This is a genomic window from Streptomyces sp. NPDC020958, from assembly GCF_055562175.1.
In genome coordinates this window covers 72,760-130,430 of record NZ_JBVHFU010000016.1, presented here as the reverse complement: position 1 = coordinate 130,430, position 57,671 = coordinate 72,760, and the positions used below count along the sequence as shown (strand labels likewise).

The 57,671-nt window shown below is 73.6% G+C and carries 44 protein-coding genes (1 of these 44 running past the window's edge); 22 read left to right on the top strand and 22 right to left on the bottom strand.

The features are described from left to right. Window positions 1-640, top strand: partial view of a glycerate kinase gene (locus ACZ3KP_RS34115; RefSeq protein ID WP_467504348.1) — the 3' portion only. It extends 479 nt beyond the left edge of the window; the window shows 640 of its 1,119 coding nt (coding positions 480-1,119); its start codon lies off the left edge, out of view; it ends in the stop codon at window positions 638-640. Window positions 641-739: 99 nt separating this feature from the next. Here ACZ3KP_RS34115 and pssA read toward each other — a convergent pair whose 3' ends face one another. The 9 genes from pssA to ACZ3KP_RS34070 all read right to left on the bottom strand — a co-directional run bounded on the left by pssA (window position 740) and on the right by ACZ3KP_RS34070 (window position 11,671). Then, a complete protein-coding gene (gene pssA, locus ACZ3KP_RS34110) occupies window positions 740-1,564 on the bottom strand; it encodes a CDP-diacylglycerol--serine O-phosphatidyltransferase (RefSeq protein ID WP_132893285.1) in 825 nt (274 codons plus the stop codon). Between the two features lie 22 nt (window positions 1,565-1,586). Then, window positions 1,587-2,243: a phosphatidylserine decarboxylase gene (locus ACZ3KP_RS34105; RefSeq protein ID WP_132893190.1), complete on the bottom strand. Its 657-nt coding sequence runs from the start codon at window positions 2,241-2,243 to the stop codon at window positions 1,587-1,589. Window positions 2,244-2,412: 169 nt separating this feature from the next. After that, window positions 2,413-3,618: an acyl-CoA dehydrogenase family protein gene (locus ACZ3KP_RS34100; RefSeq protein ID WP_467504278.1), complete on the bottom strand. Its 1,206-nt coding sequence runs from the start codon at window positions 3,616-3,618 to the stop codon at window positions 2,413-2,415. A gap of 2 nt (window positions 3,619-3,620) precedes the next feature. Further along, window positions 3,621-4,127, bottom strand: a complete 507-nt coding sequence (locus tag ACZ3KP_RS34095) for a MaoC family dehydratase (RefSeq protein ID WP_132893286.1) — start codon at window positions 4,125-4,127, stop codon at window positions 3,621-3,623. 5 nt (window positions 4,128-4,132) lie between these two features. Next, complete coding sequence (locus ACZ3KP_RS34090) at window positions 4,133-5,098, bottom strand: HpcH/HpaI aldolase/citrate lyase family protein (RefSeq protein WP_132893194.1); 966 nt, start codon at window positions 5,096-5,098, stop codon at window positions 4,133-4,135. Then, window positions 5,095-7,143, bottom strand: a complete 2,049-nt coding sequence (locus tag ACZ3KP_RS34085; protein ID WP_467504276.1) for a protein meaA — start codon at window positions 7,141-7,143, stop codon at window positions 5,095-5,097. Before ACZ3KP_RS34085 ends, ACZ3KP_RS34090 begins: the two co-directional genes overlap by 4 nt. A 17-nt stretch (window positions 7,144-7,160) precedes the next feature. Beyond that, entirely contained in the window at window positions 7,161-8,504 is a 1,344-nt protein-coding gene (ccrA, locus tag ACZ3KP_RS34080; protein WP_358980040.1) for a crotonyl-CoA carboxylase/reductase, read from the bottom strand. A gap of 406 nt (window positions 8,505-8,910) precedes the next feature. Next, on the bottom strand, window positions 8,911-9,729 hold the full coding sequence (locus ACZ3KP_RS34075; protein WP_358980038.1) for a TetR family transcriptional regulator: 819 nt from the start codon (window positions 9,727-9,729) through the stop codon (window positions 8,911-8,913). 136 nt (window positions 9,730-9,865) lie between these two features. Next, window positions 9,866-11,671 (bottom strand): 3-hydroxyacyl-CoA dehydrogenase family protein, encoded by a 1,806-nt coding sequence (locus ACZ3KP_RS34070; protein ID WP_467504274.1) that lies wholly within the window; start codon window positions 11,669-11,671, stop codon window positions 9,866-9,868. Window positions 11,672-12,050: 379 nt separating this feature from the next. Between ACZ3KP_RS34070 and ACZ3KP_RS34065 the strand changes: the two genes are divergently transcribed. Then, window positions 12,051-12,626, top strand: coding sequence for an adenylosuccinate lyase (locus tag ACZ3KP_RS34065; RefSeq protein ID WP_467504272.1), 576 nt, complete (start codon window positions 12,051-12,053; stop codon window positions 12,624-12,626). A gap of 20 nt (window positions 12,627-12,646) precedes the next feature. On the opposite strand, the gene ACZ3KP_RS34060 is transcribed toward ACZ3KP_RS34065, so the two are convergent. The 4 genes from ACZ3KP_RS34060 to ACZ3KP_RS34045 form a co-directional block, all read right to left on the bottom strand. Next, window positions 12,647-13,045, bottom strand: coding sequence for a RidA family protein (locus ACZ3KP_RS34060; protein WP_467504270.1), 399 nt, complete (start codon window positions 13,043-13,045; stop codon window positions 12,647-12,649). A 57-nt stretch (window positions 13,046-13,102) separates the two neighbouring features. After that, the gene (locus ACZ3KP_RS34055) at window positions 13,103-14,668 is read right to left on the bottom strand and encodes an alpha/beta hydrolase (RefSeq protein ID WP_467504269.1); all 1,566 of its coding nucleotides are present in this window, start codon (window positions 14,666-14,668) and stop codon (window positions 13,103-13,105) included. A 332-nt stretch (window positions 14,669-15,000) separates the two neighbouring features. Beyond that, entirely contained in the window at window positions 15,001-15,174 is a 174-nt protein-coding gene (locus ACZ3KP_RS34050; protein ID WP_467504267.1) for a hypothetical protein, read from the bottom strand. 56 nt (window positions 15,175-15,230) lie between these two features. Next, window positions 15,231-15,485 carry a response regulator transcription factor gene (locus ACZ3KP_RS34045; protein WP_467504266.1) on the bottom strand — a complete coding sequence of 85 codons (255 nt, stop codon included), beginning with the start codon at window positions 15,483-15,485 and terminating at the stop codon, window positions 15,231-15,233. Between the two features lie 350 nt (window positions 15,486-15,835). Between ACZ3KP_RS34045 and ACZ3KP_RS34040 the strand changes: the two genes are divergently transcribed. Next, complete coding sequence (locus ACZ3KP_RS34040; protein WP_467504265.1) at window positions 15,836-16,633, top strand: alpha/beta fold hydrolase; 798 nt, start codon at window positions 15,836-15,838, stop codon at window positions 16,631-16,633. Between the two features lie 15 nt (window positions 16,634-16,648). Here the strand turns inward: ACZ3KP_RS34040 and ACZ3KP_RS34035 are convergent, their stop codons facing one another. The 3 genes from ACZ3KP_RS34035 to ACZ3KP_RS34025 are packed head-to-tail and all read right to left on the bottom strand — an operon-like array spanning window position 16,649 to window position 19,455. Then, window positions 16,649-17,062: an acyl carrier protein gene (locus ACZ3KP_RS34035; protein WP_467504263.1), complete on the bottom strand. Its 414-nt coding sequence runs from the start codon at window positions 17,060-17,062 to the stop codon at window positions 16,649-16,651. Window positions 17,063-17,107: 45 nt separating this feature from the next. Continuing rightward, entirely contained in the window at window positions 17,108-18,097 is a 990-nt protein-coding gene (locus tag ACZ3KP_RS34030) for a macrolide 2'-phosphotransferase (protein WP_467504261.1), read from the bottom strand. Next, a complete protein-coding gene (locus tag ACZ3KP_RS34025; RefSeq protein ID WP_467504259.1) occupies window positions 18,094-19,455 on the bottom strand; it encodes an MFS transporter in 1,362 nt (453 codons plus the stop codon). Before ACZ3KP_RS34025 ends, ACZ3KP_RS34030 begins: the two co-directional genes overlap by 4 nt. A 395-nt stretch (window positions 19,456-19,850) precedes the next feature. Here ACZ3KP_RS34025 and vioD point away from each other — a divergent pair, with 395 nt between their 5' ends. From vioD to ACZ3KP_RS33990, 7 genes are read left to right on the top strand one after another with little or no spacing between them, the layout of a single operon-like run. Further along, on the top strand, window positions 19,851-20,963 hold the full coding sequence (gene vioD, locus ACZ3KP_RS34020; protein WP_467504257.1) for a capreomycidine synthase: 1,113 nt from the start codon (window positions 19,851-19,853) through the stop codon (window positions 20,961-20,963). Then, complete coding sequence (locus ACZ3KP_RS34015) at window positions 20,963-23,074, top strand: amino acid adenylation domain-containing protein (RefSeq protein ID WP_467504255.1); 2,112 nt, start codon at window positions 20,963-20,965, stop codon at window positions 23,072-23,074. The genes vioD and ACZ3KP_RS34015 overlap by 1 nt, the downstream gene beginning before the upstream one ends. Window positions 23,075-23,080: 6 nt before the next feature. After that, the gene (gene vioC / locus ACZ3KP_RS34010; RefSeq protein ID WP_467504254.1) at window positions 23,081-24,109 is read left to right on the top strand and encodes an arginine beta-hydroxylase, Fe(II)/alpha-ketoglutarate-dependent; all 1,029 of its coding nucleotides are present in this window, start codon (window positions 23,081-23,083) and stop codon (window positions 24,107-24,109) included. Between the two features lie 7 nt (window positions 24,110-24,116). Beyond that, window positions 24,117-24,863 (top strand): GNAT family N-acetyltransferase, encoded by a 747-nt coding sequence (locus ACZ3KP_RS34005; protein WP_467504252.1) that lies wholly within the window; start codon window positions 24,117-24,119, stop codon window positions 24,861-24,863. 56 nt (window positions 24,864-24,919) lie between these two features. Further along, window positions 24,920-25,978, top strand: coding sequence for a Gfo/Idh/MocA family protein (locus ACZ3KP_RS34000; protein WP_467504250.1), 1,059 nt, complete (start codon window positions 24,920-24,922; stop codon window positions 25,976-25,978). Beyond that, on the top strand, window positions 25,975-26,949 hold the full coding sequence (locus ACZ3KP_RS33995; protein WP_467504248.1) for an NAD-dependent epimerase/dehydratase family protein: 975 nt from the start codon (window positions 25,975-25,977) through the stop codon (window positions 26,947-26,949). Before ACZ3KP_RS34000 ends, ACZ3KP_RS33995 begins: the two co-directional genes overlap by 4 nt. Beyond that, window positions 26,946-27,611, top strand: coding sequence for a PIG-L deacetylase family protein (locus ACZ3KP_RS33990; protein WP_189701420.1), 666 nt, complete (start codon window positions 26,946-26,948; stop codon window positions 27,609-27,611). The genes ACZ3KP_RS33995 and ACZ3KP_RS33990 overlap by 4 nt, the downstream gene beginning before the upstream one ends. Window positions 27,612-27,666: 55 nt before the next feature. Here ACZ3KP_RS33990 and ACZ3KP_RS33985 read toward each other — a convergent pair whose 3' ends face one another. Next, window positions 27,667-29,043, bottom strand: a complete 1,377-nt coding sequence (locus tag ACZ3KP_RS33985; protein WP_467504246.1) for a condensation domain-containing protein — start codon at window positions 29,041-29,043, stop codon at window positions 27,667-27,669. A gap of 172 nt (window positions 29,044-29,215) precedes the next feature. On the opposite strand from ACZ3KP_RS33985, the gene ACZ3KP_RS33980 reads away from it, so the two are divergent. The 4 genes from ACZ3KP_RS33980 to ACZ3KP_RS33965 are packed head-to-tail and all read left to right on the top strand — an operon-like array spanning window position 29,216 to window position 33,014. After that, on the top strand, window positions 29,216-29,893 hold the full coding sequence (locus tag ACZ3KP_RS33980; protein WP_467504245.1) for a class I SAM-dependent DNA methyltransferase: 678 nt from the start codon (window positions 29,216-29,218) through the stop codon (window positions 29,891-29,893). Further along, window positions 29,890-31,140, top strand: a complete 1,251-nt coding sequence (locus tag ACZ3KP_RS33975; RefSeq protein WP_467504243.1) for an ATP-grasp domain-containing protein — start codon at window positions 29,890-29,892, stop codon at window positions 31,138-31,140. Before ACZ3KP_RS33980 ends, ACZ3KP_RS33975 begins: the two co-directional genes overlap by 4 nt. A 42-nt stretch (window positions 31,141-31,182) precedes the next feature. Then, window positions 31,183-31,947, top strand: a complete 765-nt coding sequence (locus ACZ3KP_RS33970) for a class I SAM-dependent DNA methyltransferase (protein WP_467504241.1) — start codon at window positions 31,183-31,185, stop codon at window positions 31,945-31,947. Continuing rightward, window positions 31,944-33,014: a glycosyltransferase family 2 protein gene (locus tag ACZ3KP_RS33965; RefSeq protein WP_467504239.1), complete on the top strand. Its 1,071-nt coding sequence runs from the start codon at window positions 31,944-31,946 to the stop codon at window positions 33,012-33,014. Before ACZ3KP_RS33970 ends, ACZ3KP_RS33965 begins: the two co-directional genes overlap by 4 nt. On the opposite strand, the gene ACZ3KP_RS33960 is transcribed toward ACZ3KP_RS33965, so the two are convergent. Further along, window positions 32,999-34,708 (bottom strand): CocE/NonD family hydrolase, encoded by a 1,710-nt coding sequence (locus ACZ3KP_RS33960; RefSeq protein ID WP_467504237.1) that lies wholly within the window; start codon window positions 34,706-34,708, stop codon window positions 32,999-33,001. The two genes, ACZ3KP_RS33965 and ACZ3KP_RS33960, sit on opposite strands and share 16 nt — an antisense overlap. A gap of 12 nt (window positions 34,709-34,720) precedes the next feature. Then, window positions 34,721-35,611 carry a GNAT family N-acetyltransferase gene (locus ACZ3KP_RS33955; RefSeq protein WP_467504235.1) on the bottom strand — a complete coding sequence of 297 codons (891 nt, stop codon included), beginning with the start codon at window positions 35,609-35,611 and terminating at the stop codon, window positions 34,721-34,723. Between the two features lie 252 nt (window positions 35,612-35,863). On the opposite strand from ACZ3KP_RS33955, the gene ACZ3KP_RS33950 reads away from it, so the two are divergent. From ACZ3KP_RS33950 to ACZ3KP_RS33930, 5 genes are all read left to right on the top strand, one after another. Further along, window positions 35,864-37,573 (top strand): carbamoyltransferase family protein, encoded by a 1,710-nt coding sequence (locus ACZ3KP_RS33950; protein ID WP_467504233.1) that lies wholly within the window; start codon window positions 35,864-35,866, stop codon window positions 37,571-37,573. Window positions 37,574-37,654: 81 nt separating this feature from the next. Next, window positions 37,655-38,938 (top strand): MFS transporter, encoded by a 1,284-nt coding sequence (locus ACZ3KP_RS33945; protein ID WP_467504231.1) that lies wholly within the window; start codon window positions 37,655-37,657, stop codon window positions 38,936-38,938. 13 nt (window positions 38,939-38,951) lie between these two features. Further along, window positions 38,952-42,191: an AMP-binding protein gene (locus ACZ3KP_RS33940; protein ID WP_467504229.1), complete on the top strand. Its 3,240-nt coding sequence runs from the start codon at window positions 38,952-38,954 to the stop codon at window positions 42,189-42,191. Next, window positions 42,188-45,415 carry a non-ribosomal peptide synthetase gene (locus ACZ3KP_RS33935; protein WP_467504227.1) on the top strand — a complete coding sequence of 1,076 codons (3,228 nt, stop codon included), beginning with the start codon at window positions 42,188-42,190 and terminating at the stop codon, window positions 45,413-45,415. Before ACZ3KP_RS33940 ends, ACZ3KP_RS33935 begins: the two co-directional genes overlap by 4 nt. A 155-nt stretch (window positions 45,416-45,570) precedes the next feature. After that, entirely contained in the window at window positions 45,571-48,609 is a 3,039-nt protein-coding gene (locus tag ACZ3KP_RS33930) for a lantibiotic dehydratase (RefSeq protein ID WP_467504225.1), read from the top strand. Here ACZ3KP_RS33930 and ACZ3KP_RS33925 read toward each other — a convergent pair. The 3 genes from ACZ3KP_RS33925 to ACZ3KP_RS33915 all read right to left on the bottom strand — a co-directional run bounded on the left by ACZ3KP_RS33925 (window position 48,531) and on the right by ACZ3KP_RS33915 (window position 52,170). Beyond that, window positions 48,531-49,052: a hypothetical protein gene (locus ACZ3KP_RS33925; protein WP_467504223.1), complete on the bottom strand. Its 522-nt coding sequence runs from the start codon at window positions 49,050-49,052 to the stop codon at window positions 48,531-48,533. The genes ACZ3KP_RS33930 and ACZ3KP_RS33925 overlap by 79 nt on opposite strands. A 373-nt stretch (window positions 49,053-49,425) precedes the next feature. Further along, complete coding sequence (locus ACZ3KP_RS33920) at window positions 49,426-50,460, bottom strand: helix-turn-helix transcriptional regulator (RefSeq protein ID WP_467504221.1); 1,035 nt, start codon at window positions 50,458-50,460, stop codon at window positions 49,426-49,428. A 1,263-nt stretch (window positions 50,461-51,723) separates the two neighbouring features. After that, complete coding sequence (locus tag ACZ3KP_RS33915) at window positions 51,724-52,170, bottom strand: nuclear transport factor 2 family protein (RefSeq protein ID WP_467504220.1); 447 nt, start codon at window positions 52,168-52,170, stop codon at window positions 51,724-51,726. A 289-nt stretch (window positions 52,171-52,459) separates the two neighbouring features. Here ACZ3KP_RS33915 and ACZ3KP_RS33910 point away from each other — a divergent pair, with 289 nt between their 5' ends. From ACZ3KP_RS33910 to ACZ3KP_RS33900, 3 genes are all read left to right on the top strand, one after another. Beyond that, window positions 52,460-55,525, top strand: coding sequence for an AfsR/SARP family transcriptional regulator (locus tag ACZ3KP_RS33910; protein WP_467504218.1), 3,066 nt, complete (start codon window positions 52,460-52,462; stop codon window positions 55,523-55,525). 416 nt (window positions 55,526-55,941) lie between these two features. Next, window positions 55,942-56,118, top strand: a complete 177-nt coding sequence (locus ACZ3KP_RS33905) for a hypothetical protein (RefSeq protein WP_467504216.1) — start codon at window positions 55,942-55,944, stop codon at window positions 56,116-56,118. Between the two features lie 168 nt (window positions 56,119-56,286). Next, window positions 56,287-57,588, top strand: a complete 1,302-nt coding sequence (locus tag ACZ3KP_RS33900) for a helix-turn-helix domain-containing protein (protein WP_467504214.1) — start codon at window positions 56,287-56,289, stop codon at window positions 57,586-57,588. Window positions 57,589-57,671: the final 83 nt, after the last annotated feature.

Sequence of the window (57,671 nt, the reverse complement as noted above, 5' to 3'; positions counted from 1 at the left end):
CGGCGGACTGGCCGAACTGGCCCGCGCGGACCTGTCCGGGCTGGACCCGCGGCTGTCCTCCGTGGACCTGATCCTCGCCAGCGACGTCGACAACCCGCTGACCGGCCCGAAGGGCGCGCCCGCCGTCTACGGCCCGCAGAAGGGCGCCTCGCCCGACGACGTGGAACTGCTGGACGCGGCGCTGGCCCACTTCGCGAAGATCCTGGAGGCAGAGGCCGGCGCGCGCGCCGCCGGGTACGCGGTGGCGCAGGGCGCCGGCGCGGCCGGCGGCATCGGGTACGGCGCGCTGCTGCTCGGCGCCCGGTTCCGGGCCGGCATCGAGGTCATGCTCGACGTGCTGGGCTTCGCGCCGGCGCTGGAGCGGGCGTCGCTCGTCATCACCGGCGAGGGCTCGCTCGACGAGCAGACGCTGCACGGCAAGGCACCGGCCGGGGTGGCCGCGGCCGCCCGTGCCGCGGGCAAGGAGGTGGTGGCGGTCTGCGGCCGCCTCGCCCTGCCGCCCGAGGCGATCGGGCGGGCCGGGATCCGCCGCGTCTACCCGCTCACCGACGTCGAACCGGACGTGGTGACGTGCATCGCCGACGCCGGGCCGATCCTGGAGCGGGTGGCGGAACAGATCGCACGGGACTTCCTGAGCTGAGGGGCGAAAGCCGCGTCCCGGAGCGGAGAACGTGAACGGAAGACGGGTGTGGCCCGGACCTGCGGGTCCGGGCCACACCCGTCTTCGGTGCGGGCGGCGTCAGGGCAGCTGGGCCGCCCGTGCCTCACGCCGGTTGTCGCGGAAGTTGTTCACCCGGCGGGCCGTGGCGAACAGCGGGATCACCGCGCCGGTCACCAGCTGCAGCGCACAGCCGGTCTGGAGGAGCAGCTGGCCGCCCGGGGCGTCGAAGGCCCAGGCCGCCAGGAGGCCCACGCCGAGCACGATCCAGGACAGCATCGCGACCGCGAGGCGCCCGCGCGGCTTCGGGTACTCGACCCGGCTGACCATCAGCCACGCCGTGCCGAGGATCGCCAGCAGCGTCGCGAAGAACGGCAGCTCCAGGAGCACGATCGAGACGACCGTCAGCGCGCCGAACGGCGAGGGCATGCCCTGGAACATGCCGTTGGGCGGTGTCACGCAGGAGAAGCGCGCGAGTCTCAGCACCACGGCCAGCAGCACCACGACCGCCCCGACCGCGGCCACCTTCTGGTACGCATCGTCCGCCACCATGCCGTAGACGAGGACGAAGTACGCCGGGGCGAGGCCGAAGCTGATCAGGTCGGAGAGGTTGTCCAGTTCCGCGCCCATGGGGGAGGAGCGCAGCTTGCGCGCCACCAGGCCGTCGAACAGGTCGAAGATCGCCGCGCACAGCATCAGGATGACCGCCGTGGCCGCGCTGTGGCGGGCCATGCCGGCCGACTGGTCGTCCCCGGTGAGGTGCGGGATCAGGATGCCGGTGGTGGTGAAGTACACCGCCATGAACCCGCAGGTGGCGTTGCCCAGGGTGAGGGTGTCCGCTATCGAGAGGCGGAGAGAGAGCGGCATCTCCTCCTCGTCGTCGCCGATCTCGTCGGCCTCGGGCACCCAGCCCGCCTGGGTCTCTGGATCAATCACGGTCAATGCGAGTCACCCCAGCCACGGTCTTCTGGCCGACCTCGACCGCGACCTCCACGCCTTCAGGCAGGTAGATGTCGACGCGCGAGCCGAACCGGATCAGACCGATGCGGTCGCCCTGCTCGACCTTCGTGCCCTGCGGAACGTAGGGGACGATGCGGCGGGCCACCGCGCCGGCGATCTGGATCATTTCGATGTCGCCGAGTTCGGTGTCGAAATGCCAGACTACGCGCTCGTTGTTCTCGCTCTCCTTGTTGAAGGCGGGAACGAAGCCACCGGGGATGTGCTCCACCGACGTCACCTCGCCCGCCAGGGGCGCGCGGTTGACGTGGACGTTGAGCGGGCTCATGAAGATCGCGACGCGGGTGCGACCGTCCTTCCACGGCATGATGCTCTGCACCACACCGTCGGCGGGCGAGATGACACGGCCCGGGGCGATCTCACGCTCGGGGTCGCGGAAGAACCACAGCATGCCCGCCGCGAGTGCGGTGGCGGGCACGGCGACGGCCTTCGCGGCACCGGAGCGACGGGCGCGCAGGAGGCTGACGGCTGCGGTGGCGACGGTCGGGAGAAGCCACGGCGATGCTCCGCGCGCGAGGCGTACGCCGGCCAGGCTGTCTCGATGTGCAGAGGTTTGGCTGTGGGGCATGGATGACCTTCGTAGCGGATGATGCCGCGCGGGAAACGGGGACGGCGGCTTTCCGGGATCGTACCGGTCGGGGGCCGCAACTGGGCAAGCCAAGCAGCCGAGTCGGCGGCCGAAGACCGTTGACGGGGTGTGATCTTCTTCTCGAAGAAAACACCCCGTACCCGGACAATCAGCCCTGGAATCGATACTCTTCGAGCAGCCTTCGCCCGATGATCATTTTCTGGATCTCGGCGGTGCCCTCGCCGATCAGCAGCATCGGCGCCTCGCGGTAGAGACGCTCGATCTCGTACTCCTTGGAGAATCCGTAGCCGCCGTGGATCCGGAAGGCGTCCTCCACGACCTCCTTGCAGAACTCGGAGGCGAGGTACTTCGCCATCCCCGCCTCAAGGTCGTTTCGTTCCCCGGAGTCCTTTTTGCGTGCGGCGTTGACCATCATGGCATGGGCGGCCTCGACCTTCGTGGCCATCTCCGCCAGTTTGAACTGGATGGCCTGGTGCTGGGCGATCGCCTTGCCGAAAGTGTGACGCTGCTGGGCATACTGGACGCCGAGTTCGAAAGCGCGCTGTGCGACACCGCAGCCGCGTGCCGCCACGTTGACCCGGCCGACCTCGACTCCGTCCATCATTTGGTAAAAACCTCGGCCGGTGACCCCGCCGAGCACCCGATCGGCCGGAATCCGCAGGCCGTCCATGATCAGCTCGGTGGTGTCGACGCCCTTGTAGCCCATCTTGTCGATCTTGCCCGGGATGGTCAGACCGGGGCGGACCTCGCCGAAGCCCGGCTCCTTCTCGACCAGGAAGGTCGTCATCGACCTGTGCGGCGCCGTACCCTCGGGGTGTCCTTCGTCACTCCGGACGAGTACGGCCACGAGGGACGACGTACCGCCGTTCGTCAGCCACATCTTCTGGCCGTTCAGGACGTACTCCTCGCCGTCCCGCACCGCCTTCGAGGTGATCGCCGACACGTCCGAGCCGAGACCCGGCTCCGACATCGAGAACGCGCCCCGGATGTCGCCGGCCGCCATCCGCGGCAGGAAGTGCTCCTTCTGCTCCTGGGTACCGTGCTGCTTGAGCATGTACGCCACGATGAAGTGCGTGTTGATGATTCCGGACACGGACATCCAGCCCCGGGCGATCTCCTCGACGCACAGCGCGTACGTCAGGAGGGACTCGCCCAGGCCGCCGTACTCCTCCGGGATCATCAGGCCGAACAGGCCGAGCTCCCGGAGACCGTCGACGATCGCCTGCGGGTACTCGTCGCGGTGCTCCAGCTCGGTGGCGACCGGGATGATCTCCTTGTCCACGAAGTCGCGGACGGTGGAGAGGATCTCCTGCTGGACGTCGGTCAGACCGGCGGTCTGGGCGAGACGGGCCATGACTAGCGCTCCTGAAGTTCCGGGCGGCCGGGCTGCTCGCCGCCGCGCTCCTTGATGTACGTCTCGGTCGGCACCATCACCTTGCGGCGGAAGACGCACACGAGCGTGCCGTCCTGCTTGTAGCCCTTGGTCTCGACGTGGACGATCCCGCGGTCGCTCTTCGACTTCGAGGGCCACTTGTCGAGCACGGTGGTCTGGCCGTAGATCGTGTCGCCGTGGAAGGTCGGCGCCACGTGCTTGAGCGACTCGATCTCCAGGTTGGCGATCGCCTTGCCCGAGATGTCCGGGACGGACATGCCGAGCAGCAGCGAGTAGATGTAGTTGCCCACCACCACGTTCCGGCCGAAGTCCGTCGTCTTCTCGGCGTAGTTCGTGTCCATGTGGAGCGGGTGGTGGTTCATGGTGAGGAGACAGAACAGGTGGTCGTCGTACTCCGTGACCGTCTTACCGGGCCAGTGCTTGTACGTCGCCCCGACCTCGAACTCCTCGTACGTGCGTCCGAACTGCATCGCGCTCACGCCTCCGGGATCTCGAACTTCGACGTGCGCTGCATGCCCGCGGCCCGGCCCTTGCCGGAGATGACCAGGGCCATCTTGCGGCTGGCCTCGTCGATCATCTCGTCGCCGAGCATCGCGGAGCCCTTCTTGCCGCCCGCCTCGGACGTGTAGTAGTCGTACGCGTCCAGGATCAGCTCGGCGTGGTCGTAGTCCTCCTGCGACGGCGAGAAGATCTCGTTGGACGCCTCGACCTGGCCCGGGTGCAGCACCCACTTGCCGTCGAAGCCGAGCGCGGCGGCCCGCCGGGCCACCTCGCGGTAGCCCTCGACGTTGCGGATCTGCAGATAGGGGCCGTCGATCGCCTGGAGGTTGTTGGCGCGGGCGGCCATCAGGATCTTCATCAGGATGTAGTGGTAGGCGTCCGCCGGGTAACCGGGCGGCTGCTCGCCCACGACCAGCGACTTCATGTTGATGGACGCCATGAAGTCGGCCGGGCCGAAGATGATCGTCTCGACACGCTGGGAGGCCGTCGCGATCTCGTTGACGTTGTTCAGGCCCTGCGCGTTCTCGATCTGCGCCTCGATGCCGATCTTGCCGACCTCGAAGCCCATGGTCTTCTCGATCTGGGTCAGCAGCAGGTCCAGGGCGACCACCTGCTGGGCCGTCTGCACCTTCGGCAGCATGATGCAGTCCAGGTTCTGGCCGGCCCCCTCGACGACCGTGACGACGTCGCGGTACGTCCACTCGGTCGTCCAGTCGTTCACGCGCACCACGCGCGTCTTGCCGGTCCAGTCGCCCTCGTTGAGGAACTTGACGATGGTGTGCCGCGCCTCGGGCTTGGCGAGCGGCGCGCACGCGTCCTCCAGGTCCAGGAAGACCTGGTCCGCCGGGAGACCCTGCGCCTTCTCCAGGAAGCGCGGGTTCGAACCGGGTACTGCCAGGCACGAGCGCCGCGGACGGAGACGGTTGACGGGCGTCGTCATGCGGGGACCTCCAGAGGGTCGAGCTGGTTCGCTTTCCGGATCTCGTCGACGATGCGGCCGATGATTCCGGTGATGTCGAAGTCCTTCGGGGTGAAGACCGCGGCCACTCCGGCTTGCCTGAGCTGCTCGGCATCACCGTTCGGGATGATGCCACCGGCGATCACCGGTATATCTGTGGCACCGGCCACACGGAGTCGTTCCAGGACGTCCGGGACCAGCTGGGCGTGGGACCCGGACAGGATGGACAGGCCCACCGCGTGCACGTCCTCGGCGAGCGCCGCGTCCACGATCTGCTCCGGGGTGAGCCGGATGCCCTGGTAGACCACCTCGAAGCCGGCGTCCCTGGCCCGTACGGCGATCTGCTCGGCGCCGTTGGAGTGCCCGTCGAGACCTGGCTTGCCGACCAGGAACCTCAGCTTGCCGCTGCCCAGGTCGCGGGCGGTGGCGTCCACCTTGGCGCGCACCCGCGCCAGCGCCGAGCCCGCCTCGACGGGGACCGCGACGGGAGCCGAGGAGACCCCGGTCGGCGCCCGGAACTCGCCGAACACCTCACGCAGGGCCCCGGCCCACTCACCGGTCGTCACGCCTGCGCGGGCGCACTCCAGGGTGGCCTCCATGAGGTTGTCGGTGCCCTTGGCGGCCTCCTTCAGGCGCTCCAGGGCCTTGCAGGGCCGCGGGTGGTTGAACGGCGGCTGGTAGCGCGAGTCGCGCCAGCGCCCGATCGCCTCGACGACCCGCGCCTCGACCGCCGGGTCGACGGTCTGGATGGCCGTGTCCAGGTCGGCGGTGAGCGGGTTCGGTTCGGTGGTCTCGAAGATGTTGACGCCGACGATCTTCTCCTGGCCGGACTCGATCCGGGCCCGGCGCTCGGCGTGCGAGGAGACCAGCTGCGACTTCAGGTAGCCCGACTCCACGGCGGCCATCGCGCCGCCCATCTCCTGGATCCGGTCGATCTCGGCCAAGGAGTCCTCGACCAGCTGGGCGACCTTCTTCTCGATGACGTGCGAGCCCTCGAAGATGTCCTCGTACTCCAGCAGGTCGCTCTCGTGGGCGAGCACCTGCTGGATGCGCAGCGACCACTGCTGGTCCCAGGGCGTCGGCAGGCCGAGCGCCTCGTTCCAGGCGGGGAGCTGCACGGCACGCGCGCGGGCGTCCTTCGACAGCGTCACCGCGAGCATCTCCAGGACGATCCGCTGGACGTTGTTCTCCGGCTGCGCCTCGGTCAGCCCGAGCGAGTTGACCTGGACGCCGTACCGGAACCGCCGTTGCTTGGGGTCCTCGATGCCGTACCGCTCGCTGGTGATCCGGTCCCAGATGCGGCCGAACGCGCGCATCTTGCACATCTCCTCGACGAACCGGACGCCGGCGTTCACGAAGAAGGAGATCCGGGCGACGACGTCGCCCATGCGCTCCTGCGGCACCTGGCCGCTGTCCCGCACCGCGTCCAGCACGGCGATGGCGGTGGACATCGCGTACGCGATCTCCTGGACCGGCGTGGCGCCCGCCTCCTGCAGGTGGTAGCTGCAGATGTTGATCGGGTTCCACTTCGGGATGTGGGAGACCGTGTACGCGATCATGTCCGTCGTCAGGCGGAGGCTCGGCCCCGGCGGGAAGACGTGCGTCCCCCGGGACAGGTACTCCTTGACGATGTCGTTCTGGGTGGTGCCCTGGAGCTTGGTGATGTCCGCGCCCTGCTCCTCGGCGACCACCTGGTAGAGCGCCAGCAGCCACATCGCCGTGGCGTTGATCGTCATCGAGGTGTTCATCTGCTCCAGGGGGATGTCCTGGAAGAGGCGGCGCATGTCCCCGAGGTGCGAGACGGGCACGCCCACCCGGCCGACCTCGCCGCGGGCGAGGACGTGGTCGGGGTCGTAGCCGGTCTGCGTCGGCAGGTCGAACGCCACCGACAGACCCGTCTGCCCCTTGGCGAGGTTGCGCCGGTACAGCTCGTTGGACGCCTCGGCCGTGGAGTGGCCGGCGTACGTGCGCATGAGCCACGGCCGGTCCTTGGCACGCGCCCCGTCGGCGATCTGACGCTCAGTCATCGATGACCTCGGGTGTCTCAGATGTTGCGGAAGCGGTTGATGGCGTCGAGGTGCTTGGCCCGCATCTCCTCGTCGCGCACGCCGAGGCCCTCCTCGGGGGCGAGGCAGAGCACGCCGACCTTGCCCTGGTGGAGGTTGCGGTGCACGTCGTACGCGGCCTGCCCGGTCTCCTCCAGGGAGTAGGTCTTCGACAGCGTCGGGTGGATCTTGCCCTTCGCGATCAGCCGGTTGGCCTCCCAGGCCTCGCGGTAGTTGGCGAAGTGCGAGCCGATGATCCGCTTCAGGGACATCCACAGGTAGCGGTTGTCGTACTCGTGCATGTAGCCCGAGGTGGAGGCGCAGGTGGTGATGGTGCCGCCCTTGCGGGTGACGAACACGCTCGCGCCGAAGGTCTCGCGGCCGGGGTGCTCGAAGACGATGTCGATGTCCTCGCCGCCGGTGAGCTCGCGGATGCGCTTGCCGAAGCGCTTCCACTCGCGCGGGTCCTGCTCCTGCTCGTTCTTCCAGAACTTGTAGCCCTCGGCGTTGCGGTCGATGATCGCCTCGGCGCCCATCGCCCGGCAGATGTCCGCCTTCTGCGGTGAGGAGACGACACAGATGGGGTTGGCGCCGCCGGCCAGCGCGAACTGGGTGGCGTACGAGCCGAGGCCGCCGCTCGCGCCCCAGATCAGCACATTGTCGCCCTGCTTCATGCCGGCGCCGTTGCGGGAGACCAGCTGCCGGTACGCGGTGGAGTTGACCAGCCCCGGCGCGGCGGCCTCCTCCCAGCTGAGGTGGTCCGGCTTCGGCATCAGCTGGTTGGACTTGACGAGCGCGACCTCGGCGAGACCGCCGAAGTTGGTCTCGAAGCCCCAGATGCGCTGCTCGGGGTCGAGCATCGTGTCGTTGTGGCCGTCGCTGGACTCCAGCTCGACGCTCAGGCAGTGCGCGACGACCTCGTCACCGGGCTTCCAGGCGTTGACGCCCGGGCCGGTGCGCAGGACGACGCCCGCGAGGTCGGAGCCGATGATGTGGTAGGGCAGGTCGTGCCGCTTGGTCAGCTCGCTGAGGCGGCCGTAGCGCTCCAGGAAGCCGAAGGTCGACAGCGGTTCGAAGATCGAGGTCCACACCGAGTTGTAGTTGACGCTCGATGCCATGACGGCGACCAGGGCCTCGCCCGGGCCTAGCTCGGGCAGCGGGACCTCGTCGAGGTGGATCGACTTGCGGGGGTCCTTGTCGCGGGTCTCCAGACCGGCGAACATGTCCGTCTCGTCCTTGTGCACGGTGATCGCGCGGTACGACTCGGGGAGCGGCAGGGCGGCGAAGTCGGCCGGCGTCGAGTCCGGCGACTGGATCGCGTCCAGGATGGCCTGAGTGGTCACGGTGTTGCCTCCGGCGATGCGCGCCCCTTGCGGGAAGGGGCGCTGAGGGTTACGTCGGTGCTGCTGAGGGTTTCGGGGTGCGTGCCGTCGGTTCGGCGGTGGTGGTGCTGCGGCGGCGCTTTGTGGCGCGGGAGGGTGCCTGTGACGCAGGCGTCCGACGGGGGAGCTGGTGTGCTCACCGGGACAGGCCGGACTCCCTCAACGTATGACACCGCGTGTCATGCCGCAAGGCACTGAGTGCCAGATCTTCCCCTCAGATGAAATCTTTACGTAACAAATGAGCGATGATCGATCGAACGGCAGTGAAAAGCTGCCTGAAAAGGGCCTCTGACATGCCAAAACGGCCACCCGGGCGGGTGGCCGTCGTCACAGGCACGGAGTGTCGCGGGACACTCCGCGTGAGGGGTCAGCGTTCCTTGAGGGCCTGTTCGATGGTGCGCATGACCTCGTCCAGCGGCGCGTCCGTGCGCGCCACCGTCACCAGCACCTCGCCCTGCGAGAGCGCAGAGGCTCCCGCGGCCGGGGCGGTGCGGGGCGCGGTCTCCCGGCCCGCCCCGATCCCGGTCCCGAACGTCTTGCGCACGATCGCGAAGGCGTGGTCGAGCTGGGCCTCCACGTCGCCCTGGCCGCCCGCCCGCAGCCAGCGCCGCAGCACGTGGTTGTGGGCGGTGACCACCGCCGACGCGGCGACCTCGGCCAGCAGCGGGTCGTCGTTCGCGTCGTCCGCGTGCGCGTGCTCGTCGAAGTGCCCGAGGAGGTAGCGGGTGAAGAGGCGCTCGTAGCGGGCCACCGAGGCGATCTCGGCCTCGCGGAGGGTGGGGACCTCGCGGGTGAGCTTGTACCGGGCGACCGAGATCTCCGGCCGGCCCGCGTACATCTTCATCACTTCCTTGATGCCGCGGCACACGGTGTCGAGCGGGTGCTCGTGCGCCGGGGCCGCGTTGAGCACGGCTTCCGCGCGGACCAGCGTGTCGTCGTGGTCCGGGAAGATCGCCTCTTCCTTGGAGCGGAAGTGCCGGAAGAAGGTGCGGCGCGCGACCCCCGCCGCGGCCGCGATCTCGTCGACGGTGGTCGCCTCGTACCCCTTCGTCGCGAAGAGCTCCATCGCGGCGGCCGCCAGTTCTCGGCGCATCTTGAGCCGCTGGGCCGCCGCGCGACTGCCTGCGGCACTTTCCGGCGCGTCCGGCGTGGCGGGGGTACGTGAGGACTTGGCGGGCTGGGACATGACCCGAACGTACTGCATGTGCGCAGCTTGATGCGCATGTCCGGGGCAACCCCCGCCCGCGGGGAGCGGGGGCGTCCCGGAGGGGTCGAGCAGTCCGCCCCAGTCCTTCTCGTCCCGGAACCAGTCGCCGACGCCGTCAGCGGCGGGCATACTCGCGGAAGCCGCGGCCGGTCTTGCGGCCGAGGCAGCCCGCGGCCACCAGGTGCTCCAGGAGCGGCGCGGGCGCGAGGCCCGGGTCGCGGAACTCCCGGTGCAGCACCTTCTCGATCGCGAGCGAGACGTCCAGACCGACCACGTCGAGCAGTTCGAACGGGCCCATCGGGTAGCCGCCGCCGAGCTTCATCGCCGCGTCGATGTCGTCCAGCGAGGCGTAGTGCTCCTCGACCATCTTGATCGCGTTGTTGAGGTACGGGAACAGCAGCGCGTTCACGATGAAGCCGGCCCGGTCACCGCAGTCGACCGGGTGCTTGCGGATCCTCGCGCAGACCTCGCGCACCGTGGCGTGCACGTCCTCGGCGGTTAGCACGGTCCGCACGACCTCGACCAGCTTCATGGCCGGCGCCGGGTTGAAGAAGTGCATCCCGATCACGTCCTGCGGACGCGAGGTGGCGCGGGCGCAGGCGACCACCGGCAGCGAGGAGGTCGTGGTGGCCAGGACGGCGCCCGGCTTGCAGACCTTGTCCAGCGTCTGGAACAGCTGCCGCTTGACCTCCAGGTCCTCGGCGACCGCCTCCACCGCCAGGTCGACCTGGGCGAAGGAGTCGTAGGAGCCGGCCGGGGTGATCAGGTCCAGCGTCCGCGCGGCGGCCTCGGCGGTCATCCGCCCCTTGCCGACCGAGCGGTCCAGGGACTTGCCGATCCGGGCCTTCGCGGCCTGCGCCTTCTCCTCGCTGCGGGCGGCGAGGACCACCTCGTACCCGGCCTTGGCGAAGACCTCGGCTATCCCGGAGGCCATGGTGCCGGAACCGGCGACCCCCACCGAGGAGACCGTGCGGCCCGGGGTGAGGGCGGCGCCGTCCAGTGGGGTCCCCGCGTCACGGACCACGGTGGCGCTGCCCGGAGCCTCGTAACTGTAGAAGCCGCGCCCGGACTTGCGGCCGTTCAGGCCCGCCTCGCTGAGCTGCTTGAGGATCGGGGCCGGTGCGTGCAGCCGGTCCCGGGACTCGGCGTACATGGCGTCCAGGACGGTTCGCGCGGTGTCGATGCCGATCAGGTCCAGCAGCGCGAGCGGGCCCATGGGCAGGCCGCAGCCCAGCCGCATGGCCGCGTCGATGTCCTCGCGGGAGGCGTACTTCGCCTCGTACATCGCGGCGGCCTGGTTGAGGTACCCGAACAGCAGCCCGTCCGCGACGAATCCCGGTCGGTCGCCGACCGCGACCGGCTCCTTGCCCAGCTCGATCGCGAGGTCGGTGATGGTGGCGACGGCGCTCGGCGCGGTCAGCACCGAGGAGACGATCTCGACCAGCCTCATCGCCGGGGCCGGGTTGAAGAAGTGCAGGCCGAGAACGCGCTCGGGGCGGGCCGAGTCGGCGGCCAGCCGGGTCACGGAGAGCGCGTTGGTGCCGGTGGCGAGGATCGTGTCGGGGCGGACGATGCCGTCCAGTTCACGGAAGATCTGGTGCTTGATGTCGTACGACTCCGGGACCACCTCGATGACGAGGTCGGCGTCGGCCGCGGCCGAGAGGTCGGTTCCGGTGCGGACCCGGGAGAGGACGCCGGCGCGCTCCTCCTCGGTGAGCCTGCCCCGGACGACGGCGCGCGCGGTGGCGGCCTCCAGGGCGGCGTGGGCCGCGGCGGCCTGGGCCTCGCTGATGTCGATGCCGATCACCTCGCGGCCCGCCTTGGCGAGGACCTCGGTGATGCCGGTGCCCATGGTGCCGAGGCCGACGACGGCGACGGTCCGCAGGGGGGACAGGGAAGGGTCGGGCTGGGGAGTGGCCATCGCGGGACTCCAGGAATGAGGGTGACGACTGGAAAGGCGCCCGGGTGCGCCGAGGGGGCGCACCGGGTGCACGGGAGCTGCGTGGAATGCGGGTGTCGCCGGGCTGCGAGCGCACACGCCCGGTGCTGCCGTCGCGGGCGCGCACACGCCCGGGAGCAGCGGATTCCGACCGGCCCTGTCCCGGAGCCGGGCCGGACTGCGGTACGAGGTACCGAACCGACCTTCGTGCTCACGACGGCTGCGTCACCAAACCGTGTGAGCGGTGGCGCGAGTGGGTGACTCGCTCGAATGAGCCTAACCGGCGGGTAACGAGCGCGCCAGCCCCCCGACTTTGTGATGTACGTCCCTCCGCTCCCGCAACCCCTCTACGCTGGGCCTCGTGGACGAAGAGTTGCGATCACTCACGGAGCGTTTGCGGCAGGAGTCGCAGGCAACCCCCGCCTACGACCGGCTTCTTGCCACCGAGGACCACGACGAGCTCGCGGAGGTGCTCACCGCCGCCGGACAGCCCCTGTGGGCCAGGGAACTGGCGGCGTACCGGCTGGGCACGGCCGGCGACCGCCGCGCGTTCGAGACCCTGGTCCTCCTCCTCAACCACCGCGACCCACCCCGCTGCGCCTCCGCCGCGCACGCCCTCGCCCGGCTCCAGGACCCGCGCACCGCCCGCGCGGCCGCCGCCCTCGCCACCAACGAACTGCGGGTCGCCTACGCCCTGCACCCGGTCCGCCTGCTGGTCGAACTGCGCGCGCCGGAGTCGGTCCCGGCCCTCATCACCACGCTCGAGCGCCGGCTGCGCCCGCACGACCCTTACCGCAAGGTCGCCCTCGCCTGCGTCGACGGCCTCGGCACCCTCGCCGACCCCCGCGCCCGCCGCGTCCTGAACGAGGCGCTGGCCCACCCCGCCCTCGCCGAGGCGGCGGTCCGGGCGCTGGCCCGCATCCCCAGGCAGCGGTGAGGCGTCCTCACCGGTGTCGGTCAGTCCCCGACCACCGCCAGCGCCTCCACCTCCATCAGGAACCGCGGGGAGACCAGGGCGGCCACCTGGACGGCCGAGGACGCCGGGAGGCGGTCGTCGGGTATGTGGGCGGCGCGGGCGGTGCGCAGGGCCGGCATATGGGCCATGTCCGTGACGAAATAGGTGAGTTTGACGACGTCGTCGAAGCCCGCGCCGGCCGCGGCGAGACAGCGGCGCAGGTTCTCGAAGACCTGGCGGGCCTGGGCCTCCGGATCGCCCTCGCCGACCAGCTCGCCCTGTTCGTCCAGCGGCAGTTGCCCGGAGACGGCCACCAGCCGGCCGGAGGCCGACACCACGTGCGCGTACTGGGCGGCGGGGGCGACCCCGGCGGGGGCGGTGACGCGGATCGGATCACTCATGCGTCCATGGTGGCCCACGGGTCTGACAACGCCCCCCCCGCGGCCCGGGGGAGCCGTTCAGCGGCGGAAGCCCAGCAGGGCGTGCAGGGTGGAGCCGCGGGAGGACGTCGAGGCCGTCTTGGTGGTGAGCGGTGCCGGGTCGGGGGTCTTCCGGCAGACCGCGTCGGCCGTACCGGAGCCGCGTGGGACCGTGCCGTCCGCCAGGTAGGCGGCGAGGTGGTCGTCCAGGCAGGCGTTGCCGCTGAGCGTGATGCCGTGGTTGCCGCCGCCCTGCTCGACCACCAGGCTGGAGCCGGCGAGCAGCCGGTGCACCGCGACGCCGCCCTGGTAGGGGGTGGCCGCGTCGTCCGTGGCCTGGAAGAGGAGCGCCGGCGGCAGCTGGGCGTTGGCGATGGCGGGCGGCTTCAGCGCCTTCGTCGGCCAGTACGCGCACGTCGCGTTGTACCAGGCGTTGTTCCAGACCATGAACGGCGCCTTCCGGTACGCCGCCCAGTTGTCCTTGCGCCACTGGTTCCAGTCCCGCGGCCAGGACGAGTCCCGGCACTGGACGGCCGCGTACACGCTGTAGCCGTTGTCGCCGGCCGCGTCGACCGCGCCGAAGTCGTCGTACGCCTCGACCAGCGCGGCCGTCTTCTTCCCGTTCACGTACGCCGAGAACGCCTCGGCCAGGTAGGGCCAGTAGCCGTTGTAGTAGCCGCCGGGGATGAAGGTGTCCTCCAGCTCGGAGGCGCCCACCCGGCCGCCCGCGGGCTTCTTCGCCAGCGCCGCCCGCATCGCGTACCACTTGGCCTCGACCTGCTCCGGGTCGGTGCCGAGCCGGTAGGTGGAGTCGTACCTGGCGATCCACGCCATCAGGGCGCGCTGACGGGCGTCGAACGCGTAGTCCTGGCTCAGGTTGTCGTCGTACCAGACGCCTGTGGGGTCGACGACCGAGTCCAGGACCAGCCGGCGCACGCGGTCCGGGTGCAGCCTGGCGTAGACCGCGCCCAGGTACGTGCCGTACGAGTAGCCGAAGTAGCTGATCCGCGGGGCGCCGAGGGCCTGCCTCACCGACTCCAGGTCCTCGGCGGCGCTGACCGTGTCGAGGTACGGCAGCACGTCCGCGTGCTTCTTGCCGCAGGCCGCGGCGAACGACCGGACGCGCTTGAGGTTCGCCTCCTCCAGGGCGGGGGTCGCCGGCACCGAGTCGGGGCGCACCGGCTTGAAGTAGCCCGGCGCGCAGTCGATCGCGGGGCCGCTCCTGCCGACCCCGCGCGGGTCGAAGCCGATGACGTCGTAGCGGGCGGCCACCTGTTTCGGCAGCGCGGACGCCACGAAGCCCGCCAGGGACAGCCCGCTGCCGCCGGGGCCGCCGGGGTTGACCAGCAGCGGACCCAGTGCGGCGGCCGCGGTGTGCGGGACGCGGGAGAGGGCGAGCGTGATCTTCCTCCCGCCGGGGTCCCGGTGGTCGAGGGGCACCGTGACCGTGCCGCACTGCAGCGTGGGGTAGTCGGTGGTGCCGCACTTCTTCCAGGCCACCGGGGGCGTCCGGACGGCTGCTCGGGTGGTGGCGCTCGCGGGCGGGGCGGTGAACGACCCGGCCACGACCGCGGCGGCGCACAGCACGGCCGCGCGTGTTCGCATGGAGCCTCCCAGGACGCGGGGATCGCGGACCGCGCGTGTCACGGTCCTGGCCGCATCGTCCCGGGGGCAGGGTCCGGAAGAACCTGTTCAGATGATGAATGACCCGAATGGGCCGAGGGGTGCGCCCGAACGCCCTCGGGCGCACCCCCGCGTACAGCCGCTCGTAGCGCCGTGCCAGATGGGTATGGTGGGCGGCGAGCCGGCTCATGAACCACTCCCGGGCCCCGGAGGGGCAGGTTCACATCCTGTCGTCCGGCAACGGCCAAGGCCCGGTCGCGCCGCGGCGGGGGAGTCCGCGGCGTGACCGGGCCGGTGTGCCGTCCCGGCGGGGCTCAGCCGCCCCAGGACGTGTCGTCGCAGCGGATCTGCGGCAGACAGTCGGCCGTCGTCACGGACGACGGCCGCGCGGGCTGCGCGTGCTGGGCGACCCCCATGAACCCGAATGCCACAAGGGCGGTGACCGCCGCACAGAACCGGACACGCCGTGCGCAGATCAGACGCTTCATCACCAAATCTCCTGTACTCGTGCTTCGTTGCCCGTTCGTCGTGCTTCGTGCGCTGTTCAGTCGCGGCGGGCCGGCTCGGCTTCCGCAGTGAGCGAGCCTGCCATCAAGGGCAGGGCACACAGCAGCAACTGCATGCGGTTTCGTGCGCCGGTCTTCGCCCGGATGCGACGGATGTAGGTGTCCACGGTGTGGCGGCTGAGTGCCATGCGCTGGGCTATCGCGTCGTACGTCAGCCCGTCCGCCATGTGCACCAGCACCTGTCGCTCCCGTCGGCTCAGTGGCGCGGCCGGGGCGGTGACAGCGTGGTCCATTCGCTTGCAGCCCTCCTGGTCGTGAGGCGTGTAGCCGACTCCGAAATCGCCGGACCGTGCATGGGTGGTGCCCGGTCCGGTCCGGTACGGGCGGGTCGGGAGAGGGGGTCCCGAGCGATGCCCGGAGAGCCCTACCCGCCGGGCCGGTCCCTCCGGGAGGAAATCCTGGCTCGGGAGCGGGGTCCAGCGGGGCGCGAAGCCGGGTCATCAAGCTGCCGTGCAAGAAGAGGAGGACTGAACAAACCGGGGCAAACGTGCGAAGCGGTGACCTGCACCGCTCTACCATGGCCGCTGTGCGGCGGCCGGTGTGCTCCGGCCGTGCGCGCCGGGACCGACTGCGGGGAGGGCATGTGCGGACAGTGCGGGTGGCGGGTGCCGAGTTCGACGTACGGGACGAGGGCGAAGGGGACGCCGTGCTGCTCGTGGCGGGCGGCGGGGTCTCCGGGCGGGTCTGGGACCTGCACCAGGTGCCCGCGCTGCGCGCGGCCGGTTTCCGGGTGCTCACCTTCGACCGGAGGCCGCTCCGGAATCCGCGGGCGGCGCCGGATCCGCGCACGGCCGCCGTCGAACTGCTCCATCTCCTCGCGGAGTTGGACCTCCCCCGATGCCGTGCCGTCGGTGTCTCCGCCGGGGCCGAGGTCGTGCAGGAGCTGATGCTCGCCCGGCCCGGCCTGGTGACCGGGGCGGTGCTGATGGCCACGCGCGGCCGCGGCGACCTGTCCGGCAGAGCGATGGCCGACGCCGAACGGGAGCTGGCTGCCGCCGGGGTGCGGCTGCCGCCGCGCTACGCGGCGTGGCAGCGCGCCGTACTCAACCTGTCGCCCGCCACCTGGCGGCGCGAGGACGAACTGCTCGACTGGCTCGACCTGTTCGAGGCGGCCGAGCGTGCCGGGACGGCCCCGGTGCCGGTCCCGGCCGACGGCGAGCCGGCGGACCGGCTCGCCGCGCTCGGCCGGGTGGCCGTCCCGGTCCTCGTGCTCGGCTTCGAGCACGACCTGATCGTGCCCCCGTGGCTGTGCCGCGAGGTCGCCGCGGCCCTGCCCTCGGCGCGCTACGCCGAAATCGCGGACTGCGGGCACTACGGGTACCTGGAGCGGCCCGCGGAGGTGAACAGCGCGCTGCTGGAGTTCCTCACCGGCGCGCCCTGACCGGGGCCGTACCGGTCAGCGCGGTTCGCCGGACTCGCGCAGCACGTCCCCGAGCAGCCGGTGAGCCAGGGCCAGCCGCTCGCTCGCGGACAGTCGCGCCAGCGCCGGCCACAGCACGTCCGCGCCGCCCGTGGACACGGCGCCGGTCGCCGCGGCGACCGGCGCCGGCGACGGGGCGTCAGCCGCCTCGGGAGCCTCGGGGGCGACGGCCGCGGCCGGGGCGGTGAGCAGGCCGGCGACCGACAGGGCGGTCAGCAGGTCCTGGAGTGCGATCTCCCAGCCGTGGTCGTGCTCCAGGGAGCTGACCAGGCGGGCCGCGTCCAGCGAGGATCCGCCCAGTTCGAACCAGCCGCCGTCCAGGTCCTCCTGGCCAAGGTAGGTGCGGGCCAGCTTCAGGGCCTGGGCGTGCATGTCGTCCGTCGGGGTCATCGCTTCGTTCTCCTTCTCGGTCGGATGGAACCGGGTACAGGGCGGTCAGGGCAGGGCGGGGGTGTCCGGGGCGGGGTGGATCGCCGGGTCCGGCGGGGTGCCGGACTCCGGGGGTGGCGCGGCGAGCCGTTCCCGGGCCACGGCGGTGAACGCCGGACGGCCGGTCCGCACGCCCAGCAGGCCCACGTGGGCCCAGCGGAACGACGCCCGCAGCAGTACCCGTTCGCGCAGGCCCGGCTGGGCGGTGCCGCCGCTTCGCCGGTACGCCGACAGCAGCCGGTCGAGCAGCGGGCGGCCGCCCGCGAGGTACGGGTCGACGAAGTCCGCCGCCGGATCGTCGAAGGCGGCGTTCGTCCAGTCCAGGACCCCGGTCACCGCGTTCGAGCCGGGGCCGATGAGGGTGTGCCCCGGATGCATGTCGCCGTGCGTGAGCCGGGCCTGGTGGGCCCAGTGCCGGTCGTCGTCCAGCCAGCACCGCCAGTGCGCGTACCAGCGCTCGGGAAGCGGCACCGCGGTCCGGGCCTCCCTGAGCGTCCGGGCCAGATCCTCGCGCGCCAGGCCCGGTTCGCGCGGCGGGACGCCCGCGTCCACGGCCTCCTCCACGGGCACCCGGTGCAGGGCGGCGAGGGTCGCCGCGAGCGAGGTCACGTACCCGGTGCCGGGCCGCCCGCCGCCCGCCGCGGGGTGCCACTCGTAGCGCAGGGCGGCCGGGTCCTCGAATCCGGCGGGGGCACCCCCGAGCCTGCGGTACGCGATGAACGCGCGGTCGGCGTGCTCCCAGCGCGGCACCGCCACCGGCAGCGCGGACCTGACCGCCGTGAGGACGGCCGCCTCCACGGCGATCCGGTCGGCGCTGCGGCTGCGGCGGGGCAGCCGCAGGATCCAGTCCGCGCCCTCGGTGTCCTCGACCTCGACCACCCGGAAGTCCCAGCCCGCGTCGTTGAGGACCGCCGTCCCCGGGCGCAGGGACAGTCCCCGGGAGGCGGCCGACTCCAGGGCGGCGGCGAGCACCTCGCGCGGGTCGGCGGCCGTCACGCGGAGGCCGTCCGGTCGTCGCCCGCGCCACCGGCTCCCGGGACGGACGCGCTCTCGCCGGAGCCGTCCGCGTCCCGCCGCGCGGTGCCGGTCAGCGAGCCGCCCAGGACGTAGTCCTCGGGGATGTCGCGCAGGGTGCGCAGCGGCGAGCAGTAGATCCACAGGAACGACAGGGTCGTCGCGAGGCCCGCGATCCACAAGGTGGTCCGGGCGCCCAGGAGTTGGCCGAGGAGTCCGCCGAGGACCGCGCCCAGGGGCAGGGTGCTCCACACCAGCAGCCGGTTGAAGGCGCTGACCCGGCCGAGCAGCCGGTCCGGGGTGATGGACTGGCGGAAGGTGACGACGATGACGTTGTAGACGACCATGCCCGCCGAGGAGACGAACAGGCCCACGCTGACCAGCGAGAGCCGCCACCCGGTGGCCACCAGCGGCACCATCGTGAAACCCGCGCCCGCCACCAGGGTGGCCGTCCAGATCGCCGGCCCGTGTCCCAGCCGGCGCGCCGCCCTGGCCGCCAGCACCCCGCCGAGCAGGCCGCCGATGCCCTCGAAGGTCAGCAGCAGACCGATGACGCCCGCGCTCAGTCCCAGATCACGGGCGAGCAGGACCGGGATCATCGGAGTGCCCACGGCCCAGAAGAGGTTGAAGCAGGCGGTGCTGAGGGAGGTGCGCCGCAACAGGACGTCGCCCAGGACCGCGCGCAGTCCCTCGGCGGCGTCCTTCCGCCACGAGACGGGCTTCCCGTCGGCGTGGCCGGGCAGCGGCTCGCGCCCCCGCACGAGCAGCACGCAGACCGCCGACCACAGATAGCCGCCGACCGACACCAGGACGGCCACCGGCGCGGCCAGCGCCTGGACCAGGGCGCCGCCGAGCCCCGGGCCTGCGGCCTGGGCCGCCGACTGGACCACCTGGAGCCGGGTGTTCGCGTCGATCAGCCGCTCCCGGGGCACCAGTGAGGGTACGTAACTCGCGTACCCCACCTCGAAGAAGACGGTGAGCAGGCCGAACACGAAGGCGACGGCGATGAGCTGGGCGGCCGTGAGCAGGCCGGTCCACCAGGCGATCGGGATCCACAGCAGCAGTGCGGCACGGGCGACGTCCGTGGCCAGCAGCAGCGGGCGCTTGCGCACCCGGTCCGCCCACACGCCGGCCGGCACGCCCGCCAGCAGGTAGGGCAGCGACTCGGCGGCCGACAGGGCCCCCACCTCCAGCGGGGAGGCGTGCAGACTGACCACCGCCACCAGCGGCAGGGCCAGCGTCAGGATCTGCGTGCCGAATTGACTGATGCTGTCCGCGAGAAAGATCTGACGGAAATCACCCAGCCGCAGAATGCTGTCGGCCGGAATTTTTGGGCGCATGGCAGTAATAGTGCCATGGGAAACTCGACAGGTCACTAGTGCGTGGGCGCGAGGAGTGCGAAAGCGGCCGACCGCCGGGCGGCCCGGTCGGCCTCCGGCGGTCCCGGTACTCCACCGGGAGACCGAGAGCACCGCAACCACGTGCTAAAACAGGCGACTTGGCTGGCGAGTGCCGGTGGCCGGAGGCGGGGGCGGCCCTGTCACGTACTCGCGTTACTTGTGACCGTCACGCACCTGTTGATGTAATTGGGGCAGTCGCCACCGATTTCCTCCCCGCCGATCCGAGGCGCATTGTCGGTGCCCCGGACTCGCCGTTCACCGATTTCCACGAGCCCTTATCCCATGAGGTTTTCTTCGTGTCACGGACTCGAATTGAATTCAACGCATCGCGCCATGTGGAGCCTCCGGTACTGGAGGAGTGGTACCGGCGCAGGCTCGGCCGGGCCGAGCGCGACATCAGCTCCAGCGGAGTACACCCCTACACCTACGCCGAACTGCGTCGGCTGACCGGACTTCAGGCGACGGACCTCGACGGCATCCTCGTCGACGACAGCACCTCACAGGGCTCGCCCGAGCTGCGCCGGGCCATCGCCGACCGCTACCTGCCCGGCGGAGCCGACCGCGTCATGGTCACCCACGGCTCCAGCGAGGCGATCGCCCTGACGCTGGAGACGCTGCTCGGGCCCGGCGACCGGGTGGTACTGCCGGACATGCTCTACCACTCGCTCGCCCACTACCCGCGGGCGGCGGGCTGCGTCCTGCACCCCGTGCCGCTGGACGCGTTCACCGCCGCCGACACCGACCCGCGGGCCCTGGAGCGGACGATCCCCGCGGACACCCGGGCGGTGATCGTCAACTTCCCGCACAACCCGACGGGTGTCACCCTCACCGACACCGCGTACCGCAGGCTGCTCGACCGGGTCGAGCAGATCGGCGCCGTCCTGGTCTGGGACGCGGCGACGGCCGAGATGAGCTGGGACGGGCCGCCGCTGCCCGACCCCGGCACCCGCCACCCACTGACCGTCAGCTACGGCACCTTCTCCAAGGCGTTCGGCCTGCCCGGCCTGCGCGTCGGGTGGTGCGCGGCGCCCGAGGAACTGATCGAACGCAGTTTCACCGTGCGCGACCGCACCACCCTCTTCCTCTCGCCGCTGGTGGAGGCGGTGGCCACCGCCGCGATGCGCTCCGCGGACGCTCTGATCGCCCCCCGCCGGGCCGAGGCCCGCGCCAATCTGACCGTGCTGGAGAAGTGGGTCGCCGACCACCAGGGTCTGGTCGCCTGGACGCCGCCGGGCGGAGGGGTCTGCTGTCTGCTGGAGCTGCCCGGCGTCACCGACTCCGAGCGGTTCTGCGTCGAACTCCTGGAGGAGTACGGCACCTTGCTGGTCCCGGGCACCGCCTTCGGCCGCGAGGGCGCCGTACGGCTGGGATTCGGCGGTGACCAAGGGGAGTTCACCGAGGGCCTGGACACGCTCTCCGCCTTCCTGCGCGCCCGGGCCGGCCGGTGATGGCGGCCTCCGGCACGGCGGGCGGGGCCGATGCCCTGTCCCGGCTCTGGCACGAGGTGCGGGCCGCGCACGGCGGCCGCCCCGCGCTCACCGACGGGCAGCGCACCATGACGTACCGTCAGGTCGACGTGGCCGCGCGGGCCGTGGCCGGCCGGCTGACCGCCGCCGGGGCCGGTCCCGGCCGGTACGTGATGCTCCACGGGCTGGCCCCGATGGACGCCGTCGTGGCCATGCTGGGGACGCTGGCCGCGGGCGCCGCCTTCGTCGTCCTGGAGGAGGGCCTTCCCGACGCCGCCCGCGCCGCCCGCTGCGCCCGGGTCGACGCGGTCCTGCTCGCCGGCCGCGGCTGCGCGCCGCACGGGACCGCCAGCCCGCCCTGGACCGATCTGGGCCCCCAACTGGACGGCACGGCGCACGAGTCGGCGCCGGACCCCGACGGCGGCGGCGCCCCGACCGCCGGCCGGTCCCGCGCGGCCCGGGTCGGCGGGGCGGTGTCCGACCGGCCCGCGTACGCCATGTTCACCTCCGGATCCACCGGCGAGCCGAAGGCCGTCGGCATCGGGCGGGAGGCGCTGCACGGCTTCGCGCTGGCGGCCGCCGCCCGGCTGGGCCTCGGCCCCGAGGACCGATGGCTCCAACTGGCCTCCCTCGGCTTCGACGTGGTCGTGGAGGAGGTGTTCCCCGTCCTCGCCCGCGGCGGGACCGTCGTCTGCCGTCCCGGCACCGGGGTACCGGACCCGGAGGAACTGCACGGCATGCTCGGCGCCCTCGGCGTGACCACCGTGGAGCTGTCCACCCAGTACTGGCGCGAGTACGCGCACTGGCTCGACGTCCGGGGCGAGACCACCCCCGCCCCGCTGCGCCGGGTGCTGGTCGGCGGCGAGCGCATGGACCCCGACGACTGGCGGCGCTGGGAGCGGGCCGGGCGCGCCGGGCTCGTGCACGTCTACGGGCTGACCGAGTGCACGGTCACCTCCACCATGTACGAGGGGCCGCTGCCGGACGACGCCCCCGAGGTGCCGATCGGCACCCCCCTCGCCAACGCCGAGGTCAGCGTGCGCGACTCCGCCCGGCGGCCGGTACCGCCCGGCACCGTCGGGGAGATCCACATCGGCGGGCCCTCACTGGCCTCCGGCTACCTCGGCGATCCGGAGCAGACCGCGCGGCGGTTCGTCACCGGCCCGGAGCCGGGCGACGGGCGGCTGTACGCCACCGGCGACCTCGGGCGGATCCTGCCCGACGGCGCTGTGGAGTTCCACGGCCGGGTGGACGACCAGATCAAGATCCGTGGTCACCGGCTCGAACCGGCCTCGGTGGAACGGCTGCTGACCGCCGACCCCGAGGTCGCCCAGGCCGTCGTCCTGCTGGACGCCCGGACCCGCGGTTCCCTGCTGGCCTGTCTGGTCCCGGCGGCCCCGGCCGCACCCGCGGACGGCGTGCTGCCGGTCACCGCCGGGCAGCGCGCCCGGCTGCTCGCCAGGGTCACCGCCGAACTGCCCGGCTGGGCCGCGCCCCAGCAGTTGTTCTGGACCGGGTCCCTGCCGAAGAACGACCACGGCAAGGTGGACCGCCGCGCGCTCGCCGCGACCCTCCTGACCGCGCATGCGACGCCCGCCGCGCAGGGGTCGCCCGCCGCGCAGGGGACCGCCGCGCAGGGGACCGCCGCGCAGGGGTCGCCCGCCGCGCAGGGGACCGCCGCGCAGGGGACCGCCGCGCAGGGGACCGCCGCGGCCGGGACCGCCGTGGCCGGGGCCGCCGCGACCACGGAGCCGGACCTCACGACCGGCGTGCCGGACGGCGGCGTCGGCGTCCCCGGCACGGACCCGGGCGGGCGGGAGACGCTCGACACCGTGCTGCGGCACTTCCGGGTGCTGCTGGCCGACCCCGGGCTGGAGCCCGACGCCGACTTCTTCGCCAGCGGCGGCCAGTCGATTCTCGCCATGCGCCTGGTCACCGAACTCCGCGCCGACTTCCCCGGGACCGTCGGACTGCGGGCCACGACCGTCTTCGACCATCCGACACCCCGCCGGCTCGCCGAGTGGCTCTCCTCGGCACGGACCCGCCCCCGCGCGGTGCCGACACCGTTTCCACCGGCCGTACGTAAGGACTGAACTGTCATGGGCACACCTTCCGAGGATCACGTCCTGCTGCTGACCCCGGACGAGGCACGGCGGACGGCCGAGCTCACGATCCGCGCCGCGGAGCGCTACACCGGCGACGACGACCCGGCCCTCCTGCTCGACCTGCCCCGGATCGCCGCTGACCTCCCGGTGCGCACCCAGCGCTTCCTGCGCACCTTCGCCATCGACGAGCCCACCGGCTACTGCGTGGTCAGCGGGCACCTCTTCGACCAGGACCGCATCGGCCCCACCCCGGAGCACTGGCGGGGCCGTCCCCGACCCAACCGGGAGTTCCCCGAAGAGGTACTCGTCCTGCTGTACGCGGCGCTGCTCGGCGAGCCGTTCGGCTGGACCACCCAGCAGGACGGCCGGCTGGTGCACGACATCTTCCCCGTCCGCAGCCACGAGAACGACCAGCTCGGCCTCGGCAGCAAGGAGCTGCTGACCTGGCACACCGAGGACGCCTTCCACCCGTACCGCGGCGACTACCTGGTGCTGGCCTCCCTGCGCAACCCCGACAAGGTCGCCACCACCGTGGGCTCGTACGCCGTGGGAGCGCTGTCCGACGACGACGTGGAGGTGCTGTTCGAGGAACGCTTCCACATCGCCCCCGACGAGTCGCACCTGCCCAAGAACAACTCCGCCGGCTCCGGCGGCGACACCGAGCGGTTCGCCACCATCGAGCGGCTGATCCACGAACGCCGCCCGGTGGCAGCCCTGTTCGGCCCGCGCCAGGAGCCGTACCTGCGGCTGGACCCGTACTTCATGGAGGTCCCCGAGGACGACCCGGAGGCCCGCCGCGCCCTCGACAACCTGATCGCGGTCGTCGACTCCGGGCTGCGCGAGGTCGCTCTGGAGCAGGGCGACTGCCTGGTCGTCAACAACCACCGCGTGGTCCACGGCCGGGTGCCCTTCACCGCTCGCTACGACGGCACCGACCGCTGGCTCAAGCGCATCAACGTCACCCATGACCTGCGCCGCTCCCGCACCATGCGGGCGAGCGCAGGCAGCCGCCTGATCGGCTGAGGCGACCGTGGCGCACCCGCCGGCCCTCACGGTCACCAGCCTGGAGCGGGCACCGGAGCTGGAGCCGGCCGTCGACCGGCTGATCACCGGCAACATGCCCGCGTTCATGAGCTGGGAGTCGCCCGGCAACTGGCGCTGGCACCGGCTCTACGACACCTACCCCGCCCACCAGCTCTGCGTCCTGGACGAGGAGGGCCGGCTGGTGGCCGCCGCCAACGGCCTGCCGGTCCCCTGGGACGGCACGGTCGACGGGCTCCCGGAGGGCTCCGACGACGTGCTGGTCTCCGCGTTCGACGGACCGGCCGGCCGCCCGGACGCGCTGTGCATGCTCTCGGTGAGCGTCTGCGCCGGGCTGCGCGGCAGCGGCCTCGCCGAGCGGCTGCTGACCCGGGCCAGGCACGAGGCACGGGCCGCGGGTCTGCGCGGCGTCGTCATCCCGGTCCGCCCCACCCGCAAGGCACGGTACCCACTCGTCCCGATGGCCGACTACGCCCGCTGGCGGCGGCCGGACGGCACACCGTTCGATCCCTGGCTGGCCACCCACGCCGCGCTGGGCGCCGAACTGCTCGCCCCCTGCGACCGCTCGCTGGTGATCAGCCAGCCCGCCGCCCGCTGGGAGGAGATCGCCGGACACCCGCTGCCCGGCCCCGCCCGCCACCTCGTACCGGGCGCCCTCGCCCCGCTGGAGGTCTCCGCGGACGGCGAGGGCGTCTACGCGGAGCCCAACTTCTGGGTGTTCCACCCGGCCACCTGACCCGCCGCACCACCCCCGACCACACCCGAGGAACGACCACACCCGAGGAGTCGCCCATGCCACCGCTGCGACTGGCCGTCGTCGGCTGCGGAGCCGCCGCCCGGTCCTGTCACCTGACCGCGCTGCCGCACGTCCCGCAGATCCGGCTCACCGCCCTGATCGACCCGGACCCCGAGCAGGCCCGTGCCGCCCTCCAGTGGTACACGGACCAGGGCGGCACCGCCGAGGACGTGCTGATCGCCCGCACGGTGGAGGAGGCCGCCGACGCCTTCGACGCCGCCGTGGTCGCCGTACCGCACACCGCGCACGCCGCCGTCGCCGGTGATCTGCTCGCCCGGGGCAAGCACGTGCTGCTGGAGAAGCCGATGGCGACCTCCGCCGCGGACGCCGAGGCCCTCGCCGCCGCCGCGGCCGCCGCCCCGGACACCCGCCTGCTGATGGCCCACCCCCGGCGGCTGTTCCCCGCCAACGCCTGGGTGCGCGGCCTCATCCGGAACGGCGACCTGGGCACCGTCACCCGGGTCCGCTGGACCGAGGGCCACCCCTACAGCTGGGAGCCGGTCTCCTGGTCGATGTTCGACCGGGCTCTCGCCGGCGGCGGCGTCCTCACCGACACGGCCTCCCACGTCTTCGACATCCTGCTGTGGTGGCTCGGCCCGGACGTCGAGGTGGTCGACTACGTCGACGACAGCCTCGGCGGGGTCGAGGCCGACGCCGTCGCCACCCTGCGCATCGGGGGAGTGGAGACCGTGCTGGAGCTGAGCCGGGTCCGCGCCCTCGGCATCAGCTGCGTCGTCACCGGTACCGCCGCCGAGGTGAGCGTCGGCACCGACTTCCCGGCCGGCGAGTGCACCCTGATCACCGCCTCCGGCGAGGAACTGCACCGCGGCGACGTGAGCGCCGTGCCGCCCGCCCAGGACGAATGGGACGACCTCTTCGTCGAGCAGCTCCGCAACTTCGCCGACGTGTGCTCCGGCGCGGACGTGGCACCGCACGCCACCGCCGAGGACGGCCTGCGGGTCGCCCGGCTGATCGAACAGTGCTACACGGGGCCGGCGCGACGCCCGCTGGCCCAGCCCTGGCTGACCGGGACGACGTCGAGGAGCGCGGCATGAACGACTTCGCGGGCAGGCGCGTCGCGGTCACCGGCGCCAGCGGGTTCATCGGGGGACGGGTGGTGGAGCGGCTGGTGCTGGGCACCGGGGCCGAGGTCCGTGCCCTGGTGCGCGGCTACGGCCGGGCCGCCCGGCTCTCCGTGCTGCCGCAGGAACGGCTCGCCTTCCGGGCCGTCGACCTGGACGCCCCGGGGACCCTGCGCAAGGCCCTGGAGGGCTGCGACCTGGTCGTGCACTGCGCGTTCGGGTCGCGGGGCGAGGTCGACGACCGCTGGCGCACCACCGTCGACGGGACCGCGAACCTGCTCGACGCGGCCAAACTCGCCGGCGTCGAGCGGCTGGTGCACCTCAGCACCGTCGACGTGTACGACACCTTTGGCCTGACGCGCTTCGACGAGACCGCCCCGGAGCTCGCCGAGGACGCCGACGACCGCGAGTACGAGCAGCAGAAGGCCGCCGCCGAGCGGCTGGTGCTCGCCGCGCACGGCGACGGCCCCGAGACCGTCGTGCTCCAGCCCGGCGTGGTCTACGGCCCCTGGGGCGGACAGTGGACCGTCGCCCAGCTGACCCGCCCCGCCGAGGAGTTCGAGGAGCTGCCGGTGACCGGTGCGGGCGGCGCCTGCAACGCGGTGTACGTGGACGACGTCGTGGACGCCGTGCTGGCGGCGCTCGCCGAACCCGCCGCGGCGGGGCGGAAGTTCCTCGTGAGCGGACCCGACCAGCCCGGCTGGGGCGAGTTCTTCGACCGGCTGCGCGGCATCCGCGGCCTGCCCGCCCCGGCCGGCACTGCGGCCGGCGGGGCCGTGCCCGACTGGGAGCAGGCGCTCTACGCCAGCCCCGCCCGCGTGGACGCCGCGCTCGCCGCACGCCTCCTGGCCGCGCCCCGGACCACCCTGGACGAGGGCATGACGCGCACGGCGCAGTGGGCGCGCTGGGCCGGGTACGGGGCACCGGGCGGAGCCGGCCGGTGACCCGGGTCCTGGTGATCGCCCCGCACCCCGACGACGAGGTCATCGGCTGCGGCGGCTCCATCGCCAAGCTGGCCCAGTCCGGCGCCGAGGTCACCGTGGTCATCGTCATCCGCCGCGAACGCGGGCTCGCCGACCGGGAGGTCGGGGACGAGGAGTTCGCGGCGGAGACCACCGACGCCTGCCGGGTGCTCGGCGTCAAGCGGTGCATCACGCTGGACGAGCCGTCCCGTGACTTCGCCGCCGACCGGCGGCTGCACCTCGCCGTCGTCAAGGTGCTGCGCGAGGTCCGCCCGGACCGGGTGTACCTGCCGCACCGCGACGACGGGGACGTGGAGCACCGGGCCGTGCACCGGCTCGGCCTGGAGTCGCTGTGGATGGCGGAGTCCGACTTCTTCGAGGAGGCCGGGCCGCCCGCGCCGCCGCCGTCCCTGGTGCTCGGCTACGAGGTGTGGGCCCCGCTCGGCGAGGCCCAGTACACCGAGGACGTCACCGACCAGATCGAGCTGAAGGTCGAGGCCATGCGCTGCTACCGCTCCCAACTGCGGCACGCCGCCTGGGACGAGGCGGTGCGCGGGCTGGCGTCCTACCGGGCCGTCACCAGCGCGGGCCACGGCCACAGCGAGGCCTTCGAGGTGATCCGGATGGCCGGCGCCCGGCCCTGAACGAGCCGGACCGGGGGCCGGCCGTGCGGCCCCCGGTCCCTTCCCGCCGGGCGGCTCAGTCCGCCCGCAGCACGTCCCCGATCGCCGTGTCCGGAGCAGTCAGGAACCTGTGCACCAAGGAGGTGAACTCATGAGCGAGCTCCCGAACGCTCTCCTCGCCGAAGACGTCCGCCGGGAAGAGCACCGTGAAGTCGACTCCGCTGTCGTCGACCGAGGCGAACACCTCCAGGCTCTCGATCTGGTGCTGGTCGCCGGGCACCTCGGTCGGCTCCACCGACAGCCCTCCGGCCTCGCGCCTGCCGCCGCTCCAGCCGCCCGGCGCCACGTCGAAGAAGGTGCACGGCCGCTCCAGCAGCCGGCCCAGGTGGTGCGGGGCGAGGGCGGAGGTCACCTCGGGCGCCGGCACCTGGCCCAGCCGCTGCGTCTCCAGCACCGCCGAACGGACCGTGCGGCTCAGCTCCTTGAAGGTCAGGGACGGGTTGATCCGCACCCGGACCGTCGCGTAGGTGGACAGGAAGGCCACCAGGTCCAGCAGGTGCTCCTCGGTGCGCCGGGTCACCGGGATCAGCGCCGCGAGGTCGCTGCGCCCGCTGCGGGCGTGCAGCGCGCAGAGGTAGGCGGTGAACAGCACCACGAACGGGGTGGTGCGGGCCGACCGGCAGTACTCCGTGAGCAGCGCGCAGGTCTCCGGCGTCAGCGAGCCGTCGAACGTGCCGACCGCGTAACGGTCGTTGGTCTCGCGCAGCATCCCGGGCAGGTACACCGGCGCGTTGGTGCCGATGCCGTCCAGCAGCTCCGCGAAGCGGGCGATCATCTGCCGGGGCTCCGGGTCGCGGCCCAGCCACTCCGCCTCCCAGCGGACGAAGTCCGCGTAGGTGAAGCGCTGTTCGGGCAGCTTGGCCTCGCGGCCCTCGACGGCCGCGGCGTACAGCTCCCACAGCTCGTTCACCAGGATCTCGAACGACTGCCCGTCCACCACCAGATGGTCGACGGCGAGGCCCAGCAGGTGGTCCTGCTCGCCCAGGCGGTAGACGACGCCGCTCATGAGCAGCCCGCCGTCCAGGTCCAGGTTCCGGCTCAGGAAGGCGCCGGCCAGGCGCAGCGCCTCGTCCGCCCGCTCGTCCTCGGGCAGCGCGGTCAGGTCCACGCGCTCGGGCGTGAAGGGGCGGGCCTCGCGGATCTCCTGCCGCCCGGTCCTGCCCCGGTCGGGGAAGGCCGCGCGCAACGCCTCGTGGCGGGCGACGAGCGCGGTCAGTGCCGAGTCCAGGGCGTCCGTGTCGAGGGGGCCGGTCAGCCGGAAGCCCCGGCCGAACATGCGGACCTCCACCCCGAGGTCATGCTTCTCGACCCACTCCTGGATCGCCAGGCGGTCCCTCTGGTCGGACAGCAGCGGAAGCCCTGCGGGACGGCTTCCCTCGTTCGCGGTGCGCATGCGAATTCTCCCTCCGGAAACGAAAAGGAAATGGCGGGCCTGGAAGCGCCCGGCACGGAAATCGAGACTACTGAATGGGGCGGTCGTGATGCAATATGAATCACGCGGAGATTTCTTCGGCGAGTATGCCGATGTTTATGCCGCGGCACCCTACAACGATTTCACGGAGGAAGTGTCGAAAAAACTCCCCGACCTGATTTCCCATTACCGGGCGGGCGGCGGTTCGCTGCTCGACCTGGGCTGCGGCACCGGCACGCTGCTGATCGCGATGGCCGGCTCCTTCGGCACGCTCACCGGCGTCGACCAGTCGTCCGACATGCTGCGGCACGCCGGCGAGGCCGCCCGCCGGGCCGGGGTGGACGTCGACCTGGTCCGCGGCGACCTGCGCGACTACCGCGGCGACCGGCGCCACTCCGTGGTCACCTGTACCTACAACACCGTCAACTACCTGGTCGGCGAGGGCGACCTGGAGCTCGCCGCCCGCACCCTGCGGGCCGCCACCGAGGACGGCGGCCTCGCCGTGCTCGACGCGCACCCCGTCTGGTTCGTCGAACGGGCCTGGGCCGGACAGGTGTTCGTGGAGCAGAACACCGAGGACATCCTGGAGGTCTGGGAGAACCCCTACGACGCCGCGACCGGCCGGGTGGACACCACGGTCACCGTCGTGCGCCGGACCCCCGAGGGCGGCTGGCACCGCGTCCACGAGACCCATCCGCAGCGCGGCCACGACCCGGCCGCGGTCACCGGCGCCCTGCTCGCGGCCGGTTTCACCAGCGTGGACACGTACGCCGGGCTCGACCGCGAGCCGGTGCGCGAGGACACCCGGCGCGTCTGGTACGTGGCCAGGTGACCGACACCCTCCTGATATGCGGGATCGGCTCCGGAATGGACAGGTCGCTCGCCCGTGTGAAAGAAATGGGAGTGCGCGTCCTGGTGGTCACGGACCGCATCACCGAACGCGTCCGGAAAAGCGCCGACATTTACCTGGAGGCGGACCCCGACGATTTCGCCGGTGTCCTGTCGGTAATTCGCGCGGAGTGGCCGGGAAGAATATCCGGCGTCATGACCCTCGGATACGACAATCCACCGGTCGTGGCCCGGCTGGCCGCCGAGCTGGGCTGCCCCGGCGTGCCCGTCGAGGTGGCCGACCTGTGCACCCTGAAGGACCGCCGGATCGCCGCCCTGCACCGGGCCGGGCTGCCCGTGCCCCGGTTCGCCGTCGCCACCACCGCCGACGCCGCCCTGGCCGCGCTGGACCGGATCGGGCTGCCCGCCGTCGTCAAGCCCAGCGACCGCACCGGCTCCCTGGGCGTCGCCAAGCTGGACGCCCTCGGCACCGCGCGGGAACCTGTCGAGCGCGCCCTCGCCCTCAGCCCGACCGGACACGTCGTCGTCGAGGAGTACCTGACCGGCACCGAGCACACCGTGGCCGGGTTCGCCGTCGACGGCAGGCTCCGCGTCACCGGGTTCGCCGACCGCGAGTACGGCGAGAAGGAGCGCTTCTTCCCGCACTTCTTCGAGGGCGGCGACACCCTGCCCTCCGTCCTGGACGAGGCACAGCGCGCCGAGGTGGTGCGCACCGTCCAGCGGGGCGTCGACGCGCTCGGACTGACCACCGCCGTCGTCAACACCGACATCCTGCGCACCCCCGACGGGCGGGTGTACCTGCTGGAGATCACCTGCCGGCTGACCGGCGCCCGCATCGCCACCGAGGTCATGCCGCTCGCCACCGGTGTCGACCCGCTGCCCAACGCCGTCCGGCTCGCCCTGGGCCGCCCGCTCGCCGAGGAGGAACTGCGCCCCACCCGCGACCGGGCGGTCGTCCAGCGCTATCTGCCCGCGGACGGCGGCACCGTCGAATGGGTCGGCGATCTGGCCGAACTCGCCCGCACCCCCGGGGTCCACGACGTCTTCTGGGGCCTGGACCTCGCCCCCGGCACCGTCCTGCCGCCCTACCGCGGCGGCGACGAGGTGCTGGCCGGTGCGATCACCAGCGGCCCGGACACCGCCGCCGCCGAAGCCCTCGCCGCCCGGGTGCTGTCCCGCCTCCCGCTGCGCCTCACCGACCGCCCCGCCGCACCCGCCCCCACGCCCTGACCACGCTCCACCCTCCGACACCCCTCCGACAAGGGAACGCCGATGACCACCACCGCGTACGACCACTGGTCCGACACCTACGAACTGTTCGAGGGCGCCATGGCCGAGGACACCTGGCGCCTGGGCATCGGGGCCGAACTGGCCAAGCTGGCCGCCCCCGGCCCCGTCCGCATCCTCGACCTCGGCGCCGGCACCGGCATGGGCAGCCGGGTGCTGGCCGACCTGGTCCCGCAGGGCGAGGTCACCTCGCTGGACCGCTCGGCGGCCATGCTGGAGCACGGCGGCATACCGCCCGAGCTGCGCATCGTCGGCGACATGGCACGCTTCACCGCCCAGCCCGACGCTTACGACTTCGTGGTCTCCGGCTTCGACGCCCTCAACTACCTGACCGCCGTCGACCTCGCCGAGTGCCTGGGCAACGCGGCCGCGGCCCTGCGCCCCGGCGGCCACCTCGTCTTCGACTACTCCTCCCGCAAGGTCCTCCAGGAGGACTGGCGGAACCTGGAGCACGAGGAGACCCGCGACGGCGTCCGGCTGCACCGCACCCACCGCTGGGACCCCGTGCTGGCCCGCAGCCGGTCGGTGCTCTCCCTGTACGGGGCGGACGGCCTGCTCTGGCGCGAGACCCATGTGCAGTACGTCGTCGACCCGTTCACCATGGAGGAACTCGGCCGGACGGCCGGCCTGCGCACGGTCCGGGTCCGCGACATCGACGGCGACGGCTTCACCCCCGGTCACACCACGCACGTCTACGTGCTGCGCAAGGACGAGCAGGGCGTCGCCGCGGACACCGGGGAGCAGGCATGACCGCCGCCGCGGCCGCCCCGGACGAGGAGCGCACCGAGCGGGTGCTGGCGAGCACCAGCGTGGTCATCGCGCTCCGCGACGACCTGCGCATCCTGGACTGCATCGACTCGGTCGACGAGGACGTGGAGATCGTGCTGGCGCTCAACGGCGCCACGGACGAGATCCGCCGGGTGCTGCGCGAGCACCCGAGGCCGCTGACCGTCACCGAGATACCCGACGCGGGCAACCTCGGCGCCGCCTACAACGCGGGCGCCGAGGCGGCGAGCGGGCGCTATCTGCTGCTGATGGACTCCGACTGCACCTTCGCCCCCGGCGTGGTCCGCATGATGGCCGCGGCCGTCGCCACCGACCCGGTGGTCAAGGGCCAGGTGGTGTACGGCGAGTCCGGCAGCCTGATGAGCCGGCTCACCGCCCGGGTGCGCGAGTACGACGAGGGCGAGTACGTCAGCGCCCTGTCCCCGCCGCTCATCTACGACCGGGCGATCGTCGAGCACATCGGCGGCTACCACTTCGACGGCCTGATCCACTGGTGCGAGGACCGGGAGTTCGACTTCCGTCTCCAGCTGGCCGGCATCCCCGTCCGGCACGTCCCCGAGGCCCGCATCTTCCACGACGCCCAGGTCGGCCTGCAGAACATGCGCAGCTACTTCCGCTACGGCGTCGGCGAGGGGATCGCCCAGGAGACCGGTGTCTTCACCACCCCCGCCGTGCCCGTGCTGTGGCGGCTGTACGAGGCGTCCCGGACGCTCGCCGGGTGCGCCCGCCACAAGGGGATCGGGGCCGCCGCCTACTACGCCCTGCTGAAGGTGGCCTTCCACACCGGCACCCTCTACCACCTGGTACGCGACCCCTACGGCGTGCGGCCCCGCTACCCGGCGACCGCCGCCCGCACCAGGATGCTGCGCGCGATCCCGCAGCACTGCACCGAGCTGACGCCCGCCCAGCGCGAGCGGCTGCGCCGGGCGCATCTGCGGGCCGGTCGGCGGATCGTCCCGCTCACCGACCTCACCGTGTTCCGGCGCGACGGCGATCCGAAGCCCGAGCCGTCGCCTCAGGCCGCGTCGTGAGCGTCCGGCAGCAGACCGGGACAGACCGGGAGCAGCAGCCGCGACGGCCGGCCCGGCCCGTGGTGGACCCGGTTGACGGCCGTGGCCACCGGGGCGTCCGCCAGGGTCAGCGGGGTGCCGCCGGTGTTCGGATTGGGGTCGAACCGCGGGAAGTTGCTGCTGGAGACCTCCAGCCGGACCCGGTGGCCGGGCCGGAAGACGTGCACGACGGTCCCCGCCGCCACCGGCAGCGCGTGGACCGTGTCCGGGACCGGCGGACGCACCCCGTCCAGCCGGGCCCGGTGCCCGGTCCGGACGACGCCGTCGCAGAGGATCTCCGCGCGGCCGTCCGGATGCACGTCGACCAGCTTGGCGGTGAAGTCGGTGTCCGGCGCGGACGAGGAGACGTACAGCTCGGCGACCACCTCCCCGGACACCGTCAGGGGCGCGTCCAGTCGGGGGCCGGTGTAGCAGAGCACGTCCGGGCGGTCCTCCACCGCGCGCTGGTCCAGGGGGCCGCAGTCGGCGCCGACGAACATGCCGGTCATGCAGGTGGCTCCGCCGGCGGTCGGGACGGGGTCGCGGGGGTCGTAGCGGTAGACGTCCGTGACCTCGCGGCGGGGCGGAGCGTGGTGCAGCACGCCCGAGCCGTGCCGGGTACGGGCGTCGCCGTCGCTGTCCAGGTGCAGCGCGAGCGGGACGCTGTCCGCGCCCGGCGGACCGGCGGGGGCGATCCAGCGGTCCGCCCCGCCGGCGAACACCTCCACCGGCGGACCCGCTTGCTCCGTCCCGCCCTTCAGATGCCGGTCGAAGAAGGCGAGATGGGCCGCCGTCATGTCGAACTCCGCCTCGTCGGCGGCGAGTCCGTAGCGCCGCTCGGGGAAGACACCGCCGGTCACGCAGTGCGACCAGGGGCCGATCAGCAGGCGGTCGTCCGGCCGGGGCGACGGTGTCCGCAGGGTGCCCGGCAGGAAGATGTCGTACCAGCCGCCGACCACCAGCGCCGGGGGCCGTCGCCCGTCCGGGGCGGCGGCCAGCCCGCGCCAGTGGTCGTCGGGCCCGGGGTGCTCCAGCCACTCGCGGTAGTAGGGAGCGAGCCGGTCCAGCAGGGGCAGCGCCCGCCAGGGCGCCCGGTAGAGCTCGTCGATGCCGTCCAGCGCCTCGGCCACGGCGCGGACGTCCGCGGCGGTGCCGCCGGCCCGCTCGACCTGCCCGTGCAGCAGGTCGCCGAGCACCCAGTGCAGACAGAACCCGAGCTGGAAGGCGCCGCCCAGGTACGTCCAGCCCTCGTAGGGGTCGGCGGCGGCGACGTGCGGGGCGAGGGCCCGCAGCGCGGGCGGCGCGGCGGCCGCCGCGTGCCACTGCGCGGCACCCTCGTAGGACCGCCCGATCATGCCGACGGTCCCGTCGCACCAGTCCCGGCCCGCGGCCCACTCGACGCTGTCCCGGCCGTCCGCGGCGTCGTCGGCGAACGGCCGGAAGACACCGCCGGACGCGTACCGGCCGCGCACGTCCTGCACCACGAGGCAGTACCCGGCCTCCACCAGCCGCATCCAGTCCAGGGAGCGGCCCCCCGCCGAGGACCCCTTGCCGTACGGGGTCCGCTGGAGGAGGGCCGGCAGCGGGCGGGAGGTGTCCGGGCGGTACACGTCCGCCCGCAGCACCACGCCGTCGCTCATGGGGACGGGCACGTCCCGGTCGATCACGAGTCGCACGGGCGTCTCCTCTCAGTCCCCGGACCGGGCGTAGGTGGGGTAGTGCAGGACCTCGCCGCCGAACCCGAGCTTGAACCGGTTGATCCCGGCCGTCTTCCCGTCCACCTCACCGGTGGATATGCCGCTCAGGTCGAAATGCTCCAGCCCCTCGGCAGCCGCCCGCCTGATGGTCTGGAAATGCACGAAGTTCATCGAGCCGTCGACGCGGTGTTCCGGGTGCGTGGCCACAAAACGCGCCTCCAGCGAATTACGGTTCCGGAAGCATATGGAACCGGCCGCCACCCGGCCCTCGTGCAGCGCGGTGAAAAGGTGGACCGACGGATGCGCCAGCAGATCGTGCAGCAGATCGAGGGGGGCGAGGTCGGGTGAGTCCGCGCGGATCATCGCCGGTGCGTAGAAGTCGTAGAACTCGTCGATCCGGCCGGGGTCGTCGGCGAATTCCAGGCCGCTGCGCAGCGCCCTGCGCACCCGGCTGCGGGTGCTCGGGCGCATCCGGGCGAGGATCGCCTCGTCCCCGCCGCCGGTGGGCACGAGACCGGTGGCGTAGCGCGGGGCGGGCCGGTACCCGGCTGCCGCCAGCACCTCGGGGAAGTCCCACTCCGGAAGCAGCACCAAGGTGGCGGGGCCCAGCCGGGAAACCCCCGTGAGCAGGGCGGACAGCAGTTCGGGGTCCGGGTGTCCGGCCGGTCCCTTCCACATGAACCAGCCGTCCTGACCGCCGTCCTCCAGCAGTGCAGCGGCCCACCGGCCGCCGGGACGGCCCGCGCGCAGCAGGCGTACGGGATCGCCGCGCCCCGACAGCAGCCGGAACCGGCCGGCGCTCTGGTGGAAGTCCTCGGCCGGGACGTCCGCCTCGTCGGGAACGTCGGCGGTGCTGTCCGGATGCATGATCAGACGAAGCACGGCGTGCCCTTTCTTCTGGTTTCTCGCGCGTGGAAATCGGAAAGTGTCCAGCGGTTTTCGAGGCATGCAGAAAAACGGGAGACTGTGAAGAGTGGACCGCGCTGACCGGCGGTTTTGCGCCCGGTGCGGTCTCGGAGAAGGAAAGAGGCCGGCGCCTATTTCATCGGCGCGGTATCGCTGCTAATTTCTAGCGCACCGGTCGTCGTCCGTCAATTACCGGGCCCACGGCCCGTTCGAAGGGAATGACTTGCCATGCGAATTCTCGGTGTGAATGGCTGGCCGGGCGCGAGCCACGACGGGTCCGCCTGCCTCCTGGTCGACGGGAAGGTGGTGGCGTTCGCCGAGGAGGAACGCTTCACCCGGCACAAGCACGGCTACGGCGAGGCCCCGCTGCACGCCGCCGCCTTCTGCCTCCAGGAGGGCGGCCTCGCCCTGGAGGACATCGACGTCGTCGCCCACGGCTGGGACATGCCCTCGCTGCTCACCCGGCGCGGCCTGGACTGGTTCCCCGACAGCGCGCGGGCCCTGGACTTCCTGTTCCCGCGCGAGTACTTCCCCCGCGGCCGCGACCCCGAGCTGGTCTTCGTCCCGCACCACACCGCCCACGCGGCCAGCGCCTACTACTTCTCCGGCCGCGACCAAGGCGCCGTCCTGGTCCTCGACGGCCAGGGCGAGTGCGAGAGCGCCACGCTCGCCTCGGCCGTCGGCGGCGAGCTGAAGGTCCTGGAGGCCGTCCCGCCCGGCTGGTCCCTCGGCTACTTCTACGCCGCCGTCTGCGCGTACGCGGGCCTCGGCGCCGACGCCGCCGGCAAGGCCATGGGCCTCGCCCCCTACGGCACCCCCGGCGACCTGACCTTCGGCGGCGGCCTCAGCTTCCTCGACGACGGCTACGCCGTCGGACCGGTGCCCCGCACCCTGCTGTCCACCGGCAGCACCGACGAGGAGGCGGACACCCTGCGGCTGTGGCTCGCCCACCTGGAGAAGACCAGCGCGCTGCCGCCCAACCGCGCCAGCCGCCACTACGACCGGGAGCGCGGCCGCTACGTCCGGCGCACCGAACGCGACCCCTACGACTACCGGGACCTCGCGGCCACCGCCCAGGAGGCCCTGGAGCGCTCGGTCGTCGCCATGGCCCGCCGGCTGCTGCGCGAGACCGGCCAGGACACCCTGTTGGTGGCCGGCGGCGTCGGCTTCAACGCCACCCTCAACGGCAAGCTCGCCCGGCTGCCCGAGGTGCGCGACCTGTTCGTGCAGCCGCTCGCCGGCGACCAGGGCGTCAGCCTCGGCGCGGCCGGCTGGGTGGCCGCCCAGCACGGCGAGACCATCACGCCGATGACCGGCACCCTCGCCTGGGGCGAGCAGTGGGACGCCGACGCCGTCCGGCGGGTGCTGCACAAGCAGGGCGTCCGCCACACCGAGCACGAGGACATAGCCGACGCGGTGGCCGGGCTGCTGGGCCGCGGCCAGATCGTCGGCTGGCACCAGGGACGCGGCGAGGGCGGCCCCCGGGCCCTGGGCCACCGCTCCATCGTGACCGCGCCGTTCCCGGTGGCCAAACGCGACCGCATCAACCTCACGGTCAAGGACCGCGAGTGGTGGCGGCCGTTCGCGCCCAGCATGCGGCTGGAGGAGGCCCCCACGCTGCTCGGCGACGGCACACCGCTGCCCTACATGATCGTCACCACCCCGGTGCCCGACGCCGGACGGGACGCGATGCCCGCCGTGATCCACGTCGACGGCACCACCCGCCCGCAGACCGTCACCGCCGAGGACGACCCGCTCTACCACCGGCTGCTGGGCCGGGTCGCCGAGCACACCGGACACGCCGTCGTGCTCAACACCTCGTTCAACGGCCGCGACGAGCCGGTCGTGTGGACCCCCTCCGACGCCCTCGCCACCTTCGCCCGCAGCCCGCTGGACGCGCTGGCCCTCGGCCCGTTCCTGATCCGCCGCACCGACTGAACCCCCGCGCCGTACGCACCCGACCGCCCTGTCCGCCGGACGCCTTCGTGCTAGCGTCCTTCCATGCCTTATTAGGTCCGCATGTCCCAGCCGCCGTCCTCCGGCCCCTTCCGCGTCGGCCTGGTGTACCTGTACACCTGCCTGACCGAACTCCTCCCGCTGCACGCCGTCTACGCCCTGCTGATGACCTCGCACGGGGTCTCCACGGGAGAACTGTCGGTTCTCTTCGCGGTGTGGACGGTCACCACCTTCGTCTGCGAGGTGCCCTCCGGGGCCCTGGCCGACCGCTTCCCCCGCCACCGCGTGCTGGCCGCCGCGGCGTTCGCGCAGTGCACCGGGTTCGCCCTGTGGACCGCGCTGCCCTCGCTCGGCTCGTTCGCGGCCGGATTCGTCCTGTGGGGTGCGGGCACCGCCCTCACCTCCGGGACGCTCCAGTCCCTGCTCTACGACGGCCTCGCCGCCGAGGGCCGGGCCGGGCAGTACGCCCGGGTCAGCAGCCGGGTGGCCGCAGTCCAGGCATGCTCGGTGGCGGCCAGCTCCCTGGCCGCCACCCCGCTGGTCCTGCTCGGCGGCTACCCCGCCACCGGCTGGGTGTCCGTCCTGCTCACCCTGCTCGCCGTCCCCACCGCCCTGGGCCTGGGCCGCCGGGCCCCCGGCCCGGAACCGGCCGCCGTGCCGAAACCGGCCCCCGTGCCGGAACCGGAGCCCGAACCGCAGGGCTACCTGGCCGTGCTGCGCGCCGGGCTCGCCGAGGCCCGCGGCACCCCGGGGGTGCGCTCCGCCGTCCTGCTGGCCGCGGCCCTCACCGGCCTCGGCGTGGTGGACGAGTACCTCCCGGTGCTCGCCCGCGAGGCCGGCACGCCCGCCGCGGCCGTACCGCTGCTCCTGCTGCTGCCCTGGGCGGCGATGGCGGCGGGCGGCTTCGCCGGCGGACGCATGGCCGGCGCCGGCGACCGCCTGCTGGCGGTGCTGCTCGGCGCGGGCGGCGCGGCCCTCGCCGCCGGAGCGCTCACCGGCCGCCCGGCCGGGTTCCTCGGCATCGCCGCGTTCTACTGGGTGCTGCGGCTGGCCCAGATCGTCGCCGACGCCCGGCTCCAGCACGCCATCTCCGGACCCGCGCGGGCCACGGTCACCTCGGTCGCCGGGCTCGGCGCCCAGGCCGTCGCCCTCGCCGTCTTCCTGACCCTCGGCCTCGCGGCCCGCTGGGCCTCCGCGGCCGTGCTGGTCGCCCTCACCGCCGTACCGGTGCTGTTGCTGGCCGTCCGGCTGGCCCTGAGACCCGACCCCGCGCACCACGTCCCCCCACCGCAGCCCGACGAGCCCCCGCCTCCGGCACGGACCGGCGCCGTCGAACGACACTCATGAAGGAGAGCGACGCATGACAACGAACACGGCCGACGCCCTCGTGGAGAGCCTGGCCGACGACGTACGGCAGACCCTCGGCCTCGCCCCCGGGGAACCGCTCGACACCTCGTTCGCGGCCATGGGCGGCAGCTCCCTGGACGCCGCCCAGCTCACCGTGCGGATGCGCCGCGCGCACGGACTGGACGTCGGGGCCCACGAGGTGCTCAACGCCTCCAGCGTGCGGCACCTCCTGGACGACCTCGCCGACCGCCCCCGCACCGACCCGGCCGCGGGCCCCGCCGAGGCCGCGCCCGCCGACCGGGCACCGCTCACCTGGCAGCAGCGGGTGATCTGGTACCAGTCCCTGCTGGACCCGGACTCCTCCCGCTACGTCTTCCACGCCCTGTTCCACTTCACCGAGGTGCCCCGCCCCGCCGCCCTGCGCGGCCTGCTGCGCGGCCTGCTGCGCCGTCATCCGGTGCTGCGCACCCGGCTGGTCTTCGACGACGGCGAACCCTGGCAGGTGGTGCCCGCCGCCGACGTCACCGACGCCGAGACCGACCTCACCGTCGTGGACCTCCCGAACGCGGACGTCTCCCCGGAGGAACTCGTCCGCCTCAGCGGCGCCGACCGTCCCTTCGACCTGCGGACCGGCCCGCTGCTGCGCTGGGTGCTGGCCCGGTTCCCCGACGGTCGCGCGGTGCTGGTGCACACCGAGCACCACCTGATCCACGACGGCAAGTCCTTCGTCGCCCTGCTCGGCAGCCTCCACGAGGACACCGAGACACCCGACACCCGCTACTTCGGCTACGCCGCGGCCCAGACCCCCGCCGACCCCGCCGAGGTCCGCAAGGTCGCCGAGCGCGCCGCGAAGGCCGTCGGCCGCATCCTGGACGGCGGCCTCGCCCCCACCGGCCGGGACACCTTCCTGCGGCTGCCGGTGCCGCCCGCCCTGCTGCGCGAGGTGAGAGAGGGGGCCCGCAAGGCGTCGGTCTCCCTGTTCACCGCCCTGTTCACGGCGTTCTCCCAGGCGCTCACCCAGTACGAGGGGGTCGGCGCCGCCGTCCTCGGCAGCGCCGTCGAGAACCGCCCGCCCGGCCACGAGGACACCGTCGGCATGTTCGTGTCCACGGTCCCCGTGGTCGTCGAACGGCGCCCCGGCGAGTTGCCCGAGGCCACCCTGCGCCGCACCCGCGGCGCGCTGCGCGAGGCGATGGACTCCTCCGCCGTGCCCCTCGCCGACGTCGTCCAGGCCGTCGGCGGCACCGACGGACGCGGCGACGGCGCCGTGGTGCGGGCCGCGTTCAGCATGCATCAGCAGGTCGAGCGCGAGGTCGAACTGGCCGGCGCCACCGCCCGCGTCCAGCTCGGTGTCTTCAACGGAGCCGCCAAGTTCCCCGTCAACGTGGTGGCCGTGACCTCCGGCACCGGCGACGACACCCGCGTCGAACTGCTGATGGAGGCCCAGGACGGTGCGGTCGGCCGCGACGACCTGTGGGCGCTGTGGACCGGGACCCTGGAATGGCTGCGCACCTGGGTGCAGCTGCTGCCCGAGCGGCGGACCGAGCCCGCCGCGGCGCTCGTCGCCCGGGTGACCGGGCGCGCCGCCGCCGACCCGGACGCGGTCGCCCTCGACGACGGCGAACGCCGGATCACCTACGGCCGGCTCGCGGCCTGGGGCGAGGCCGCCCGGCAGCTTCTGGAGCGGCCCGGCGAGGTCGTCGGCCTCCTCGGGACGGCCTCCCCCGACTTCTTCGCCTGCGCCTACGCCGTCCTGCACGCCGGCGGCACCTACGTCCCCCTGGAGGCGGGACAGCCCGACGAACGCCTCGCCTCCATGGTCGCCCAGGCCCGCTGCACCACCGTCGTCCGGCTGCCCGGCGTCCCCGCCGGGCGCGCCGCCGCCCTCGACGGGCCCGACGCCGCGCCCCGCCTGGTGGACTGGGCCGCCCTCGTCGACGAGTGGCCCGCGGCGCCCGCCGAACCGGACACCCCGCCGGACACCGACAGCGCGGCCCCCGCCTACGTCATGTTCACCTCCGGAAGCACCGGCGAGCCCAAGGGCGTGACGGTGCCCCGGCCCGCCCTGGACCGGCTCGCCGACTGGGCCCTCCGCGAACTGCGGCTCGGCCCCGACACCGTCGTCGGCCAGCTCGCCAACGCCGCCTTCGACGCCTCCGCGTTCGAGGTGTGGTCCGGGCTGTACGCCGGCGCGCGCATCCGGCTCGCGCCCGCCGGAATCCGCGCCGACCCGCAGCGCCTCGCGGACTGGTTCGCCGAGACCGGGGTCGAGTACGCCTTCGTCTCCACCCCCATCGCCGAACTCCTCGCCCGGGTGCCGAAGCCGGTCGGCAGTCGGCTCGACCGCATCTCCACCGGCGGTGACCGGCTGCACGCCCTCCCCGAGGACGTGCCGTTCGAGGTGCTCAACATGTACGGCCCGACCGAGACGACCGTGGTGGCCACGGCCGGCTGGGTCGACCCCGGCGGCACCGGGCTGCCCCCGATCGGCCGCGCCCTGCCTTACGGCTACACCCGTGTGGTCACCCCCGACGGCGCCCTCGCCGCACCGGGCGAGCAGGGCGAACTGTGGGTCGGCGGGGACGGTGTGGCCACCGGCTACGCGCACGCGCCCCGACAGACCGCCGCCCGCTTCGTCGCCGACCCGCACTCCGAGGACGGCGCGGTCGTGTACCGCACCGGGGACGTCGTCCACCTCGACAGCGCCGGCCGCCTGCACTACTCGGGGCGCCGGGACCGGCAGTTCAAGCTGGCCGGGGTGCGCTTCGAACTCGGCGAGGCCGAGGCGGTCGCCCTGCGCAGGCCCGGCGTCGAGCAGGCGGTGGCGCTCACGGTCGACTCGGCCGCCGGGCCCCGGCTGCACCTGTTCGTCACCCTCGCCCCGGGCACGGCCCCGGACCCGACCGACGAGGCGATCCGCGCGGCCTTGCCGGCGCAGCTGCGGCACCTGACGATCCACCACCTGGAGACCCTCCCGTACAACACCAGCGGCAAGGTCGACCAGCGCCGCCTGACGGAACTGGCCGAGCGGGGACGGGGCACGGCGCCCGCGCCGGGGTCCACCGCGTCCGCGGACCCGGCCGCCGCGCCCGCTTCCGCCGGGCCCTTCGCCGGTGGCCCCGGCCGGAGCGGTGCCCTGTACCTGCTGTGGCCCGCGCTCGCGCCGCTGCCCCGCGAGGAGCGGCTGGGCCTGGCCCACCGACTGATCGGCTCCGTGCTCGGCGGCACGGCGGCCGGCGAGGAGACCCGATGAACTCCGCCCCGCGGCCGGCACCCACGCTGGAGGCGACCCCGCACCAGGCGGCCCAGCTGATCGCCTCGCTGCTCTCCGACCGGCACCGCGTCGGCACCCTGCCCGTCCGCATCCCGCTGGACGGCGACGAGACCGGCGGGGCGCCGGCCGCGGTCGGCCTCGCCGAGGTCCAGCGGGCCTGGACCGCCCTGCTGCGCTCGGCCGCGGCCCTGCGCGTCCGCTTCCACGACACCCCCGACCGGCTGGTGCAGGAGCTGCGCGGCTACGACGACCTGCCCGAGGAGACCGCCCGGGTCACCCTCGGCGACGACGACCCGGACGCCGACGGTCTCGAGCCGTTCGGGCCCGTCCTGCTGACGGCCCGTCTGGACCTGAGCGGCAGCGGCCCGGTGCTGGCGCTGCGCGTTCACCACGCCCTCGTCGACGAGCACTCCGTACTGCTCGTCGGCCAGGCGCTGCGGCACTTCCTCGCTCACCCCGACGCCGTCCCCGAGGACGACGCGGACCACTACCGGTGCGCCCAGGAGGCGCTGCTGGACGCGTCCCGCAGGGAGCTGCCGCCGCGCCCGCGCGACCCGGCGCCGCCCCGGCCGGCCGACCCCGGCGCGGCGGACGCGCCCCTGCTGAGCCGCCTCGGCGAGGACCCCCGGGAGCGCGCGCACCACGCGGTGCGGCTGGCACCCGGGACGGTCGCCGCGCTGCGGGGGGCCGCCCGGCGGGCCCGCGCCTCCGCGGTCTCCGTGGCGCACGCGGCCGTCCTGGCCGCGCTGCACCGGCTGGCGCCGGACCGCACCCCCGTCGTCGGCGTGCCGATGACCCTGCGCGACCTGCGGGCGGTCGGCTTCGACGCCGTCGGCCTCTACCTCAACGTCGTGCCCACCACGATCCCCTGCTCCGCCGGCGACACCTTCGGCGAACTCGTCGAACGGGTCCGCGCCGAGTCGCTGGCCCTGCACGGCCGCAAGTTCGCGTCCGTCGGCGACCTCGCCGCGGCGGACGGAGCCGCCCGCCCCGGACGGCCCGGCAGCCGTGCCTACGCCGACCTGGTGCTCGCCTTCCGGGACGGCTCCCTGCCGCCCGGCACCGACGAGCGCGCGACGGCCGCCCGGCGGGCCGCGGAGCCCGGCGCCCCGCTCAACGTCGAAGTGGTGCTCGGCCCCGAGGACGGACTGGTCCTCTTCGACTGGCGCAGCGGGCTCGTCCCCTGGCCGCCGGCCCCGCAGCTCGCCTCGGCCGTCGTGCAGGCCCTGACCGAGCTGCCCGCGCGGCCCGAGCTGCGGGTGGGGGACTTCGCGCTGCTGGACGCCGCGAGCACCGCCGAGGTGCGGCGGCGCCTCGGCGGCCACCCGCAGACGGACGGCGCACCGGCGCCCTCCGTCGTCGAACTCGTCGAGCGCGCCGCCGCCCTCGCGCCCGGCGCCCCGGCCGTCAGCGACGGCGAACGTGCGTGGAGTTACGACGAGTTGACGGACGCCGCGGTACGGGTGCGGGCGGCGCTGCGGTCCCGGGAGCTGCCCCGGGGCGCCCGGGTCGCCGCCGCCTGCGGCCACGACGTCTGGCAGGTGGCGACCGCGCTGGCGGTCTGGCGGGAAGGCCTGTGCTACGTGCCGGTGGACCCGCGTGGCCCCGCCGAACGCAACCGGTTCGTGCTCGCCGACTCGGCGTCCGCGCTGGTGGTGTGCGGCCCCGGCACGGCCGGTGCCCCCTTCCTGGCCGGGACGCCCGAGCGGGACGTCCTCACCACCGACGCCCTGCCCCCGCGACCGGACGGCGGCACCGCGCCGCCCGGCGGCCGTCCCGGACCGGACGAGCCGGCCTATCTGATGTACACCTCGGGCAGCACGGGCCGCCCCAAGGGCGTGACCGTCACCCACCACAACCTGGCCGGGTTCCTGCGGGCGATGACACGGGCCCTGCCCGGCGCGGCGCAGGGGGACTGGCTGGCCGAGACCTCGCCGTCGTTCGACATCTCCTTCGTCGAGATGTTCTGGCCGCTGACCCACGGCCGGCACGTCCAGCTCCGCTCGCCCGACGCTCGCGAGAACCCCGCCGACCGGCGCCCGTTCGAGCACCGGCAGTGCACGCCCTCGCGCGCCGGCCAACTGCTGACCGCGCGGGAGCTGGGCCACTCGCTGGGGCGCTGGGACGTCGCGCCGCGCTACTGGCTGCTCGGCGGCGAACGGCTGCCCGGCACGCTCCTGCGACGGCTGCGCGCGGCCTACCCGGACACCGTTTTCGTCAACATGTACGGCCCGACCGAGGCGACCGTGTGGGCCACCTACCACGTGGTGCGCGGCGACGAGGGCGCGGATGTGCCCCTGGGCCGGCCGCTGCCCAACAGCGGGGTGCTGGTGACCGACCCGCACGGGAACGACGTGCCCGAGGGCGTCGTAGGCGAACTGCTCGTCCTCGGCGACTCGGTGGCGGCCGGCTACCTGAACCGCCCCGAGGCGACCCGGGAGCGGTTCGTCCCGGCGGCCTCGGCCGGCGGGGCGCGCGCCTACCGCACCGGTGACCTGGTGTGCTCGGGCCCGGACGGGCTCCTGTACTTCCGGGGACGCGACGACGACCAGGTGAAGATCCGCGGCCACCGCGTGGAACCCGGCGAACTGGAGCAGCGGCTGCTGGCCCTGCCCGGGGTCCGCGAGGCCGTCGCCGTGGTGCTGGACGCCGACGATCCCGAGCGGGTACGGCTGGCCGCCGCCGTCACGGTGGCCGCAGCCGCCTCCTTCGACCCGGCGGACGCCCGGCGCGGGCTTGCGGCCGAGGTCCCGGAGGCGATGCTGCCCGCCGAACTCGTCGTCCTGGACGCCCTGCCGCGGCTGACCAACGGCAAGACCGACCGGCTCGCCGTGCGGACCGCCTGCGAGGCGGCCGCCGCCGGGACGCACGGGCCGGCCGGCGGCCCGGTGCCCGACCGTGGTCCGCGCGCCGCCTCCGCCGACGACCCCGCCGCGGCGGACGGGCGCGGCGCCGGTGCCGGGGACGGGGCGCCGGACCCGGCGCTGGGCGCGGTGCTCGCCGCGGCCGAGAAGATCTTCCACCGGGCGGTCGGCGGTCAGGAGAACTTCTTCGACCTGGGCGGCAACTCCCTCACCGCGCTGCGGCTGACCGCACTCGTGCGCGCCGAGGGCTTCCACCTGGAGGTGGAGGACGTCTTCGACCTGCCCGACCTTCGGGCCCTCGCCGACCAGGCCACCCCTGCCCCGGGCGGCCGGGGCTGACCGGTCCCGGGCGGCGCCCGCACCGCGCCGCCCGGCCCCCCGGCTCGATCACCTCCGCGCTTCCCCGAGCCGCCCCGACCCCCGTCCCACCCCGACCCCGTCCCACCCCGCCCCCGTCCTGCTTCCCGCCTTCCGCTCTTCCGAGAGGAGCCCCCGTGTCCGGCGACGTCACCGTGGTCCACGTAGGCGAGCCCTGGCCCGAGCACTGGTCCGTGTCCCTCTACCTGTGCGGCCCCACGCCCCGGGATCCCGCCCTGGAGTCCTGGCGGCCGCGCGCCGAACGCCTGCTGCGCGAGCACTGGACCGGCGACGGCCGGCTCGCCGTCTTCCTGCCCGAGGCTCCCGAGGGCGGGTCCGAACCGCCGTACCCGCAACAGGTCGCCTGGGAGGAGGCGGCGATGCACGCGGCCGACGCCATCCTCTTCTACGTCCCCCGCGACCTGGCCACCCTGCCCGGCCTGGTCACCAACGTGAAGTGGGGCGCCTGGCACGACTGCGGGCGGGCGGTGCTCGGCTCGCCGCCCGACGCCCAGCGCAACGAGTACCTGCTGCACTTCGCGGAGCTGCTCTCCGTCCCGGTCGCCCACGACCTGCCCGGCGCGGTCGCGGCGGCCCTCGACCTGGCCGGCCCCGGCGACCGCCGCGAGGGCGCCGACCGGCACGTCCCGCTCGCCCTGTGGCGGTCCCCGGAGTTCCGCGCCTGGCACGCCGGACTGGCCGGGCGCGGCGACGTCCTGGCCGGCGGGCGGCTGCTGTGGAGCCGCGGCAACCCCGTCAGGGACTGGGTGTTCGAGGCCCGGCTGCGGTCGGCAGCCACCGGGCGGGAGCGCACCGAGCTGGCCTCCCGGGCGGGTGAACCCCCGCCCGCGCACCCCGGGCACCTCGCCCCGCTGGGCTCGACCGGCTGGTCCGTGTGGCGCGACGTGATGCTGCGCGGCGCCGGTTTCCCCGCCTCCGACCTCACGGCCCTCGCCAGTCCCGCGCTCGCCGCCGCGGCCGATCGCGCGGCCGGCGGCGACCCCACGGCCGCGGCCGACTACCGGCACGCCTACGACCGGGCCGTCGACGACCTGCGCGCCGGGGTGGCCCGCACGGCCGGGTCGCCCGGCTTCCGGGAGGCCGTGCTCTGGCAGAACCAGGCCGTGGTCCACCACCATCTGGACAAGGCGGCCGCGGGCGGCCCGCGCAACGCGCGGGGCCGCCGCAACGAACGCGTGGTCGCCTCCTATCTCCAGCGCTACACCATGAAGAACGACACCATCGGCTGGTTCGGGCCCGTCGGATGGGCCCGCTGCACCGAAGGCGGGGCCCCGCTGACGGTGCGTCCGGGCCCGGCGCTCACCTCCGAGCGGCACACCTTCTTCGAGAACTGGGCCGTGGACGCCCTGGCCGCCACCGTGGCCCGGATGCCCGGCGTGCTGCCCTGGCTGGTGCCGCGCCCGGTCACCTCGCACGCCCGGCGCGGACGCACCCTGCTGCGCCCGCGCCGCCCGCCGCGCGAACTCACCGACGCCGAACTGGCCCTGCTGGACCTGTGCGACGGCCGGCGCACCGCCGCCGAGGTGTCCGCCGCCGCCCCCGGCGGACCCCGGGCCGCCCTCGGTGTCCTGGTACGACTGCACGACGAGGGCGTCCTCCGCCTCGACCTCACCGGCCCCGTCGAGGCCCGCCCGGAGCGCACCCTGCGCCGGGCGCTGGCCCGGATCGGCGACCCGGAGGTGCGGGCCCGCGTCCTTGCACCGGTGGACCGGCTGGAGCGGCTTCGGCAGGACGTCGCCGCGGCGGCCGGCGACCCGGACCGGCTGGACCCGGCGCTGACCGCGCTGCGCGGCGCGTTCGAGGAGATCACCACCCGGGACGCGACCCGCCGCGCGGGCGCCGACTACGCCGGCCGCACCCTGGTCTACGAGGACACCGCCCGGGACGTCGAGGTCGGCCTGGGCCCCTCGCTGTTGTCGGAACTGGCCGAACCGCTCGGCCTGCTCCTGGACAGCGCCGACTGGCTCGTACGACGGGCCGCCGACGGCTACCGACAGCTGTTCGAGGCGCTGTACGACCGCGAGACCCGGCGCACCGGCCGCACGGGGGTCCCGCTGGCCTGGCTGGTGGCGCTGGCGGCCGACCGGCTGTCCACCGGCCACCGCAGCGTGCCCCCGCCGGTCGAGCGCGCCGTCGCGGAGTTCCAGGAGCGGTGGCGGCGGGTGTTGCTGCTGCCCGACGCCCCCCGCTGCACGGTGGACGCCGCCTCGCTCGCCGCCGCCGTGGCGCGGGAGTTCCCGGCCGGACCGCTGCCCTGGGCGGCCGCGACGCACCACTGCCCCGACCTGATGATCGCGGCGACGGGACCGGAGGCGGTCGCGGCCGGCGACTGGGAGGGTGTCCTCGGCGAACTGCACGTGGCCACCAACACCGTGGAGGGCCGCGCCTTCGTCGACCGGCACCCCGAACCGGAACGGCTGCTGCGGGCGGCGGAGACCGATCACGCGGGCCGCCGGGTGTACGCCGTGCCGCCGAAGGACTCGCTGTTCGTCAGCTCCCGGCTGGCGCCGCCGTCCGCGCTGCTGTCGCCGGAGTACCGCTACTGGTCGTGGGCGGAGGGGCAGGACGCGGCCGAGGTGCCGGGGACACCGCTGCCCGCGGGCGGGCTGCTGGTGCACCGGGAGGGCGAAGGGCTGGTGGTGAACGCCGGCGACGGCACGCGCATCACCCTGTCGGAGGCGCTCGGCGAGTTCCTGAGCGCGGCGGTGGCCGGCGCGTTCAGCCCGTTCGCGCCGGCACCGCACCGGCCCCGGGTGACCGTCGGCCGGCTGGTGGTGGCCCGGGAGTCCTGGTCGGTGCCGGCCGCCGGGCTGGCCTGGGTCCACGAGACCGACGAGGCCGCCCGGTTCGCCGCCGCCCGCCGGTGGCGGGCCGCACTGGGCCTGCCGGAACGGGTGTTCTACCGGGTGCCGCAGGAACTCAAGCCGATGGCAGCGGACTTCGGCAGTCTCGCGCTGGTCGACCTGATGGCCAGGACGCTCCGCGCGGTGCCGGAGGGACCGGACGCCGCCGTCACCCTGACGGAGATGCACCCGGGGCCGGACCGGCTGTGGCTGCCGGACGCCTCCGGCGCCCGCTACACCAGCGAACTGCGGTTCGTCGCCACCCGGTCCGGTTCCCGCGGCGAGAGGGTCAGCTCCAGCACGAGCGCCTGACTCCGCGCGGACAGCACCCGGTTGAACCCGGCCGGGAGGTAGAGGACCTCGCCCGCCCGGAGCCGGTGCCGCAGCGGGCCGACTCCGGCGGGCCAGTCCGTCCCGAGCGGGGTGAGGCGTGCCTCGACGGCCCCGCGCAGCTGAAGCAGGAAGGTGTCGGCCGCGACCGGGGTCTCCTCGACGCCGTCCCCGGCCGGGACCGTGTTGTAGGCGGCACGGGTCCCGCGGCCGACGAGCGTGCCGAGGCGTTCCGCGAAGTCGAGCGCCGGGTGCCGCCCGGCCGCGCCCGGCTGCCCGTGGGCCGCGGCCAGGGCGAGGACGACGGTGTCCTCGCCGCGCGGCCAGACCACCGCCGCGCTGCGGCCGCCGTGGGTGGTGAACGTCCACGCCATGTCGGTGACGAAGGTCTCCAGGTCGGCCCGGAAGGCCGCTGCTGCGTCCATGCACATCTCCTGATCCGGGGCGCGCGGAGGCACTGCGGGGCATCCCCCGGCGGGGGGCAGCGCTCCGCTGACGCGGTGGGGGGCCGGATCCGGTGAGCGCTCGTGATCCGTGGTGCGCCCGCGGCCGTGACGCGGAGGAACTACGGGACCGCACCGCCCGTGTCGCCACCGCCGGGGACGCGCGGGCGACGACTGCGTGGACGGAAGTCCGACGCTCGGGCCCGGCGGCTCCTGGGCACGAGCGGTGGGGGGCGCGGACGGACCGGCGGCACCCGACACGGGATCCGGCGGAGACCGTCCTGCAGGTGCCGTCGATTCGGCGCCGACACCCGCGATGATCGTGACTATGGACTACCGGGCCGGGCCGCGCAAGTCACTTTTCCGGGCCGCTGCCGGCCTGCGGATGGTCCGTCAGCCGGGCGCGGGCGGCGAGTACTCCGGCCTGGAAGCGGCTGTCGGCGCCGAGCGCCTCCATGATGTCGGCGATGTGCCGGCGGGCGGTGCGCAGCGACATGCCGAGGCGGCGGGCTATCGACTCGTCCTTCAGCCCCGCGGCGAGCAGGGCCACGATGGTCTGGTGGATCTCCTTGGCCACCTGTTCCAGGCCGTCCTGGGCGGCGTCGGAGAACGGGGTGGCCCGGATCCAGTACTGCTCGAAGATGTCGTACAGATAGCCCACGATGGTGGGTTCGCGCACCGCGACCCCGCCCCAGCTTCCGGTCCGTTCGGGCAGGAAGGCGAGGCTCTTGTCGTAGATGATGACGCGCCCGAAGAGTTCGTGCGAGGTCCGGTATTCGGCGCCGAGCGCCGTCGCCGCCGCCACGTACGCCTGGCTGGGGCCGTTGAAGCGGGCCGTGTGGTGGTAGAGGGTGCGCATGCGCACGTTCCGGGCGAGCAGGGCGTGGTCGCGGCCCAGGGCCTCCTCCATCGCCTCCGGGACCCGCCCGCTGCCGCCGGGCTGGCTGCTGACGACTTCCTCCTTGCACTCGGCCGAGGCCCGGTTCAGGGCGGCCCTGACCTCCTCCATCGTGGGGATCACCTCGACGGTGAAGTCGCGGTTGCCGGTGCGGCCGGCGAAGAAGTGGTCCCGCAGGCGGTCTATCTTCCCGTGGATGAGGTCGAGTTGCTCCTCCTGGTGGCGGATGGCGGCCCGCAGCGGCGCGGTCAGCGTGGCGGCCACGGCGTCGGGGTCCACGACCACGACCTCGTCCGGAGCGTCCCGCACGGGTCGCACGAGACCGAGGGAGGCCAGCCGCTTCAGCGCGGTGGCGGCTCTCTCCCGCGGGAGTCCGAGCTCCGCGGCCGCGTGGTCGGCCCGGCCGCTGCCCCCGTCGACAATCCATCCGTAAACGAGGATGTCGTCCTCGTCGATGAAAGGGGAGCCCGGTGACGGTTTCTGCTCGTTCATTCGTTCAGTATTGGCACAGTTGGTGAAGAATCCGGAGTGGGTCGGGCGTGGTTTTCTCCGGCGCCACGTGACCTTCCGCACACGACTCTATGCGCGTAGTGGCATCGTTGTCGTGTGAACAACTTCTGGGCGGCCGGTCCGGGTGTTGCCGATCGCGAATATGCCAACGGCGAAGTCGGCCTGGAATAGCATCAGTTGAGTGCGTCGTCGACGGTCTCGGACAGGAGCCACAGGCGCTGCCGGCGTCCCTCGCGCGGGTTCTCGGAATGCCGCCGCCCCGGCACGCGGCCGGGGGTCCCCGCGCACCCGACAAAGGCACGTACCAGTCGCGTCCGGCGTGAAATCGGAAGGGCGCCGGTGAACAGGAACGCGGCCGCACGAGTTGGCCGAAAAGGTGGTGGCATTACGCTGGGGCAATGGGTCCGGGGCGTGCTGTTGTGCCGAGCGTGGCCTGAATTCTTCCGTACGGTGGTCCTCTGCTCCGCGCTTGCCGATCCCTTCACCGGAGGAATTCATTTCCCCGGTGAAGGGCCCCGGCGCGGTCCGTGCCGGGCACCGCGCCCCACCGGTACCGCTTTCTACGGGGGGAATTCCGCCGCACCGCGATTCGGCACCGCCCGCCCACCGCCGGGCTCCTCTCTCCGCGACTGCTCCCACCTGCCGCTTCCCTCCGTCACGGCGCGCGGGGCCACAGGTCCCGCGGTTCTCCTCCATTGACCGCGTGTAGCGCGATCGCGTGACTGTCCCCTGGCCGGATTCGACCCCATACTGAGAAATGCAAAGGCCGCGGGCGGCGAGCACCCGCGGTCACAGCGGAAACCAGGACCCACGGAGGGGCGCGGCATGGGGAGTCCTCCGCCGTACGGCGCGGACGGCGGACTCCAGTGCGGCCCGGCCCCGGGCGCCGGGCGAACAGGGCGCCCGCGCCCCTGCGGTTCCGTGCGGCCGGCTTCCCCGTACGCTCCCGCGGCTCTTCGGCCGACCGGGCGAGGCAGCGTTCCCACGCCGGAACATCGGTGTCCGGCGACGGTTCCGGAGAACGGCGGTCAAGTCCCCGGAAATGACGCCGAATTCGCGCCCGAAGGCCCGAACGGCATCCTGTTCCAGGCCAGTTGGCGTGCGGACCCGACGCGCAAACGACGCGGCCCGTACCCTGGCACCCTCCGCAAACCGGTCCCCGCGGCCGCCTCGCCCCGTACCTCTTCGCGCCCGCGCGCGGCGGCGGTCGCCAAGGCCGCCGGCCCACGAACGCCGGTCGGTGGATCACTGTGCTGCGGGGTCCTCCGGGTGCGCCGGCAGGCTGCCCGGCGGGGGCGCGTAGTAGTAGCGCCGGCACTCCCGGACCAGGGTCTGCCCGGAGAGGGTGAACACGTCCGCGAAGGCCACGCCGGGCGCCGCCCGCCGGGCCGCACCGGGCGCCTGGCCCACCACCCGGCCGAGCACCACCACCCGGCCCTCGTCGGCCACGACAGTGTCCAGCTCGTGCCGCCGGAGCAGGGTCGCCCGCGCGGCATGCGCGCTGAGCACCGCGTCCCGGCCCCGGCGCGGCGGCGCGCCGGGGTGGTCCAGCGTCACGTCCTGCTCCGTCAGGGAGGCGTACCCGTCGATGTCCCCGATGTCCAGGTAGTGGTAGGTGAGCATCACATGCTTCACCCCGGCTGCCGTCACCTTCGAACCGGCTGGGGACACGGGGAAGTTGTCGCTGTTCATGACTGGATGACCGACCTCTCGCTCTCGGTGGACGGCCGTGGCGGCGCCGACGGCTCACACCGGGCGATCGTCCGGCCCTCCGCTGTCCTTCCGCTATCACCGCGGTTTCCCGCCCCGGCGGCGGGCCGGGTGGCGGCGGGCCGGTCACGTCACCGCCCTGATGAGGGCGCTGATCCACCCCCTGGTCAGTGCTGTTCAGCTCCTGCTCAGGCCGGTGGGCAGCCGGGTTCGGGCCATAGACTTCGCGGCCGGGCCCGCTGTGGCCTGCTGCGTGTGATGGGGAGGGTTCATGGCCGGGGTGCACCTCGAGTCGCGTGACCGGGCAGTGGGATTCACCTTTCAAGTGCTGGGTGAGCTGAAGGTGTTCGACCGCGGTCAGGGCACGGTGCCGGTCACGGCGGGCAGACAGCAGGTCGTCCTCGCCGCCCTGCTCCTGGAGAGCGGACGGCTCCAGAACCGCGACCACCTCATCCGGCTGCTCTGGGCCGAGGACCCCCCGGAGACCGCCCGCACCCAGGTGCAGATCTGCGTGTCCCGGATGCGCAAGACCCTGGCGGCCGCCGCCGTCGAGGCCGCCATCGAGACCCGGCCGCCCGGCTACGTCCTGCGGATCGACGACGAGGCGCTCGACCTGAACGTCTTCCGGCGCACCGTCGCCGAGGCCGCCGCGCTCGGCGGCAGGGGCCGCACCGCCGAGGCCGCCGCCCTGCTGCGCACGGCGGTCGGCCTGTGGCGCGGCCCCTGCCTGAACGGCATCCCCAGCGACGCGCTCGCCCGGGTCGCCGAGCACATCGACGAGGAACGCCTCGCGGCCACCGAGACCTTCATCGAGCTGGAGCTCTCGCTCGGCCGTCATCATCAGCTGACCGCCGAGATAGCCCGGCTGGTGGCCGACAACCCCTTACGGGAACGGTTCCGCGGACAGTTGATGCTCGCCCTGTACCGCTCCGGCCGGCAGGCCGAGGCCCTGGAGACCTACCGGGAGGGCCGCACCCTGCTCATGGACGAACTGGGCCTCCAGCCCGGCGAGGACCTGCGCCGGCTGGAGCAGGCCGTCCTGACCGAGGACCCCTCCCTGCGGCTGGAGCGCCCGGCCGGCACCGACCTGCGCGGCACCGGGCAGCCGCTCGGCGCGCCCGCGCCGGACCTCGGGCCCGACGCGGGCGCCGACGAGGACGGCCACACCCCGGCCCGCACCGCCGTCCCACGCCAACTCCCGGTCGACACGCCCGACTTCGTCGGCCACCGGCAGCTCGTCGCCGAGGCCGAGGGCGTCCTCACGAACAGCTCGCCGGACCGGGCGCCGGGCATCGTCGTCGTCACCGGCCGCTCCGGCATCGGCAAGAGCACCTTCGCGGCCCGGGTCGCGCACCGGCTCGCCGATTCCCACTTCCCCGACGGCCAGCTCTACTGCCAGCTGCGCGGCGGCCGGGCCGACCCCGTCGACCCCCGTGAGGTCCTCGGCCGGTTCCTGCGCGCCCTGGGCCTGCCCGGTCCCGCCATCCCGGACTCCCTGGAGGAGCGCGGCGAGATCTACCGCAGCATGCTCGCCGCCCGCCGCATCCTGGTCGTCCTCGACGACGCCGTCGGCGAGGAGCAGATCTTCCCGCTGCTGCCCGGCGGCCGCTCCTGCGGGGTGCTCGTCACCAGCAGGGCCCGGCTCACCGCGCTCCCCGGAGCCCACCGGGTCACGCTGGACATCCTGGACGAGCAGGGTTCACTGGAACTCATCGGGAACGTCGTCGGCGCCGACCGCGTCGGCGGCGAACCCGAAGCCGCCAGGGCGCTGGCCGCCGCCGTCGGCGGACTGCCGCTCGCCCTGCGCATCGTCGCCGCCCGGCTGGCCGCCCGCCCGCACTGGCCGCTCGCCTCGATGGTGCAGCGGCTCGCCGACGAACGCCGCCGCCTGGACGAGCTGACCCACGGCGAGATGACCGTCCGGGCCAGCCTGGCCCTCACCTACGACGGACTGGCCGAGAGGGACCGCACCCTGCTGCGCCTGCTCAGCCTCACCAAGGGCTCCACCTTCCCGAGCTGGATCGGCGGCCCCCTCCTCGACGCCCCGGACGCCTACCCGTACCCGTCCGACCTCATGGAACCCCTCGTCGACGTGCAGATGTTGGACGTCGCCGGAGTCGACGCCACCGGGGAGCTGCGCTACGGCTTCCACGACATCATCCGGCTGTTCGCGCGGGACCGGCTGGCCGCCGAGTCGGACGAGACCGAACGGCGGGCCGCGATCCGCCGGGTGGGCGGCGCCTGGCTCGCGCTGGTCTGCGAGGCACAGCTGCGGGTCCTCGGCACCCGCTACTTCGACGGGCCCGCCGTCCGCTGGAGCCCGCCCGCCGACCACGTCGGGACCGTCCTCGGCCGCCCCCTGGAATGGCTCGACACCGAACGTGAGAACCTCAGCCTGACCGTGGAGAGCCTCGCCCAGGAGGGCGAGGACGGCTACGCCTGGGAACTCGCCGTCAACCTCGCCCCGTTCTTCGAGACCCGCGGCTATCTCGACCACTGGGCCCGCACCCACCGCAAGGCGCTGACCGCGGTGCGCCGCAGCGGCAACCTGCTCGGCCAGGCCGCCCTGCTCGCCTCGCTGGGTTCGCTGCACCTCAACCGCCGCAACCTGCCCGAGGCCCGCCGGTCGCTGACCACCGCCGTCGGCCTCTTCGAGGAGCTCGGCCACACCAAGGGGCTCGGGCTGTGCCGCCGCGATCTCGGCCTGCTGGAACGGCTGTCCGGCCACGACACCGCCGCGATGGACCTGTTCGAGCGGGCCGAGCGGCACTTCGGCGACGGCGACCCCTGGGCTCGTGCCTCGGTCCTCGTCCAGCGCGCGGTCATCCTGCTGCGGCGCGGCGACGTGGGCCGGGTGGAGGCCGAACTCGACGAGGCGCTGGAGATCTGGCGCGACCTCGGCTACCTCGGCGGGCAGGCCCGGGTGCTCCAGCGCGCGGGCCAGCTGCACCTGTACCGCGGGCAGCCTGGCGACGCCCGCAAGGTGCTCACCGAGGGCCTCAGCATGGTCCGCGACGACGGCGACGTCATCGGCGAGGGGTACCTCCTGCACGACCTCGGCCGGGTCCACGCCCGCCTCGGCGAACTCACCCAGGCCGCCTCGTACTTCAACCGGGCGCTGGCCGTGCGCGAGGGCATCCTCGACCAGGGCGGCGCCGCCTCCGTCCGCGTCGACCTCGCCGACCTGAGCCTGCGCGGCGACGACACCGCGAAGGCCGGCGGACTGCTCACCGACGCCCTGGAGGTGTTCCGGCGGCTCGGCATGGCCGAGGAGGAGGAGCGGGCCACCGGACTGCTCGCCCGGGTGGCCGCCGGTGGCGCCCACGAAGGCCGGTGACGCCGACACCGCGACCGCGCACGTGCCGAGGAGCGCCCCCGACCAGAGGCAGCAGTCCCCACATGAACCCGCACAGCGCTCCGGCGCCCCGGCGCCAGGCCCCCGAAGACCCCGCCCGGGACAGCGAAGATACGTTTCTGCGACGCTTCGTCGGCCTGGAGAGGCGAACCGGCCCGGTTCCGCGCCGCGCCGGACCGGCCGCCCGGCACCGCCCCCGTGCCGGCCCTGCACGGCCCCGGCAGGGTCCAGCCGCCGCGCCGGTCCGCCGTCGAGGGCCGACGGCGCGCACGGGAGAATCCGCAGGCCACGACGGCTATCCGGGAGGGATAGCGAGGTCAAAGTGACGTGATTGCAGCGACTCCTAGCTTTCTTTCCAGAGGTCCGGCAGAGGGCCGGGGGAGAGGAAGGAAGCCACCATGAACAGCACCTTCGCAGCGGTCGTGAAGCCCGTGAGGGCCGCCGTCGTCCTCGTCACCGCGGTCGCCGCCCTCCTGGGCGCGGTGGCGGCCGGGACCGCGGCGCACCCGCAGCGGGCGGCGAGCGTACGGGCCGACGGCGGCTCCTCCACGGACAACACCAACCCCTGGAGCTGACGACGACGCCGCAGGCGCCCGGCCCCGCCGCGTCGGCGTTCGGCGGGCACCCGCAGCCACCGGCGATGTCCCGCGACAGCGCCGCGGACCGGCAGCGGGCGGACCCACTCGCAGGCGTCCCGCCCACCGGTTCCACCAGCACCTCGGAACGGCCCACCGGAGCACGTCATGAACGACATCCGAAACCGGCAGGACCTCGGCGTCCTGCTGAGAGACCACCGCCGGCGCGCCGGACTCACCCAGCGGCACCTCGCGGACCTCACCACCGTGAGCGTGCGCGCCATACGCAACCTGGAGCAGGGCAAGGTCCTGTCCCCCCGGCTGGACACGATCCGGCTGCTCGCGGACGGACTGCGGCTCGGCTCCGCCCAGCGCGAGACGCTGCTGGAGGCGGCCCGGCGCCGGCTCGGCACCGCGGACGACTCCGGGGAAGGCGGCTGCGGCCCCACGCCGTGGCTGGTCCGGAGCCCGCTGATCGGCCGGGACACCGAAGTCGACGCCCTCACCGCCCTGTTGGCGCAGCCGAACGGGCGGCTGGTGTCGGTCGTCGGCATAGGAGGGGTCGGGAAGTCGCACCTGGCCGCCGAGGCCGTGCGACGGGTCGCGGCCGACGGCACCCGGGTGCTGTGGCGGGCCCGTGGCGAGGAGACACCCCTCGGGGAACTCCCCGACCGCGCACCGGGGGAGACGACCGTCCTGGTGCTGGACGACGCCGAAACCGCGGACGGCGCCGGCCGGCTCGTCGCGCTGATGCGCGCCCATCCGCGGCTGCGCATCCTGGTCACCGCCTGCGCGCCGTGCGGCGTGCCCGGTGAGCAGATCCTGCGCCTCGCCCCGCTGCCGGTGCCCGCCCCCGGCGCCGAGTCGGACCCGGAGCAACTGGTCCAGGTGCCGTCCGTACGGCTGCTGTGCGCGCACATCCGCGCCGGCAACCCGCTGTACCGGCTGGACGACACCGACGCCGCGGTCGTCGCCGAACTCTGCCGGCGCCTCGACGGATTGCCCCGGGCACTGGAGTTCGCCGGCCGCTGGACCCTCGTCCGCGCCCTGCCGGAGCTGCTGGCCGAGGTGGAACGCAGCCCGTTCGGTCTGACCGCGCCGCCCATGACCGCCGACTCCTCGGGCGACCTGAGGGTCCGGCTGCGCCGCACCCTGGGCCGGCTCAGCCCGGCCGCGGTGTCCTTCGTCGCCGCCGTCGCCCGCGACGACCGCAGCTGGTCGGTGGCCGAGGCGGCGAGGGTCGTCGGGATCTCCGGCGCCGACGCCGCCGTCATCGTCTTCACCCTGGTGACCTACGGACTGGTACGGCCGGAAGGCCCCGGCGGTGACGAACCGCGCTTCTCGGTGCTCAATCACGTCCGCCATCTGTACGCCGACGCGCGCCGCGAACCCCGGCGCTGGGGCACGACGGTGATGTACCGCACCGGGACCGAGGACCGGGTTCGCAAGGTGGCGGTGGGCGAGAGCTGAGCGGCGGCCACGGGCCGCGACCCGCCGGGTGACGCACGCCGGGGGCGGGGGCGAGGGCACGCCCCGCCGCGCGGCGGGCGTCG

Excerpts from the sequence above, each read along its gene's own strand:
- ACZ3KP_RS33985 (WP_467504246.1), bottom strand. The coding sequence starts at position 29,043 with ATGCGCACCGCGAACGAGGGAAGCCGTCCCGCAGGGCTTCCGCTGCTG.
- ACZ3KP_RS33970 (WP_467504241.1), top strand. The coding sequence starts at position 31,183 with ATGACCACCACCGCGTACGACCACTGGTCCGACACCTACGAACTGTTC.
- vioC (WP_467504254.1), top strand. The coding sequence starts at position 23,081 with ATGGGCACACCTTCCGAGGATCACGTCCTGCTGCTGACCCCGGACGAG.
- ACZ3KP_RS34015 (WP_467504255.1), top strand. The coding sequence starts at position 20,963 with ATGGCGGCCTCCGGCACGGCGGGCGGGGCCGATGCCCTGTCCCGGCTC.
- ACZ3KP_RS34075 (WP_358980038.1), bottom strand. The coding sequence starts at position 9,729 with ATGTCCCAGCCCGCCAAGTCCTCACGTACCCCCGCCACGCCGGACGCG.
- ACZ3KP_RS34060 (WP_467504270.1), bottom strand. The coding sequence starts at position 13,045 with ATGAGTGATCCGATCCGCGTCACCGCCCCCGCCGGGGTCGCCCCCGCC.
- ACZ3KP_RS33900 (WP_467504214.1), top strand. The coding sequence starts at position 56,287 with ATGAACGACATCCGAAACCGGCAGGACCTCGGCGTCCTGCTGAGAGAC.
- ACZ3KP_RS34000 (WP_467504250.1), top strand. The coding sequence starts at position 24,920 with ATGCCACCGCTGCGACTGGCCGTCGTCGGCTGCGGAGCCGCCGCCCGG.
- ACZ3KP_RS33910 (WP_467504218.1), top strand. The coding sequence starts at position 52,460 with ATGGCCGGGGTGCACCTCGAGTCGCGTGACCGGGCAGTGGGATTCACC.
- ACZ3KP_RS33915 (WP_467504220.1), bottom strand. The coding sequence starts at position 52,170 with ATGAACAGCGACAACTTCCCCGTGTCCCCAGCCGGTTCGAAGGTGACG.
- ACZ3KP_RS34025 (WP_467504259.1), bottom strand. The coding sequence starts at position 19,455 with ATGCGCCCAAAAATTCCGGCCGACAGCATTCTGCGGCTGGGTGATTTC.
- ACZ3KP_RS33945 (WP_467504231.1), top strand. The coding sequence starts at position 37,655 with ATGTCCCAGCCGCCGTCCTCCGGCCCCTTCCGCGTCGGCCTGGTGTAC.
- ACZ3KP_RS33920 (WP_467504221.1), bottom strand. The coding sequence starts at position 50,460 with ATGAACGAGCAGAAACCGTCACCGGGCTCCCCTTTCATCGACGAGGAC.
- ACZ3KP_RS34050 (WP_467504267.1), bottom strand. The coding sequence starts at position 15,174 with ATGAAGCGTCTGATCTGCGCACGGCGTGTCCGGTTCTGTGCGGCGGTC.
- ACZ3KP_RS34035 (WP_467504263.1), bottom strand. The coding sequence starts at position 17,062 with ATGACCCCGACGGACGACATGCACGCCCAGGCCCTGAAGCTGGCCCGC.
- ACZ3KP_RS33965 (WP_467504239.1), top strand. The coding sequence starts at position 31,944 with ATGACCGCCGCCGCGGCCGCCCCGGACGAGGAGCGCACCGAGCGGGTG.
- ACZ3KP_RS34045 (WP_467504266.1), bottom strand. The coding sequence starts at position 15,485 with ATGGACCACGCTGTCACCGCCCCGGCCGCGCCACTGAGCCGACGGGAG.
- ACZ3KP_RS34055 (WP_467504269.1), bottom strand. The coding sequence starts at position 14,668 with ATGCGAACACGCGCGGCCGTGCTGTGCGCCGCCGCGGTCGTGGCCGGG.
- ACZ3KP_RS34095 (WP_132893286.1), bottom strand. The coding sequence starts at position 4,127 with ATGCAGTTCGGACGCACGTACGAGGAGTTCGAGGTCGGGGCGACGTAC.
- ACZ3KP_RS33935 (WP_467504227.1), top strand. The coding sequence starts at position 42,188 with ATGAACTCCGCCCCGCGGCCGGCACCCACGCTGGAGGCGACCCCGCAC.
- ACZ3KP_RS33940 (WP_467504229.1), top strand. The coding sequence starts at position 38,952 with ATGACAACGAACACGGCCGACGCCCTCGTGGAGAGCCTGGCCGACGAC.
- ACZ3KP_RS34085 (WP_467504276.1), bottom strand. The coding sequence starts at position 7,143 with ATGACTGAGCGTCAGATCGCCGACGGGGCGCGTGCCAAGGACCGGCCG.
- ACZ3KP_RS34105 (WP_132893190.1), bottom strand. The coding sequence starts at position 2,243 with ATGCCCCACAGCCAAACCTCTGCACATCGAGACAGCCTGGCCGGCGTA.
- ACZ3KP_RS34070 (WP_467504274.1), bottom strand. The coding sequence starts at position 11,671 with ATGGCCACTCCCCAGCCCGACCCTTCCCTGTCCCCCCTGCGGACCGTC.
- ACZ3KP_RS34100 (WP_467504278.1), bottom strand. The coding sequence starts at position 3,618 with ATGGCCCGTCTCGCCCAGACCGCCGGTCTGACCGACGTCCAGCAGGAG.
- ACZ3KP_RS33905 (WP_467504216.1), top strand. The coding sequence starts at position 55,942 with ATGAACAGCACCTTCGCAGCGGTCGTGAAGCCCGTGAGGGCCGCCGTC.
- ACZ3KP_RS34090 (WP_132893194.1), bottom strand. The coding sequence starts at position 5,098 with ATGACGACGCCCGTCAACCGTCTCCGTCCGCGGCGCTCGTGCCTGGCA.
- ACZ3KP_RS33925 (WP_467504223.1), bottom strand. The coding sequence starts at position 49,052 with ATGGACGCAGCAGCGGCCTTCCGGGCCGACCTGGAGACCTTCGTCACC.
- ACZ3KP_RS33995 (WP_467504248.1), top strand. The coding sequence starts at position 25,975 with ATGAACGACTTCGCGGGCAGGCGCGTCGCGGTCACCGGCGCCAGCGGG.
- ACZ3KP_RS33950 (WP_467504233.1), top strand. The coding sequence starts at position 35,864 with ATGCGAATTCTCGGTGTGAATGGCTGGCCGGGCGCGAGCCACGACGGG.